The organism is Kitasatospora sp. NPDC059088 (genome assembly GCF_042738155.1).
GTDB lineage: Bacteria > Actinomycetota > Actinomycetes > Streptomycetales > Streptomycetaceae > Kitasatospora.
Window position 1 is genome coordinate 1 of record NZ_JBHYGR010000031.1, and the last position, 57,063, is coordinate 57,063.

Here is a 57,063-nt window from a genome sequence, read left to right on the forward strand (position 1 = left end):
GCGGGCGCGGGCTGGGGCCGCGGCCCCGCCCCCCCCCCCCCGCGCCCGCGCGCGCCCCCCCCCCCCGCGCGCCCCCCCCCCCCCCCCCCCACCGCTGCATCCGGGACCGGCCGCGAGCCGGCTCGTTCCCAGGAAGGAAGAGGAGAGCCATGTCCGTCCGCCGTACCGGTTGCGGCGCCGCCGACCGGCGCCGCACTTCGCGAGGCAAGGCCTGTGGGAGCAAGCGCCGCTACCCGTGCCGTGATGAGGCGGCCCGCGCCGCCGACTCGCTCAACGCCCGCGAGCCGTGGGCGCACCCGCGCGCACCGTACCGCTGCCCCTTCTGCGCCGGGCACCACATCGGCCGCCCGCGGCCGGCCACCGCCCGCGCCGCCAAGCCGCGACGCCGCTAGGCCCGACACCACCCCTACCCCAGGAGTCACCAGCATGTCCCAACGCCCCCGGTACGCGACCGGGCTCGACGACCTGTCCGCCCCGCCCGACGGCGACCGGCAAGTCGTGGCCGCCTTCCAGAGCCTTCTGCAGCGGCGCCGAGCCCGCGCTCCGCACGCCCACCTGGCCTTGACCACGACGGCCGAGGTGATCGCGGCCGGCCCCGGACGGGCAACCGCTCACCTGCTGCTGCCGGCCTGGAGCAGCACCCGCAGCGTTCCCGTGCCCTACGACGAGCTTCTGCTCGAACTCGGCACCCGGGAACTGGAGCCCGGCACGGTGCTGCTCTGCCGGGCCTTCCTCGACGCGGCCGCCGCCCCGGCCGTGGATCCACACGGCTGGCGCTCGTGCCCCGAGCCGCCCGCTGCCTGGACCCGCGCGGGCGTTCGGGCTCCGACCAGCGCGCTGGTCATCGCCCGCACCGCAGCGACCGCCCACGTCGCCCTGGACGCCTGGTGCCCGGAAACTCGGACCGTCCCTGTCGACGCCGCCCTGATCCTGGCCGCGTCGGGCGCCGACCCCCAGCCCGGCGCCTGGTACACCGCCCAGGCCTCCTGCCACGCCGGCACCGCCCTGGGCACGGCGCCCGCCGGCTGGCGGCACGCCCCCGAACTCAAGCACCTCACCCCGGGTCCTGGCGCCCCGGCAAGCCGTAGGCCGGACGACCGGACCACCCACCACCTCACTTCGGAGGCACGATGACTACGCCCGCCCAGCCGCACGGCTTCCTCGACCCGCGGTCCGCCAGCTGGTTCTACAGCGACACGGAGTTCCTGCCCAGCGACCCCACCACCCGCGGGCTGGCCGCGATCGCGCTGGTCGACCGCGCCGGCCACCAGTACTACGCCGTGAACGCCGACCTTGACACCGCCGCGGTTTTCGGCGACGAGCGCAACGCCTTCTTCCGCGACCACGTCTGGCCGCTGCTCCCGCTGGCCGACGACGGGCGCACCCTCGACCTCACCCACCCCGACGTACAGTCGCCGGACCGGATCCGTGCCGACATTGCAGCGTTCATCGCCGACGTCGCCGAGCGCGGACGGCCGCGCCTGGCCGCCTGGAAGGGTTCCCAGGACATCGGGCGGATCCACCAGCTGTGGGGCAACGACTGGGACGCCTTCCCGTTCGGCCTCCCGGACACCTTCACGGACCTGGAGACGGAGACCCTCAAGGTCGGCCTTCGCGACCACCTGCCGGACCATCCTGGCCGCCTGCACCACGCTCTCGATGACGCTCTGTGGGACATGGCCGTCCACGACATGCTCGCCGCCGTCAACGAGCCGATCACACCGCTGTGGGACCGGCCCGTCAGCGACGTCGACCTCCACAACGACCTCGCCCGGCTGCTCCAGGAGCTCACGCAGCTCAGCACCGCGACCGCCGCCGGGCACATCCGGACCGGCGTGCCGGCCTCCACGACGGCCCGCCTTCGTGCTCTTGCCGACGAGGTCCACGGCCTGGCCGTCCGACTCGGCGGCACCCTGCCGGTGCCCTACCTGCACCGCACCGAGCGCGCCGACCTGCCGCACGACCCCTACATGGAACTCGTCGACAGCGCGCTCACCAACGTCGGCCTGCGACCCGCTCGCTGGTGGAGCCGGCCCTCCGGAGCCCGGCTCGACGGCGGCTTCTGGCTCGACACCGCGCACCTCGCCGGCTGGCCCGGCCAGGTCCGCCTGTACTGGAACCAGGACAGCGGCTGGACCATCACCTACGGCACCGGCCTGCGCACCACCGAGCCGCTCGGCGTCCACACCTACGCGGCACCCCGGCACGTCGCCGCGGCCACCCGAGCCCTGCTCGACCGCCAGCCGCCGCCGACCGGAGCCGAGCACTGGCCCCTCGCCGCCGCGATCGCCGCCGCCGTCGGGGCGTGCCAGAAGACCTGACCCACGCACTGCGTCGGCTACCGGGCGCGGACCGGTAGCCGACGCAGCCAGCTGCCGGCACCCGCTCCCGGTGTCGCCGGACAAACTGAGCACCAGGTCATTCCAGCCGCCCCAACGACGCATGGTCGCCCGCGGATCGTCACGTGACCCACCGTGCGGCACCGGCCATTCCGGTCAATGCTTCCCCCGACAACCTGGGTCAGCACGGCGCATAGGCTGGAGCGCCTCTGCCCGGTCTCTACGACAGGACAATGACGTGACCTCAGACAACACGCGATTCCACGAGATCATCCAGACCGAGGGCCGACTGGACAGGGACCGGAGGCTGATCCTGTTCCTCCGGGAGCGGATCGCGGAGAGCGCCGACACTGCAACAGAACGGGAGCGCGCGCTGCTGGCCGCCGTGGGGCGCATCCTCGCTCACTTCGCCGACGGCTTCGAGGCCGCCGCCCTACGCGACTCGGCCAACGGAGTGTTCGGCCACTACGAGGCGCTGGGTTGGAGCCTGCGCTGCACGGCCTTTGCCGCGTTCTCCGAACACCCGGGTTTCAGCCCGGACTGGCGACCGTAGCCGTCCCGAGCCGCGCATTGACCTCCTGCAGCCGGGCCACGCCGATTCTGCGCCGCGCAGCACCGAGTGCCGCGCCAGCGGATGGCATGCCGTGACGGTTTCTGCGGCGCGGTTCGGCGGGAAGGTGATCCACTACAGCGTCCAGCGCCCATTGTCATGCCGCCCCGCACACGACCCCTGCGACTTGCTGGAGGGGACCGATGAGACGCTCCAGCGCGAGGGCACTCGTCTGCGCGACGCCGCCGAGCGCGCCGAGACTCGGATCTCCCGGAGCTCCGCGAGATCTGGCCTCCCAGCGGCCTACCACCACTCGCCGTGCCGCCTGATCGAGGTCCCCCCGGCGAAGCGCTCACGCTGCGCTGTTGGCCCAGTATCTCCGTCGGCAGCACAGCCACATCACCCTCCCGAGCCGGTCCTGAGCGGCTCGGTGGACAAGACGCCTGGAACGAGCCGTTGGGCCCGCTGCCGTACTGCCCGTTCTGTGCGGCGTGCCCGTCCCAGCGCCACCTGGAGGTCGGGAGGGACGGGTGCCTCGGCGGTCCGCTCGGCTGCTGTCCGGCCGGGATGGCGGGCCGGACGCTCCCTTCGCGCCGGAGGAGGGGTGAGGTCGAGCCGGCGGCCCAGGCCGCCCTGCGGAGAAGTACGCACGGTTCGTCAAGGTACCCGGACCGAGGCCGCCTTGCGGTCGCCGACCGCCGGGCTGGCGAGCATCTCCCGCGTGTTTCCTCACCGGTCCTGGCCTCCGGTGTCAGTGGATGGGCCGTCGACGAATCGGCTCGCCCCTGTGCGGCCGGGCTGCGGAAATACGCTGATCGCCGTCGGCCTGCGGCGCTACCATGCCCCGAAAGGTCGGGCGAGGGCCGAGCAGCAGCCCTCGCCCGACCTCGGAACCCATCTGTGCAACGGCGGGCAAGATGCGGCGGAGTGACTGCTGCGGCGAGAGAAGACGGGCGATGGCCGACCTGAACAAGCACGCATTGCCGGTCTTCGATCCCGCCCTGCCGGCCGAGACCCGGAACGCGGTCGCCGAACTTGCCGCCCGGCACCCCGACCTGCTCGCACCCAACGGTAGCCTCATCGCCTCGTTCACCGGGGCCGGCCAGGTGATGAAGGCCTCCCTCAAGACCGCAGCCTGGGCGGCAGCCGGAGCCCTGACGGCCTTCCTTCTCGGGCGCTTCGGCACCCCGCCGACCGACATTCCCGGAGCGGATGCCCACCTCGAGAAGCTCCTCCGCGACGGGCTCGACTGGCTCCAGGTCATGGGGGAGACGGTGTCCGCCGGGGCAGTGGCCGTTACGGGCATGGCGGTCTTCGTCACCTGGACGGAGAACCGCTACCTCGACCAGGCGCTGGAAAAGGCCCGCGGGCACTACATCCACCCGTGCTGGCTCACCGACGACGCCGCCGGGCTGCTGGCCCGGGCGCAGCATGCGGCCGCAGCGATCCTCCAGTCCCGGCTGCACCGGGACGACCTCGGGGGCCTCGGCGCCGACAACGCCGTCCAGCTTCCGGAACGGCTGTGGACGATCGCGGACTCGCTGCACCGCTACAGCGAGGTAGCGGCGGCCAGTGAATCAGCTGTCGCGAAGAACTCGGCAATGGGCGACCTGCTGGCCGACGAGCGCGAGGTGCTCGACCGGGTCGTCAGCGGGATCGAGGCGCAGGTCGTCGCCCTGGAGGAGTACGCACGCCAGGCGCGGGAAGTTGACCGGATCGCCGCCGACCTGGCGGCGGCAGAACGGGTCGAGGCGCGCAGCGAGGCCGTTCGTGATCTGCTCGCACAAACGGCGGTACCGGCTGGCGTTGCCGAGATTGAGGTGCTGACCGCATCCGCCGCGATCGTGGCCGAGGCGTACGCGGAGGCTCTCGGCGCTGCGCGGGATGCCGCCGCCGTTGCCCTCCCTCCAGCGCCCCAGTCGTCGCCCAGCTGACCGCGGACCGAAGGTTCATAACCCCTTGCTCGGCTACAGCACCGTGGCCTTTCCAGCGGCAATCGCTTCGAGGCGTTGCTGGTAGAGCGAGCTAAGGAGCAGCAGCGCCGCGCTCGGCTCCGAGCCGAGGTCATCAGCCGTCATGGTGAACCAACTGGGGTTCTCGCTCGACCACTGCTTGAACTCCGCCTCTTGGAGGGTCTTCACGGCCGCGCCGAGTCCGGCCAGGTCGGGGTAGCGGAGCCAGAGTTCCCGGACCGGATCTTCGTGGCTGGCGCGTCCGTAGGCCAGGCAGTCGGCGGCCAGTGCCCGGTCCGACCAGGTGCGGTAGTCCCGGCTGGTCGGTGTCTCCGTCTCCGCAGCGCCCACGGCGGTGGAGAGGGTGCGGCGGGTCACCCCGGTGAGGTCCGCGGCGTCCTCCATGTCGATGTGCCAGTCGCCGCCCCTGCCACCCGTGCCGTCCTGGAGGGTTGCGAGTTCCGTGCGGTACTCGGCCAGGGTCTGTCCCATCTCCCGGATCGCGGCGCGTCGGATCACCTCGGCGGTGGCTGCCCGCGTGCCCGCGGCCTTCAGCCGGGCGCGGGCGTTGGCGTAGGCGTCGTGGCAACTGCGGAGCAGCTCCACCTCGGCCTCGAACTCCTGGTCCTCTTGGTGCCGCGTCATGTCTCTCCTCCGGCGGTGCTGGTGATGCTGTTGATGGCGGACCGCTCGTGTGCGGTCAGGGTGTAGGTGTTGATCGCGCGCAGGATCCCGGCCTGGTGATCGATCCACCACTCGGCCCGGGTCTCGCGCAGGGCGGCAGCGGACCACAGGAAGAGCGCCTGCGCCGCGGCGCAGGCGGGCAACCCGTTGTGGAGGCGCTCGGACATCGCGTCGAGAGCGCCGGCACGGATGGTCTCGGCCCAGGCGGTCTGCTTGGGCGTGCCGGTGAGCGGAGGCCAGCCCGCAGCGTGCGCCCTCGCGGTGGCTGCTTGGTTGGCGGCGTCGTACTGCGCCACGCGCTGCTGGCGGGCGCAGTACGGGCACACCTGCGTCGCCAGCCATGTGGCGCGATCCTCCCGGGTGGCGCCGGGGCCTGTGATGTTGGCCGTGGCGATGTGTCCGCAGCGGTGATGGATCCGCAACCTCATGGGAAGTAACTTCCCACAGATAGGCTGATCCGGGAAGTTGCTTCCCGCTCTATGGGGCAGGATGCCCCGAAGCCGCCCGGGGTTGGGGCTCGGTGTGGGCGCTGGCGATCCTGCTGTTGCGCCCCGAAGCTGCTCGGCGACCGCAGCGAGGAGCTGGTCACCCTCGCGCGGCGCCGGACCACGGACTACATCGCGCGAGTCACCGGCCGCAGGGCGCGGGACTTCGCGTACGCGGTGCAGACGGTGGAACTCGTCCTGGCGCAAGCCGCCGACTGGGATGAGTCCGAGGAGCCACCGGTGGAACGCCCGGAAGTGCCGACCCCGAAGCGGCGTGGGCGGACCGCCGAGCTGTACCAAGTGTTCGGACAGGAGCTCACCCTCGCGCGGCTCGCCCAAAACCCCGACTGCAAGGTCAGCTACAACACCCTGGTACGGCGAGTGAAGCAAGACGGGATGGATCCGGAGGAGGCCGCCACCACCCCCAGCCGAACACGATGACCCCTCCCGCCGAGACCGATAGGCCTACCCGGGGGCAGATCCCGGCACCCGCTCCGGCATGCCGACTCGGTCCTCCGGGACCGCTCAGCCTGGTCAGATAGTCTGACCCAGGCGCCCGCCGGACCCGAGACGCACAATCCGGGCAGCACCGGGGGGCGCTCCAAGACCTACGCCCGCCGCGACGCGAGAAGGGGCCGGCCGCGCTCGGGGGTTCACGGCCGCCCCAGAACAGCATGAGGCCGGATTCCGCAGCCCACACCCCCGGCTGCGGCACATGGCGCAGCATCGACGTGGGGCGCCCGCCCACGCGAACTCTGGCAACCGGTGAGCCGTTAGTTCGTCGCCGCCCGGACAAGTTCAGGGGCCGGCGGCCCAGCCGCCGACCCCGCCCGTGCCCCTGCGCCAACAGGACGTGCTGCACGGCTCCCAGGTCCGGATCAGGACGAGGTGGAACCCCCAGCATGGTGTACACCTCGGCCGTTTGGCCATCGAGTGAACAACTGTGTACAAGCTCCGAAGAACACGCCGCTGACCTGCGGGAATCGTCATGCTGTGCGTTTTTCAAACCTGGCAGCTGCGCCCACCGGCGATGCCCGTTCCGTGCCTTAGCACAGGACCCGCTGCCTAATCGCGTTCTTCGCCGATTGAATATGACAGGTCGTCAGGCTGTGCCAGGATCGGGAGAACCCATCCCCCAGCCGGAGGCGGCCTTGGACCAGAACACCCTCGATCGCCTCGCCGAAGAGATCCGCGCCCTGCGCGACGACTCCACCCGGATTGCCGGGGCGCAGGCGTGCACGGCAGTGCAGAACTGGCGGGAGTCAGCGACCGGTCGGGATGGCCAGCGCTCTGCCGACCGGGTCCTGAAGGCCATCGGGCGGGTTGCCACCGCCACCGGACCGTTGGCCGAGCGCCTGTCGATCACCTACGGCCTGATCGCGACCGCGGATGCTACCGCGACTCCCGGCCATGCTCTTGCGGACCAGGTGGGGGACGACGCCGATGCGATCGCCGATGTCGTCGGCCCGCTGCTCCAGGCCTTGGTGCCCGTCCGGCTCGATGACAAGGTTCGGGAGTCGGCGGCCGCCCTGATCCTCGCTCTCACCGGGGTCGGTCGCTGTCTGCTCGGCCTGTCGGACGGGCTTGCGGCCCAGTTCGTCGAGGCCTACGGCGACGAGGACGGTGAGCGCGCGATCAGCAGGCTCGCTGTCCTGCGGAGCGATCTGGATCGGCTCGACGATCTGGTCCTTCCGCCGGTTGTGGTGACCGTCTCGCTGCCTCCGCGGCGTGCCGCAGTGCTGGAGGACCTGGGCGGGGTGGAGACGGCGCTGGCGCTGGTCGTGGCGGCCGCCGCCGACCCCGAACTCGGCCCGCAGCTCGTGGAGCTCCGGCAGCCCCGTGCAGGGGCCGATGCTGGCCCGGCGGCCGGTGCGAACGGTCGGCCGCCGCGTGCCAAGGAGGGCGTCGGCGCGCCTTTGGTGCCGTGAGCTGCACGTTCGTCGCTGAATCGAATGGGTGACGGGGCCGCGACACACCGAATTCGAACTTGCTTTCGATAGGTCGCACGTTCGATTCTGGGGGTGTGGAGACGACGATCAGCGCCCTGGCGGCCCAGCTCCAGCCGCCCCGGCCGACACCCGCGGTGCCGGTCCTGCCTGCCCTGCAGGATCTGCTCCCGGACCGCGGGCTGCGCCCGGGCACGGCGGTGCGGGTGGGCGGCAGCACGGCGCTGGCCTTGGCGCTTCTCGCGGCGGCCACGACGGCCGGCACGTGGTGCGCGGCCATCGGCTGTGAGGGGCTTGGTCTGGTGGCCGCCGCAGAGATCGGCGTCGCACTCGACCGCCTCCACCTGGTGGAACGGCCCGGCGAGCATTTCGAGGACGCGGCCGCTGCCTACGCGGACGCGGCCGGGGTGTTGCTGCTGCGCCCCGGCCGACCGGTCAGCGACCGCAGCGCTGCCCGGCTCACCGCGCTGGCTCGCCGCCACGGCTGCGCGCTGGTGGTCGACGGCCCGTGGCCCTCGCCGCAGGTGCAGCTCCAGGTCTCCGCTCGCCAGTGGACCGGCGTCGGGATGGGGCGGGGGCGGCTGCGCGGCCAGCGGGTGGTGGTCGAGGTCGGCGGCCGCGGTGCCGCCGCCCGGGGGCGCCAGGTGGGTCTGTGGCTCCCGGATGCCGACGGCCGGGTCTGTCTGGACGCCCCGGCGGAGCGCCTGCCCGGTGCCCGGGCGGGACGCGCGCAGCTGGCGGTCGCGAGATGACCGGCTCCGAGGTTGCGGCGACGAGGTCGGTGGTGGTCTTCTGCCCGGACTGGCCGGTGACCGCCGCGCTCGGCGCCGGCGGCGATGCCGAGGGGCGGCTGGTGGCGGTGGTGGAGGGCGGCCGGGTGCTGGCGGCCTCCGAGACCGCCCGGGCCGCGGGCGTGCGCCGGGGGATGAAAATCCGCTCCGCGCAGGCCCTGATGGACGGTCTGGAGATCCACGACCGGGCACCGGACGACGAGGCCCGGCTGTTCGAGCAGGTCGCCGAGGCGGTTGGCGCACTGGCCGCGCATCTGGAGGTGCTGCGGCCCGGGATCTGCGCGGTCCCGGCCCGGGGGGCGGCACGGTTCCACGGCGGCGAGGAGGCGCTGGTGGAGCGGCTCTATGACGCGGTCGAAAGCGCGGGGGTCGAGTGCCGCATCGGGGTAGCCGATGGCCTGGTCGCCGCCCAGCTCGCCGCCCGGGCGCAGCTCGTGGTGCCCCCGGGTGGCAGCGCGGCGTTCCTCGCGCGGTTCCCGGTGGGCGAGGTCGCGCCGCCGCGGCTGGCCGATCTGCTGGTGCGGCTTGGCCTCGAGACCGTAGGCCGCTTCGCGGCGCTGCCCGGCGCCGCGGTGTCGGACCGGTTCGGCGCCGTGGGAGTGGCAGCGCACCGACTCGCGCGCGGCCTGGAGGCGCGGCCGGTAGTCGCCCGTCCGGCCGGGGCGGACCTGGTCGCAGAGATCCGCTTCGAGACCGCGTATACCGTGGCGGAGCCCATGGTGTTCGCGGCGCTGGGGCTGGCCGAGCGGATGCACGCGGGCCTGGCCGCCGCAGGCCTTGGCTGCGAGCGGTTCGCCGTGGAGGTGGAGTGCGCCGACCGGAGCGAGGCCTCACGCACGTGGCGCCATGAGGGCGTACTGTCCGCGGCTGCGGTGGCCGAGCGGGTGCGCTGGCAGCTCCAGGCCTGGCAGCACCAGCGGCGGTTCGACGAACGGGCCGGCGGAGTCGTGGCGCTGCGCCTGGTCCCGGACGGGCTGTTCGCGGATCCGGGGCGGCAGTTGTCGCTGCTGGACGGTGACAGGGAGTCGCTGGAGCGGATGGAGCGTGCCGCCGCCCGGGTGCAGGCCATCCTCGGGCACACCGCGGTGGTGACGGCGCAGCTGGCCGGCGGGCGCGGGCCGGGGGACCAGGTGGTCCGCACTCCGTGGGGAGACGCGCATCAGGAGCAGCGGGCCGAGGGTCCGTGGCCCGGGCGTCTGCCGGCCCCGTCGCCGGTGCGGGTGCCGACTGCTGTGCAGGCGGTGCGGCTGCGGGACGCCGAGGGCTGCGAGGTGGCGGTCACCGCGCGAGCCGAGCTGGTGTCCGCCCCGGCGTGGTTGGTCACCGACGGGCGTGAGCTGGCGGTGAGCGGCTGGGCCGGGCCGTGGCCGGCCACCGAACGGTGGTGGGCCGACGACGGTTCCCGCGTGGCCCGCATGCAGGTCACCGTCGCTGACGGCGGCGCTTTACTGCTGGCCGTCGAGGGCGGCCGCTGGCGCCTCGAGGGCGCCTACGACAGCTGACTGACCTTTCGCGTGCCGCGCCGTCTTCCGGCCCTTCCCCGGGGGCGGCCCCGCTTCGATCTTCGAGTACCACCAGGACCACCCGTGCCGTTCGACAGCAACCGTGAGACCCCGTGGCGTGAGCTGCACCGCCAGCTTGCGGGCGGCATGCCGCCACAGGACCGGACCGTTGTGCCGTTCCCGGCCCGGACCGGCCCCGAGCCGTCGCGCACGTCACCGCTCCTGGAGCCGGCCGGGACCGGTTGGGCCGAGCTGCACGTCCACTCCTCGTACAGCTTCCTCGATGGCGCCAGCGATCCCTCCGACCTGGTCAACGAAGCCGCCCGGCTGGGTATCGAGACGCTGGCCGTCACCGACCATGACGGCCTCTACGCCGCCGCGGTGCTGGCCGCCGAGGCCCGGCGCGCCAGCATCCGTACTGTGTTCGGCGCCGAGCTGACGCTGGACGCGGGCATGGCCCCGACCGGTGTGGCCGACCAGGACGGCGAGCACCTGCTGGTCCTGGCCCGTGGCGCGGAGGGCTACCGCCGCTTGGCCAAGGTGATTGGCGACGCGCACCTGGCCGGCGCCGCCAAGCGCCGGCCGAGCTATGACCGGGACGCCCTGGCGAACGTGCACGGCGGCCACTGGGCCGTGCTGACCGGCTGCCGCAAGGGCGCGGTGCGCCGGGCCCTGGAAGACGGGGGAGAAGCGGCCGCCGAACGGGCGCTGCGGGAGCTGGCCGACCGCTACGGGCCCGGCAACATCTTCGTCGAGCTGACCGACCACCAGATGCCGGGCGACGACGAGCGCAACGACACCCTGGCCGCCCTCGCCGCCCGCACCGGCCTCACCACAGTCGCCACCACCGCCGCCCACCACGCCTCCCCGGTCCAACTGCGCCTCGCCCAGACCCTCGCCGCGCTGCGCCAGAACCGGTCGCTGGCGGACGCGGAGCCCTACCTGGCCGCTGCGGGCACCGCGTACCTGCGCTCCCCGGCGGAGATGGCTGCCCGCCTCGCGCCGTGGCCGGGCGTCCAGGAGGCCACCGTTGACCTGGGACGGGAGCTCGCCTTCGACTTCCGCGATATCCGCCCCCAGCTGCCGGGGTTCCCCGTGCCGGAGGGCCACACCGAGGCCAGCTGGCTGCGCGAGCTGACCCACCGCGCCGCCGCTGACCGGTTCGGGCACGACAACGGGCGCGCCCACCAGCAGATCGACTACGAGCTGCGCGTGATCGAACAGCTCGACATGGCTGGCTACTTCCTGATCGTCCACGACATCGTCGACCACGCCAGGGCGATCGGAATCTGGTGCCAGGGCCGCGGGTCAGCCGCGAACTCGGCGGTCTGCTACGCACTGGGCATCACCGCGGTCGACCCGATCCGCTTCGACCTCCTCTTCGAGCGCTTCCTGTCGCCGGAGCGCGACGGCCCGCCGGACATCGACCTGGACATCGAGAGCCGCCGCCGGGAGGAAGTGATCCAGTACGTCTACGAGCGCTACGGCCGTGCCCACGCCGCGCAGGTGGCGAACGTGATCACCTACCGCCCGAAGCTGGCGGTGCGGGACGCCGGCCGGGCGCTCGGCCACCCGGTGGGCGACCTGGACCGGTACGCGCGGGAGGTGGGCTGGGAGATGCCGCCGCCTGACGGCCCGGTGCCGGCGGACGTGCGCGAGCTCGCCGGCCAGCTGCTCGGCCTGCCGCGCCACCTGGGCATCCACTCGGGCGGCATGGTGCTGACCAGGCGGCCGATCAGCGAGACTTGCCCGACCGAGTGGGCCACGATGCCCGGACGCAGCGTGCTCCAGTGGGACAAGGAATCGGTCGCCTCCGTCCCGGGCCTCGTGAAAATCGACCTTCTCGGCCTTGGCATGCTGTCCGCCCTGCACGACGCCTGCGACCTGATCGCCGAGCACCACGGGCGCCGACTCGACCTCGCCACTATCCCGCCGGATGACCCGGACGTATACGAGATGCTCTGCCGGGCGGACGTCGTCGGGACGTTCCAGGTCGAGTCGAGAGCGCAAGCCTCGGCGCTGCCCCGCCTGCGCCCGCGGACGTTCTACGACCTGGTGGTGCAGGTAGCCCTGATCCGGCCCGGCCCGATCCAAGGCGGCTCCGTGCACCCCTACATCGCCCGCCGCAACGGCCGCGAGAGGGCGGTGATCGCGCACCCGCTGATGGAGCGCGCTCTGGCCAAGACCCTGGGGGTGCCGCTTTTTCAGGAGCAGATGATGCAACTGGCAATCGACTGCGCGGGGTTCACCCCCGCCGAGGCGGACCGGCTGCGGCAGGCGATGGGCTCCAAGCGCTCGCACGAGCGGGTCGCCGAGCTGCGCGAGCGGCTGCTCGCCGGGATGGCCGAGCGTGGCATCCCGCCCGAGGTCGCCGAGGACATTTACGTCAAAATCGAGGCATTTTCGAATTACGGCTTCCCCGAGAGTCACGCGGCCAGCTTCGCCCTGCTGGTGTACGCGAGCGCCTGGCTCAAGTACCACTACCCCGCGGCCTTCACCTGCGCCCTGCTGGCCAACCAGCCGATGGGCTTCTACTCCCCGCTCACCCTGATCCAGGACGTCCGCCGCCGCGGCGTCACCGTCCTGCCCGTCGACATCAACCACAGCAGCGCCCAGCCCACCCTTGAACCGCTGGCCCCAGCCGGTAACGCAGGTACAGCGGACCCCGGCGTGCAGGTCGCGATCCGGCTCGGTCTGGCCTCCGTACGCGGCATGGGCGACGAGCAGGCCGAAGCGGTCGCGGCAGGCCAGCCCTACGCGGACCTGGACGACTTCGCCCGGCGCACGGGACTGTCCGAACCCGTCCTGGAAGCACTCGCCACCGCAGGCGCGTTCCGCAGCCTCGGGCTGAACCGGCGCCAGGCCCTCTGGTCCGCCGGCCTGCTCGCCCGCACCGACGCCGGAATGCTTCCTGGAACCGCGCCCGCGCTGACGGCGCCCGACCTCGCGCCGCTGACCGCCATTGAGGAGACCATCGCAGATTTGTGGGCCACCGGCAGCTCCGCCAACGCCCACCCCGTCCAGCACGCCCGCCCGCACCTGGACCGGTGCGGTGCTCTGACCGCCGCGATGTTCAAGCAGACCGCCGGCAACCAGCTCGTCGCCGTCGGTGGTCTGGTGACCCACCGCCAGCGCCCGCCGACGGCCGGCGGCGTGCTCTTCCTGTCCCTGGAGGACGAGACCGGCCTGATCAACATCGTCGTCCAGCCACACGTCCTCGAACGCAGCCGCAAGACCGCCCTCCAGAGCGCGGGCCTGCTGGTCTACGGCACGGTCGAGCGCCGCGACGGCGCGGCCAACCTGGTCGCCACCCGCCTCGTCCCCCTCACGCTCGCACCCGGTGCGGACTCCCGCGACTTCCGATGAACGACCAACCCTGCGGCGCATCAACGGTGCAGGTCACCGCCACAAACCCGCTGCGCTCTGTCGGCGCCACGGGTTACAGTCCACGTCCAAGGTCACGCGAAAGGGCGCGCCATGGCCGACCTCAGCACTGCCACCGATCGCAGCCGCAGCCGAGTCGTCGGCGGAGACGGTCTCACCGACCGCCAGCGAGCCATCATCGAGTTCACCGAGTCGTTCCTCGAGGAACACGGCTACCCGCCGGCCATGCGGGAGATTGGCAAGGCCGTCGGCCTGTCCAGCACCAGCTCCGTCAGCCACCAGCTGCGCCGGCTCCAGGGCCTCGGGCACATCGAGCAGGATCCGCACCGGCCCCGCGCCTACCGCCTGCCCGCCGCGGCACCGAGCGTCATGCCCGCCGCAACCGGGGTGAGCGTGCCGTTGCTCGGCCGGATCGCCGCCGGCCAGCCGGTCCTGGCCGATCAGAGCGCCGAGGACCTCTTCGAGCTGCCCCGGCGCATCGTCGGCGAAGGCGAGCTCTTCGCTCTTACCGTGACCGGGGACTCCATGGTGGGAGCCGGCCTTCTTGACGGCGACTACGTGACCGTACGCCGTCAAGCAGTCGCTGAGAACGGTGACATCGTGGCGGCGATGATCGACGGCGAGGCCACCGTCAAGCGGCTCAAGCGCGAGGACGGCCGCATCTGGCTGATGCCGCACAACCCGGCCTACAAGCCGATCAACGGCGACAACGCGACCATCCTGGGCAAGGTCGTGGCGGTACTCCGCAGCCTGTGACCCGCGTGAGCCGGACCCTCAGGACGGACCCGCGGCGGCGGGCAGCACGTTCCCGGGACGGTGCAGTTACCCGACGCGGGCTTCGAACCCCTCATGCCACGGCCCGCCGTCTCGGGTGATCCGCCGACGCCGCCACCACGACAGCTGCGCCCAGCGCTCCTTAGCCAACCGCCGGCCTTCCGCGGTGAGCCGCATGTGGACCGCGTTCTTGGACTGCCGGTACTCAAACGGTCCGGCGTGCACCCGGCCTTCGACGACCGCTGTTCCTTCGCCGTCGACGAGCTGAAAGGCGAAGGTTCCAGGAGCGCCGCGGACCTTGCGCCAGCCGTCGGGAATCTCCACGGCGATCAGCCCGAACTGGTCCAGCATATCCTTATTTGTGTACATCACATCGAAATGGATGCCGAGCAGCGCGTAGGTGTCCATGCTCTCGGTGGGGTCGAACTGCCAGGGAAGAAACGGGTGCTTGAAGAACTCCTCGTACATCCGCGTCCGCAGCTTGTCCATCAGGTCCTCGTCCGACACCCGCATCCTCCCGCAACCCTGCCCGCTGGCGGCTCACCGTATCGCGGATCCGAATGCCGGCGGGCAGCCCCGGTATCCCGGCCGATCAACACCGCCGCCGTCGCGGCACGCCGCCCTCCTGGCCCGATCGGCGAAACTGCTCCCGGTCCCCGCGCCTCGGCGCACTCTCGCGGGTGCCACCAGGGCAGATCAGCTGCGACGCCCCGTGGGGCGGCCCGCTCCTCACCGTCCTCCGGCCGGGTCAACGCTGTATGAGCCGGCCGTGGAAACCGCCCAGAACATCAGCCGCCAGGACCATAGCCGAGTGATCTCGATCAAGAAGTCACCCGCCCAGAGCAGAAGACGGTGAGCCTGCCCCGCCCTCCACCGTCGCAGCGAACTGCCATGGCAGGGTGAGCGCATGGCCATCATCGACACCATCCGCGATCTGCCCGGGCCGCCCTTCGAAGCCTTCCGCTACCCCCACGAGTACGCCATCGACCTCACGGTGGAACGCGCCATCGTCCCGGAGAAACACGTCGACGCCGGCCGCGAAGAGGTCCGGGCCGGGCTACGCCCCGGCTCGAAGCGCGGGCCCGAGACCCGCGCTTCCCTCAGACGCGCGCTGCGCCGCTGGTGCGAAGCGGAAGAAGAAGATCTCGACGCGGTCTACACAACCCTCGCCGACAAGTACTTGGCGCTGCACTCCATCACCAAGCCCTGACCGACGCCGCGTGGCCGATCAGCAGGCGGACGGGCTTCCTCGGGCCGCAGGAGGGTACAGGCGTATGTGACGGACTGGGACACTTGGCCGTTGAATCCCCTGTGACCGAGATCCCGCCCAACCCTCCAGCGCCCCGCCACATCGGAGTCCCCTCAATCGACCAGCCCGACGACGCTGTCCTTGCGGCGCTGCACCGAGCCCGCACGGCAGGCGAGGCCGCAGCCACCTGGGTCCGTGCCCTTGCCGACCGGCAGGACGACGAACTTCACGGCAAGGCTCTGTGCCGCACCGCGGACGCTATCGAGCGGGCCAGTCACTGGGAAGTCGTCCCAGGCAGCGACGGCCACCTGACCGAGCAACTGCGACACGCACTGTCCGCAGACGTCCTACTCGGCAACCTCACCGCCGGCTCCGCCCCCGACCTTGCACCGGGCGAGCGCCTGCCCCTGGTCGCGGTGTGTGCGATCGCGGCCGCCCTACCCGGTACGGTGCTCGGCGATCTACCGCGCGAGCTGCAGGCGCTCGCCGCCGACCTCGAAGACGCCGCCCGGACCGGCAGCATCGCGACAGAGGCGGGCGACGCCCGCGGGCTCTCCGCAGCCCGCCCCCGCTTCGTCCTCGGGAACGACGACACCAACGCGCTCGACCGCCACGCATACCAGAGGGTGCTGGCACGAGGGAGCGAGTCCTTTGAGATCGCCCTCTACTACCAGGGCGGCGACGAACACCCGATGCAGGCGCGGGCGGAGGCCCTGCACAACGCGCTGGCTGTCATGGCACCCGCCGTCGCGGCCGCCGCGATCCTACGAGCCTCCTACGATCCAGCTCTCGGATTGGACCAGGAGCAATGGAAGCACCTCCAGGACGTCGCCGGCGCGCTCGACCTCGACGTCGTAGAGGACCTGACCGGCGCCAACGGCGACGGCCTGCCAGCGGAAGTGCCCGCTTCGACCGCAGCGCCGGACGCCGGGTAGAACGCCGGATCCACCGCCCGCGCCAACATCCCGGCCGAACCGTGTCCGGCTCCTGGCGGCGAGGACAGCGCGGGTCCACTGACGGGCGCAGTCTTACGGTCACGACCCCGAGAGGTCAGTCAGTCCGCTTCTGCCGCCGCCGATGGTGGGGATCGGTACGCCTCGGGAACCCGCAGCGTGCCACGGCGGTTGAGACCGGCGGGGGAGTACCAGTGGGCGAGCGGCCAGGGCTGGCTCAGCTCAAGCCCAAGGACGCCGTCCGGCTTGACCCCCTCGGCCAGGGCCCCGAACTGGTGGACGAAGCGCCCGGTGCCAATGGCGGGCACCGGATGGAACCGACCGTCGGGCTCGACCAGGTAGGGCTGGCCACAGCCTGTGCAGTAAAGGCCCAACCGGCCCCAGGCCGCCTTGAGCGGTCGCTCGTCGAGCGCGCTCGCGGCGAATCGAGCAACACCGACCCCACAAGGGCAACCTCCATCGGCCTGGTACAGCACGATGTCCGGGATCGTGTCACGCTGCACTCCGAGCCAACCTGGGGCGAGGCCGAGCGCGCGGGCCAGGGCACGGCGCTGCTTGGCATCCGGACGGGTCGCTCCCCGGCTCCATCGCGCAAGGAGATGCCCTTCAAGGCCGGCGGCCCGGGACACCTCAGTGGCGGCACGGCCGGTGGAGGCATGCACGAGCCGGATGCGCCGCGCCAGCGGGTCGAGCTGGTGGAGCGCCCAGGCCGGGTGCTTAAGCAACTCCTCTTCAGCCTGCACCGGATCAGTGCTGGTCTCCTGGGCCCGCTCCAGGGTGCGCTGCCGGTGCGCCTCCGCGAGCCAGGCCCGAGCGGCGACCTCGGTCTGCCCGGTGTCCAAAGGGAGGCCGATGAGGGCGTCCCCCGCCCTCGCGAGTTCGACGGCCGCACTGGCGCCGCCGGTTCCGCACTCGAAGACGGTGGCGAGCAGACGCTGCAGCACGGCCATCCCGGCTTCGCCAACGCCCTCCGTGAGCAGCGCGGTGGCGGCATCGAGGGCGCGTAGGGCGCGCAGCTCCCGTCCCCGGTTCCAGAGCTCCAGCATGCCCGTCCTTCGCGATCGGCGGTCGAGTGCCCGATGCGGCAGCAGGCTAGCGGTTCAAGGGCGCAGGCCGGGCCAGTTCGGCTGTTCCGACCGCAGATCGCCAGGCCACCCCTTACAGTCTCCAGCGCGCAAAAATCCGAAAACCAGTGTACAGAGGCGCCATCAAGGTCTAGAACCTTACAAGCTTCGGCAGATATGTAAGGCATGGTGTAAGGTGAGTCCGACACAATAAGGAGGTCTGCCATGCGTTCCAGCAGCGGCCAGAGCCCCACGCCCTCGGCAGACGACGCACCGGATGCGATCGGAGTCGAGGACGCCCGGAAGACTCTGCCCACGCTCATCAACGCGGCCCAGAACGGGAACTCCACGACGATCCGATTCGACACGCACTGCGCCAAGATCGTTGGGATCGTCCCCGGTACCGACCTGGGCGGGTGGCCGCGCTTCGGCGTCCGGGACACCCGCGAGAAGCTCTCCGCGCTGGTCACCTCCGCGGCCGGCCAGCCGTCCGTCATCACCCGCAATGGCAAACCGGTTGCCCTTCTGATCTCGGCCCACGCCCCCGCCCGGCCCGCCACCTCAAGGGTGCTGGCCGCCGTCGGCGACGGCGTCGCCGCCCTCCTCGACCAGCGCCGCCAGCAGATCGCCATCGGCATCCCCGGCATCGACCAGGCAGCCGCCGTGCTGCGCCCGGGCCGCCTCACGCTCGTCGTCGGCGCTCCGGGAAGCGGCACCAGCCTTCTCGCCCTGTCCGCCGCCGCTACCGCGTCCCTCGACGCGGGCACCAGCGTCCTGTACGCGGCATCAGGGCCGACGCGGTCCGACGTCACCCTTCGCCTCATCGCGTCCCGCGCGGACGTCGACTACCAGCGGCTGCGCGCCGGCACGCTGACCCCCGCCGAGCAGCAGCAGGTCGCCGCCTTCGCCGCGCAGCTGAGAGCAGCGCCCCTGCTGATCGACGACGGTACGGGCCTTGACGCAGCAGCCATCGCCGAGGTGCTCCAATCCGCTGGCAGCGAGATCCGCATGGTCATCGTGGACCGCCTCCAGTCCGAACCGCACCCTCACCGCCCGCTGTCCGGCGCCAATGTCCCCGCAGCTGTCCGCGATCTCGCCCACCTCGCCCAGCAGCACCAGATCCCGATCCTCGCCGCGCTCGACTCCCCGGACCACAGTGCCGCGCTCGCGTTGGGCGCCGACCTCGTCCTCGCCCTCACCCGCGCAGGGACCGCCGTCGAGCTGCACATCACGGAGGCAGACCTGGGCGTGCAGACGGCCGTGCCGCTACACCTCGACGGCTCCCGCGCCCGCTTGCTCGACCGGCCAGCCAGCGGCCCAGCCGCCGAGCAGCCGGACATCGCCGCGATCGCCTCCGCAGAGCCCGCTGGTGTCGCCGCGCAGCCCCAGCCCGCTCCGCAGACTCCGCAGCACGCCGATCCCGTGACCCCGACACCACAGCCCGCCGTGCCCGTCGCGGTCTCGGACCGGGCTGAGCTGCGCCCTGCACCGGTGGAGCCCGCCGTCGGCACGGAACCGGCCCAGACCGCGGAGCAGCAAGTCGACACTGATGTCCCGGAGCTGTCCGAGCGCGAGATCGGATCGTCCAGCGCAGAGGAACTGCGCATGATGATCCGGCAGTGGGTCCTGGAAGCCTCCGAGAAGCACGGCGGCGACGTGGACGCCATCGAGGCTGCCCTCAAGAAGCGCGCCATCCCCAACGTCATGGAGCTCTTCGCCAGGTCGCGGGTCGGCTCCCGCTACGACCACACCGCGTTCCCTCCGGGCCTGGACATCCTGAAGAAGAAGAGCCGCAACGGTCCGGACGACATCTGGGAAGCCCGGCCGAAGTGGGTCAGCCCCTTCGTGCGCACCGGCCTGCCGCGGCTCGCCGAGGCGCTCGACATCAACGGCGCCTACCTGTCCGCCTTCAAGTGCCACCTCCCGATCGGCAAGCTCCAGCACAACCCGACCGGCAGCTATGACCGGAAGACCGACGGCGTCGTTCTCATCACCCCGCCCGCCTGGGACCACCCGCACCTGCCGAACCCCCTTGGGGACCGGAAGGAGGCCGGGCCGTACTGGATCACCACCGCCACGCTCCGGCTGCTGCTTCGTGTCTCCAAGCTCGACCTGTGCGACGTACCGCAGATCCACGAGTCCTGGGTCGCCTACTCCAGCGAGAACCTCCTGGAGACCCTGCGTGTGGCCCTTCGTGATGCCCGGCAGGACGCGATCCAGGACGGCGACGAGATCACGGTGGAATACGTCAAGACCATGTACTCAAAGTTCGTTTCGACGATCGGCGAGTCCAACACCAACTCCAAGATGCGTCGGCCGGATTGGATGCACCTGATCCGCTCCCAGGCCTTCTCGAACCTCTGGTGGAAGGCGTACAAGGCCCATGAGGCCGGCCTTGAGGTCGTCGGGGTCGAAGGCACCGACGAGCTTCGGCTGGTCGGGGACTGGCGCTCCGTCAAGACCCAGACCGGCACGTTCCTGTTCCCCGAGGGACGAGGCCTGGCCGAGGTGAAGACCAAGTCCAAGAACAACAAGATGATTGGAGGTGAGTAAATGGCAGGACGCTGGGAGGAGTTCGGCAAGTACGGTGCCGACGGGATCCCCGGGTGGCTCGCGCTGGCCAGACAGCTCGACGACCTGATCACCGGGCCCGTGTCACCGGTCACCAACGCCCGGGGGCTCGGTGCGCGGCTCAACTACCTGCTCAACCGCAAGGGCGGCATGGACGCCCTGCGCAAGGCAGGTGTCACGGTCAAGGACAAGACGATCGAGGGGTGGTTCGAGAAGAAGACGACCCCGCGCAAGGCGGACCTCGCACGGATCGACTCGGCGTACTGGGACCTTCGGCGCCGCAACGCCGCCCCGTCCCTTAAGGCCCGGCTGCGCAACGAGGGCCGTAGCCGGACCGTCGAGATCCACCCCGTGGACCAGAGTCATGTCCAGAAGGGCCGCAGCCGGGAGATCGCCCACCGGCAGGTGAGCCTCTTCGGAGACATCTGGGACGACATGGTGGACGCGTGGGTGGAGGGCGACGAGGAAGCCCTGGACGGAATCTGGGACGATATCATCACCGACCTCGGATCCGACTGGGACGCCTACAGCTACGTGGACAGTGTCGGCTTTAACGCCGCCACCGACTGACACTTTTCTCGCTGCCCGCTGACCCATTTGTCGGCGGGCAGCGGGGCGTGCCGAGCCCAGCAGACCGGCAGATCCTGGGCCGGCCCGACTGCGACCGCGGGCTGGTGGGTCACAGCCCGCCGATGACCTTGAGGACCTGCCCGGCAACCTGTGCCGGGTTGAGGTGGGTGGTGTCGATGACCTCGGCCCGACGGCCAGCCGGTCGTGGTCCGGACGAATTCGCTCTACGAGTTTGGGTGAACGGATCCTTAAACGCGGTCCACCTTGCCGCTGATGGAAGGTCCCAAAAGATATTGGTGGTGCGGTAGGCGATCCATGCATTGAGTTGGTCGCCCCGCGGCCCTACCCAGCGCGAGCACTCGCATAGCATCGCTTGGGTATCATGAGCCTAGCGCCCTAGCATATGACCGGTAAATTTGACTGATTCGGGAGCAGTAGAAATGGCTGATGCGCCTGGTGGTGCTATCGCGCTTACCGGCGGGCGTATGACCGCGGGTGTCGTTCGCGTCGATGATTCCGTGCGCAGGCCGGTGTCAGATTCCTCGAATTTCGTCGCCGCCCTCCTGGAGGTTTTCGAGAAGCAGCATTTCGACGGCGCCCCGCGGTATCTCGGACAGGCCGGCGGAATGGATATTCTCAGCTTTATCCCTGGTGAAGTTCCGGCCCGTTTCCAAGTATGGGAGGACAACCAGGTAGCTGCGGCCGGCGCGCTGCTGCGGGCCATGCACGATGCGACTCGGGGCAGTGAGCTGGCTGGCCGCTCACCGGTGGTGTGTCACCACGATGTCGGACCGAACAACGCCGTCTTCGTCGATGGTTTGCCCGCCGCGTGGATCGACTTCGACACCGCGGCTCCTGGCTCGCCTCTGGAGGATTTCGGCTACGCCGCGTGGACCTGGTGCATCGCGTCGAAGTGCACCGTCCCGGTGGAGCGGCAGGCGGAGCAGGTCAGGGTCCTTGCTGATGCCTATGGTCTCCACGGGCCGGAGCGTGGTGCCGTCGTCGACGCGATCCTTGAGAGGCAGGCGCGCAACGCCCGATTCTGGGCCGAGGTCATGGCCTCTCCCGATTCCGCACCCGCCGAGTCCGAGGTGCTGGCCACGCGGATCGAGTGGAGCCGCAGGGAGTTCGCGTTCACTGCCGCGAACCGGTCGGTGTTCGAGGCGGCGCTTGCCTGAGCTGGCCTGTCGTGATCACGCAATGAGCGGATCGAGGACCGGATCGGGGGCGCGCCGTGCCCCCGGATCCCAACTATTTTCAGCCCAACGCCTCGGACGCCGGGCTGCTGCGCAGCCCTGATGACGTGGGCCGCCTAGCGGGATAGCTGGTCGGCCCCCGCCGGGAGCTGTGGATTGGGCCAGGCCGGGTCGGGGGACCACCGGGGCCACACGCCGGTGAACGGTGCGGTCTGCTCCTGCAGGAGTACAAGCACACGCTCGCGGGCGGCTTCGACCTGTTTGTGCTGGCTGTCGTCGACGAGGCCGAGGCGCCGGCCTTGGGCGTACTCGTCGGTGTCCTTCCAGTAGTACTTCGACAGGTCGGGCTCCACTACCAGGTCCACGAAGAGGTCGAAGGTGTCGATTCCGAGCGACGTTCGGGTGTAGGGCATCTCGAAGTTCACGTAGAGCCGCAGCGGGGTGCCAGTATCGGGATCCTGGAAGTAGTGAACGCTGAAGTACTCGCCGCCTGTGAAGTGGGAGCGCAGCACGGTGCCTCGCCACGGCCAGGGGGCGAGTTCCCATTGGCCGGCCGCGAGGTCGTGGAGACCCTGCTTGCGCGTCTCCTCGTCCCCGGTTCGCAGGGCGGTGGACCACGTGATTGGCGCCAGGCTCTCGACCCCGGGCCAGTAGGCGAGTTCGATGGTGGACCCGTCGTCGCTGAGCGTGCGGTACGGCTGGGCTGACCACACGCGCCCGTTGAGGACGTCGCGGCGGACGGCGGTGGTGCCGGGTTCGAACCGGGGGGCGGCAATGGCCATCGGGGTCCCTACTGTGGTCTCGCGGTTCCTCGGCGGTGTGCCTTTGGCGCTCCGCCGATGGGCTCATGGTGTCGGCGCTGGGCGGGATCAGGCTGCGAGCGGGGAGGGGATGGGTGCGCGGGCTGCGAGGTCGGCGGTCCGTCCCGCGAGCTGGGTGACGTCGGCGGTGTTGTAGTGCTGCGCGGCTGCCAGCAGGGTGTTGAGGCGCGAGGCGACCAGAGTGGAGTGCATGCCAGCCAGGTCCAGGGCGCGTTGTCCGACCGCAGCGGCCTGTTCGGGCTCGCCCTCGTCTAGGAGTGCTGCGGCGAGCCCGATCTGGTCCATGGCCCGAACGCGATCGTACCCGGGGGCGCGAAGGCGCAGGGCCGTGTGGAAGTGCACGCTGGCGACGTGGCCTCGGTGCCCAAGGTGGGTGAGGTCCCGAGCGCTGACGGCGCGGGCTCCCGCGTGCTCGGCGGCGTCGAAGTAGGCCAGCCACGGCGGTGCGGCGCCGTCGCTCTGGTCGAGCAGTTCGTCGGCGCGGTCGAGGTGCCGTGCGGCGCGGTCCGGCTGGCCCAGGGCGGCGTGGACCCGGCCGGTCTGGGAGTGCACGAGGGCTTGGACTCGGAGTTGGCCATCGCGGTCGGCCCGCTGGGCGGCGAGCTCCAGGAGGGCCAGGGCGTCGTCGAAGCGGCCGAGGTAGATCATCTGGTGGGACATGCGGGTGACGATCTCGGCTCCGCGGCCTGGAGTGGCGGCTTCACCTGCGGCGTAGATGGCGTAGGACCAGTAGCGCTGGGCGGTGGCGTAGCGGCCGGTGTCGTGGGAGATCCAGCCGGCGAGGGCGGCGAGGTCGGCGGTGGCGGCGAAGACGCGAGGGCGCAGGGTCTTCGGCACGCCTTGGCGAATGCGGCGGGCGACTTCGCTGAGCTGGCCGACCACGGCCACGCGGTGGAGGGCGCCGCCGTGGGTGCTTTCCAGCTGGGTGAAGGCCACGACGGCGGCCTCGAGGGCGGAGGTCGAGTCGTCGGTGAAGCCGGCCTGGTTGCGGTTCAGGGTGCGCGCGCTGCCGCCGAGGAGGTGGCTGGCTGCGGCGATCAGCGGGGCTCCGACGGCGAGCTTCAGGGTTTCGCGGCGGTCGAGCATCAGCAGGTCCATCCGGGTCCATCCGGCCAGGGTCTCCGCCGCCGGCTCGGTCAGCAGTGGCAGTTGGATCGTATCCAGGCGGACACCGGAGGGCACTAGTCCGAGTTCACGGGCTGTCAGGGGAAAGCCCAGGGCGTCGGACAGGACGCTGGCAAGGGTCTCAGGAATGGGTGGCCTCGGCTGTTCCCCTTCCATCCAGCGCCGTACCCGGGTGGCGTCCGTGGCGACCTGCCGGTGGCCGGCGCGGTGGGCTGTGCTGTTCACCCTGCGGGCGATCTCCCGGTTGGGCAGACCGCTGGCCTGGATGAGGACCTGAAGTTCGTGGTTGCCGGTGCCGTGTGCCATTCGATGCCCACCCCAACCGTTTCGCACACTCAGTGACTTATTCGCCACGGTTCGCGACCCCCACGGTACTGGATCGCGATCTGCCCGGAGGACGAATCTGGATGCCCAACCGCGGCACGTGCGCACCGCACGCCGGGCACGGAGGAGGGGCAGTTGAAGGATCGCGTAGATGCGACCTCAGCCAGTGTCGAGAATCCGCAGAGGGGCGATCAGGTGGCCTGCGGCGGCCCTGGAGGGCAGCACCGGGTCGCGGGGGACCGCCGGGCCGTCCTAAGCCAGGTCCGGTGCCCAACCGCACACCCTGACGATCATGAACAGGATGAACAGGGCCGCCGCTGCACCGGAGTACCGCCCGGCGGCAGGGGCGCGGTTCACTGGGACCACCCCACCGGACAGGTACACCTCGCCAGGTGAGCCTCCGTCATACCTCTCTACCTCTGGATCAGTTCTGCGGCGCCGGGGCGGCCTGTCGATCGGCCCGCCCGGAACCCCGCCGATTCCGAGGCCTTGTGCCATCCCGCTCATCAGCGGGCCGACTCTCCTGTCGTACGCGCCTTACTCCCGACGAAGGGATCGGCATGGTCATCTCCCTCATGTCCTCGGAGCGCCAGCGCCCCCGCTTTCTCCGACCGGTGTGGCTCACGCCCAGGCGTCGCCCGGTGCGCCTGCTGGTCGACGGGCTGGATCTCGTCGGCAAGACCACGCTGGTCGACGAGCTGATGACGATGCTGGGCGAGCTCGGCGTCCCCGCCCGCCGGCACCAGGGCCTGCTCGCCCAGCGCCACCCCCTGCGAGGGGTCCTCGACCGCCTGCCGGTGCCTTACCACCGCAACACCGGTGTCACGGCCGCCCACCTGATCGCCGGCTTCGCCGTGGACGCGGTACTCGCCCGTATCGAAGCCCTCCGACCGGCCTCCGACAGCGCGGTCCTGGTGCAGGACAGCTACGTGGACCGTACGATCGCCGCCGGCCTCGCCGAAGGGCCCTTCCTCAGCGCGGCCATCGCGCTTTGGGCGGCCCCCTTGTTCCCGCGCTTCCACGTCGCCGCCTACCTACACGCCGAACCCGCCGTGCGCCGCGCCCGACTGCAGGATCGCGACCTTGCCGACATCGACGAGGGCGACCGCCGCACCGTCGAGGACGAGGGTTTCGCCCGCCGCTTCAACGCCGCGCTGCTGCACCACCTCGGCCACCGGCACGGCACCGTCCTGGTCTTCGACACCGGTGACCTGTCGCCCCGCGAGATCGCCCGCCGGATTCTCGCCGCCGCAGGCCTCACAGCTTCGCAGGAGGTCGGTCATGGCCGGGCCTGATGCCGGCTTCCGCTGGCGGGTTGCCGTCGCCTGCGACAAGGCCGGCGCCCTCCACCTCGCCGCGCTGACCGCAGACCTTCGCGCCAGCCGCCTGGTCGAGCAGGTCGTGGAAGCGACCCAGGCACCTGTGCCGTACCCCGAAGCGGCGCTGGCCGCCGCCGAACTGGTCGCGGCCGGGCATGCCGACCGGGCGCTGCTGGTCTGCCACACCGGTCTGGGAGTCTGCGTCGCGGCGAACAAGGTGGCTGGCATCCGCGCCGTCACCGCCCACGACGCTTACAGCGTCGAACACGCGATCCGCTACACCGACGCCCAGGTGCTGTGCCTGGGACAGGCGATCGTCCCGCTGGACCAGGCGCGCGAGCTGGTCCGGCTCTGGCTGACCCTGCACTTCGACCCGGACACCAAGGCCGCCCGCAGGCTCGCCGCCATCGCGGCCTACGAGCAGCGCCGCAGTCCGACGATCTGATCCGCACCCTCCCATCCGAACACGACCCCACCACGGAGACTGGCATGCACCTGTCGATCACGCGGTCGACCCTCAACAAGCAGATCCCGTACGCCGAGATGGTCCGCGCTGCGCACGCCGCCGGCTTCACGTTCGTCGAGTTGTCCGCGGCCAAGTGGGGCACCGCCCTCGACCAGGACCCCGGCCTGCGCGCCCTGATCGGCCCGGACGGCGTGCAGCCCTGGCACGCCGGCTGGAACCTGCGCCTGAACTGGGACACCGCGCGCTTCGCCGAGGCCCTGGCCGGAGCCGGCGCGGCCATGGACCTGACCGCGAGCCTGGGCAGCCGCAGCGGCACCCTCGTGCTCCCGCACGTCGACGACAGCGGCGCGCCGATCCCGGGCTCGGCCGAGGTGGTGGACCGGATCGGCTCCGTCGCCGATCTCGCGGCCTCGCGCGCGCTGAACGTGTGCGTGGAGTACATGGGCCTGCGGCCCAACGACCCGCCGGAGAACGGCGTGCGGACACTGCCCGGCGCCCTGGAGGTCCTGCGGCAGGTCGGCCGTCCCAACGCGGGCGTGCTCGTCGACTCCTTCCACTGGCACCTGTCCGGCTCGCCCGGTCTCGCGCAGATCCCCGACGGGATGCCGCTGTGGGTTCACTTCAACGACGCCCCGGCCGGCATCCCCGCGGCGGACCTGCGCGACCACCAGCGGGTACTGCCGGGCGAGGGCGTCATCGACCTGGTCCGGCTGCTGGAGGAGCTGGCGGCCTGGGGCTGGGATGGGCCGGTGTCGGTGGAGGTCAAGCACCCGGACCTGCACGCCATGCCCCCCGAGGAGGCGGCCCGCCGGGCGTTCGGGGCCGCGCGCGGCGTCCTGGCCCGGGCCGGAGTTGCCGCCGACGCGAACGGGGCGCGCCGGTGATCGCCGACGTCCGGCCCATGCTGCGCTTCCCGGACCAACCGGCCCAGGGCGGCTGGTACACCGACGAGGAGCGCGAGACGGTGCACCGCGTGCTCGAGGAGTCCATGGACTGGCGGACAGGGTTCCGCGCGAAGTCCTACGAGATCGAGTTCGAGGACGCCTTCGCCGCCCACACCCAGGCCCGGTACGCGATCGCCTACAACGGCGCCGGCTCCGCGATGGACCAGGTCGTCGCCTGCCTGGACCTGCGCCCCGAGGACGAGGTGATCTCCGGCGCACTGAACTTCCCCGGCCCCCACCTGTCCGTCCTGCGCGCCGGCGCCCGCCTAGTGCTCGCCGAACCCGACCCGGCCACCCTCAACCTCGACCCCGGCCACGTCGGCGAGCTGATCACCGACCGCACCCGGGCCATCCTGGTCACCCACATGAACGGCCTGCCCGCCGACATGCAGGCCCTGCTCGACCTCACCGAGAAGCACCCCCACCCCGAGCACGGCCCGGCCCGGATCATCGTGGACGCAGCCCGCGCCCTGGGCGCCCACACCGATCTCGGCCCGGTCGGCCGGGCCGGCTGGGCTACCGTCTTCTCCTTCCAGAGCAAGAAGGCGATGACCACCCTCGGCGAGGGAGGCATGGTCACCACCGCCGACGAGGACCTCGCGGTGAAGCTGCGCCGCCTGCGCAGCTTCGGCAAGGGCCGTCTGCTGGGGTCGAACTTCAAGCTGACGAAGCTGCAGTCCGCGGTCGGTCTGGTCCAGCTGCGTCGGCTGGAGGAGATGAACGAGCGCCGCATCGAGCTCGCCGAGCAGCGCGCCGCCCTGCTGGCCGACCTGGACGTGCCGGGTCTGCTGCTGCCGCCGAGCCTGGGCCGCGGCCACACCCACTACCTCTACAACCTGCTGCTGCCCCCGTCCTGGGGCACTGCGGGCCGGGACGAAGTGCGCCGGGTCCTGGCCGAGCAGCACGGCGTGGGCAGCGTTCCCGGCGACCGGCCCACCCACCTCGGGCACCGGCTCATCGGCGAGGCGACGGAGGGCCAACACCTGCCGATCGCCGAGCAGACCAGCGCCCGGCTCCTGCACCCATGCCTGCACCCGCAGATGAGCGATCAGGACAACCAGGACATCGCCAACGCGATCCGCAAGGCCGTGCTCCACGTCGCCGCCACGCTTCCCGCCTGACGCTCCGTCAGCATCCCGTGTCCCGGGGCCGGCCCGAACCGGTCGGCCCCGGCCCGACCTCTTCCCGAGGGAGCCCATGAGCGCCCGGCCCCTGACCGGAGTCACGGCCAGCACCGACGTCCACTCCAACCTGCAGCTGGCCCAGCCCCTGCTCGCGCACCTGCACCGGGCCCGCGCCGACCACCTCGTCGTCGACTGCGGGGACTGGTTCGAGGGGACCGGCTTCTACCAGCTCGGCGGCGGCACCGTCGAACGCCAGATCCTCACCCGTCTCTACGACGTCGTCGCCCCGGGCAACCACGGCTTCAGGCACTACCTGACCGACCCCAAGCTGCACCGGATCACCGTGTGCGCCAACGTCCTCGACGCCGACGCCCGCCCCGTCTTTCGCACCATCCACCGCGCGACCATCAGCAGCCGGCGCGTCGCCGTCACCGGCATCATGGGCCCCGAGGCATTCGACGCCGTCCGCATCGACCAGCGTCCCGGCCTGCAGCTGGCCGACCCCGCGACCACCCTGCGCGACCTGGCCGCCTGCACCCCGGACGTGGACGACTGGGTTCTGCTCTCCCACTCCGGCTTCGAGCACGACCTCGCCCTGGCCGCCGACTGCCCGCACCTCGGCCTGGTGTTCTCCGGCCACTGCCACACCGGACAGCGCAACCCCACCCCCGCCGGGCGCGCCCTAGTCGTCAAAGGCGCCGAGCGCGCCCACGGCTACGCCGAAGCCCACCTCGGCGCCGACGGCAGCTGGAGCGCCGGCCACGCCATCTACCCGAGCAGTGCCGCCCCCAACGCCCTGTCCGACCTCACCACCCGCATCGACCAGCTGGCCCGCCGCCTCGCCGAACCGATCGGCACCATCGCCCGCCCCTGGGCCGGCACCACCCCCGAGCGTCACGCCCTGCTCACCGCCGTCACCCGGCACCTGCACCACCAGCACCACCTGCCGGTCGTCCTCGCCGACTCCACCCTGCGTCCCGCGCCGCTCGGCACCACCCTGGCGCTGGGCGACCTACTCGCTCTGGAGCCGTACGCCAACCGCCTCGTCGTCGCCGAGGCCCCCTCCGACCTGGCGGCCTGGCTGGAGCGCATCAGCGCACCCGAGCTGGCCGGCCCGCTCGCCACCTGGCCGCTAGCCCCCGCCGAGACCGGCCCACAGCACGTGCTCACCAGCGACTACATCGCCGACACCTTCACCACCGGGCACCAGAAGCCGACCGGCCAGCTCGTCGCCGACGCCGTCCGCACCGTCCTGACCCACCTCCCGCGCAGCTGCGCCCACCCCGCACCGCGCACCGCCGCCCCCGTCCGCGACTGACCCGCCAACCCCCGCAAAGGACACCCCCTTGCCATCTACGTCGCCCCTAAGCGCCGAGACCGACCGGATCCGCCGCTCGGAGATCCTCCTCCACGGCCCCTACGACCTGGCGGGCAAGCCCGACCAGGCGTTGCGGGTGGTGTTCATGTCCTCGTACGGGTACGCCTACAGCTTGCTCGCCGGAGGGCCCGCTGCCCTCTACGACCTGATCAACCGCCGCCCGCAGGTGCCCGCCGTCGCCGAGCGGGCCGTGGCCTACGAGTGCCTGGTCGCGGATGCCAACCGCCTGCGTACCCCGGGCGGCGAGCCGTACCGCAGCATCGAGAACCCGGCCCCGGTCGCGGAGGCGGACATCGTCGGCGTCAGCGTCACCAACGCCGGGGACATGCACTCCGTCCTGCGCCTGCTCGACCTCGCCGGTATCCCCCGGCGCACCGCCGAGCGTGCTGCCGGCCGGCACCCGCTGGTCGTCGGCGGCAGCGGCGGACTGGCCAACCCCGAGCCGATGGCCGACTACCTCGACATCGTCGCCCTCGGCGACGCCGAACACTCCGTCCTGGAGCTGATCGACCTCGTCCACCGCAACCGCGACCTTGCGCGCACCGCGCTGCTCGAGCAGGCCGCCCGTATCCCCGGCCTGTACATCCCCTCCCTCTATGAGCACGACCTGCTGCCCGGCGGTGGCACCGCCGCCGTCCGCCCGCGCACCCTTACCGTGCCCGCCACCGCCCAGCCCCAGTACCTGACCGCCGCGGACCTGGGACCGGCGCACTTCACCTCGCCGATCAGCGACGGCAGCTGCGCCCTGGTCATCGCCAACCTCGGCTGCCGGCACTCCTGCCACATGTGCACGCTCGGGGTCCCGCAGTTCCGCAACGCCCCGATCGAGGAGCTCACCGCCTACATCGACACTCTGGAACGCCACCGCGTCCGCAAGATCATCATCTCGTCGCCGACCTTCACCCAGTACAAGCACCGCTACCAGCTGCTCGACCACATTGCCGCGTATGCCGATCGCGCCCCCGAACCGGTCAGCGTCATCATCGGTTCGGTGCGCGCCGACGAGGTCACCGCGCGCTACCTGGACGCCGTCGCCCGCGTTGACCCCGGGCACCTGTTCACCGAGCTGCAGCTGGACGCGCCCCGAGGGGTGATCACCATCGCGCCGGAGTTCGCCGCCGGCGACCTGGTGCGGATCTTCGGCAAGACCATGGACGAGACGCGGGTCGAGCGCGCGCTCGACCTGTGCCGCGGCCACAGCCACTTCGGGACCGTGATGCTGTACTTCATGGTCGGCGCGCCGGGCGAGACCGCCGAGGACCGCCTGGCCATCGCCGACTACGCCCACCGGGTCCACCAGCGCCTTCAGCGCAGCGACGCGGCGGTGATCGTCAAAATTCAGCAGTTCATGCCCAAACCCGGCACCACCTCGCAGCGCCTGCCGATGGCCGACCCCGACCTCGTGGACGACTGGATCACCGCGATCCGCAACCGGCTGACGACACTGGCCGGACCCGCCCACGACCGGTTCCGCGTCCTGTGGGGCGAGCGCAGCCGGCTGCTACTGGAGGCCGTCTGCGACCGTGGCGACCGCCGGATCGGCCACGTGCTGGAGACCCTGCACGACGCCGGCACCGACTTCACCTGCCTCACCAAGGCGCAGCTCGAAACGGCGCTGGCCGCCCACGGCCTCACCTTCACCCACCACCTGCGCGCCATCGCCGACAGCGAGGTGCTGGCCTGGCAGAGCGTCAACACCGTGCAGCCCGGTGCGGAGCAGCAGCTCGCCGCCGCCCTGCGCAACCGCCTGGCGGTGTCCGCGTGAGTCGGCGCCCCACCCCGCTGACCCTCGTTCCGGGCAAGCACACCCTGCCCTCCCTGGTCGACCCGGCCGAGCACGCCGCCTACATCCGCACCCGCCACCCGCAGGCCGACCTCGCCGCCACGGCCGGCACCGTCCTGGTCCACCAGCGCTCCGTACTGCGCCGCGCCCTGGACGGGCGCCAGGTCGAGGAGCTCGACCGGTGGGTGAGCGCGACACTCCACCTGGTGCGCTACCGCGGCAAGTCGATCGCCTTGTGCTCCTCGATCGGCCCCGGTGCCCCCGCCACCGCCCTGGTCGTCGAGCAGCTCACCGCCCTCGGCACCCCCGCGGTAATCTCGGTCGGCACCGCCGCCGCCCTGCGCCGCGACCTGCCGCCCGGCTCCCTGGTCATCTGCGACCGGGCGCTGCGCGGCGAGGGCACCTCCCGCCACTACCTTCCGCCGGCCGACTACGCCCACCCGGACCCCCGGCTCACCGCCGTCCTCGCCCGCGCCGTCGCCGACCACGGGCTGCGCCCGCGCCAAGGACCGGCGTGGACCACCGACGCGCTCTACCGCGAGAGTGCGACCGAGGCTCGCCTGTACGCCCGTCACGGCGTCCTTGCCGCCGACATGGAGGCGGCAGCCCTGTTCGCCGTCGGCCGCTACCGGCGCCTTCCCGTCGCCGCCGCCTTCGCGATCGCCGACTCCCTGATCGACCGCACCCCCCGCACCGACCACCCGTCCACCGCCGACGGCCTCGACCTCCTGCTCGCCGCCGCCCTGGACGCCCTCGCCACCTGCGCGAGTGCCGAGCAGGGGCCCCCGGCCACTAGGGTGGGGCCTCGCAAGGACGTGAAGGAGGAGCAACGTGGCTGACCAGCCCGGCCTGTTCACCGTCCTCGAAGGCACCGACGGAAGCGGCAAGAGCGCCATCACCGAGCAGCTGGTTGCCGCGCTGCGCGCCGCAGGGCACACCGTTCGCCGCCTCGATCGCGCCCGGCCGACCGGAGAGACGGCGCACGCCGCCCTGGTGCGCGCCGTCAACGAGCTGTTCCGCTCGCCCACTGCGACCGCGGCCGGCTGGGAGCACCTGAGCCTCGCCGCTGCGGCGCAGTACCACTCCATCCTGCACGCGCAGGTCGTACCCGCCGTGGCGGCGGGCGAGATCGTCATCGCCGACAGCTGGTGGGACAAGACTTGGGTGCGGCTGGGCCTGGAGGCCGAAATCGTCCAGCACCTCGACGAGCACCGGCGCCGGGCGCTCCAGGAGTGGCAGCAGGCGCTGCTGCCGCCCAGCCCCCTGCCCGTGCACCAGCGCCTGACCGTCCTGATCGACACCCCGATGCGGGACCGGATCGCCTGGTACCAGGCCGCGGGCTGCCCGGACGCGGTGCTCGGCCGCACGGGGGTCCTGACCCGCGAAACCGAGGAGTACGGCGAGTTCACCGAGCGCATCGCCACCGGCCTGCGTGAGCTCGCCGCCCGGCACCGCTGGCCCGTCGTCGCCAACGGCACCCACCGCACCGCCGCGCAGGCGGCCACCGACCTGTGCGCCCTGATCGAGCAGCGCACCCGATCCGCCGTCCATGCCCCGGAGCCCGTATGACCAGCAGCCCGAAGCCCACCGTCGACGCCATCGTGCTGACGATGAATGACCGCCCGCAGGAGTTCCCCCGGGCGATGGCCTCGCTCCTCGCCCAGGAAGGCGTGGACCTGCGCGCGGTGATCGTCGGCAACGGCTGCGAACCCGACTACGTGCCCGACGGCGTCGCGGCCGTCACCCTGCCGGAGAACCTCGGCATCCCCGAGGGCCGCAACGTCGGGGCCGACGCCCTCGCCGGTACCGACGCGGCGGAGTTCCTCTTCTTCTTCGACAACGACGCCATCCTGCCCGAGCGCGATGTCCTGGCCCGGCTCGTCGAACAGGCCCGTCGCCACCCGGAGGCCGCCTACATCCAGCCCCGGATCGCGGACCCCGACACCGGGGTCACCGTGCGGCGCTGGGTTCCGCGCCTTCGGGCCGGGGACCCGAGCCGGCCCGGCACCGTCACCGCGATGGCCGAAGGCGTCATCCTGATCCGCCGCAGCGACTTCGGGCGCGCCGGGCGTTGGCCGGGCCACTTCTTCCTCTATCACGAAGGCTTCGACTTGGCGCTGCGGATCTGGGACCTGGGCCGCACCGGCTACTACGCTCCGGAGATCATCGTCCACCACCCGGCCAGTGACCCGGCCCGCCACGCCCTGTACCTGCGCCTGGTCGCCCGCAACAGGGTCTGGGTCGCCTTCCGGCGCCTTCCCGCCCCGCTCGTCCCGATCTACATCACCTCGTGGATCGTCATCACGTCGCTACGCATGCGGCGCGACCGTGCCGCCCTGGCCACCTGGTTCAAGGGAATGCGGGAAGGCCTGCACGGCGGGCACGGCGAGCGCCGCCCGATCTCGTGGACCACGGTGTGGCGCCTGACCCGGGCGGGGCGTCCCCCGATCCTGTGACGGCCGGCCCCGAGCGGGCGGCGCCTACCCGGCGCCGCTCACGCCGGCACCGGCGCGCGGTTGTTCCACCGCTCCTCCTGCGTCCGGTCACGCAGCGGTGCAACCAGCCACGGCACCAGCCGCGGCACCGGCACCGCATCCAGCTGCTCGACGGGGTACAGCAGACCCCGCTCGTCCAAATCGGCGGTCCAGACCGCGAACCGGGCGTTCGGCGCGGCCGGGTTGACGCCGATCTCGCCCTTCGGGCCGCAGGCGCCGTTGAAGGGCACACAGATGCCCTCGGCGTTCCAGTACGTCCACGCTTCCAGCGCCTTGACCTGCTCGAAGACGTGGTACAGCTGCGGGTAGCGCTCCAGCAGGCGCACCTCGCGGAAGAGCAGCTGACCCAGCAGGTGCGGTGCCGCGGCGGCCAGCTGGTCGGGGCTGATCCGCTGGAAGGAGACGTCGCGCACATCCTGGCCCGGCGCGAGGCCGGTGGCGGCGAACTGGTGGGCAACGCGCCGCCGCACGTAGGCGGCGACCCCGCCGGCGAGGCCGGGCTCGATACGGCCGACGAGGCCGAGCAAGCGCGCGTGGCCGGGCTGGAACTGGCCGAGGTCGAAGAGGGTGCCCATACTGGCCACGGCGTCGAACGCCAGCTGCTTATAGAGGTGGTTGTTCAACTCCCCGTACTCCGCGCACTCCTGGGTGGCGCGGCTGCGGGAGTGGAGCATCAGGTACTCGGCGACAGCCTCGAAGTAGAGGTAGCCGAGGAAGGGGACGATGGGGACGGCGTCGGCGAGGGCGTCGACGAAGGGCTGGTCCTCGCCCTCCTGGCCGGCGGCCTCGCGCAGCACCAGGTCGAGCAGCGCCGCGGTGGCGTGGACCCGGTCCGTGACCGAGCGCGTGACCTGATCCTCTTCCGCAGTGGTAAGGATGTGGCGGAACGCCTGGTAGGTGCGCAAGTGGACGGCGCCCAAGCGCAGGTAGTCCAGCCCCTTCACCGGGCCGGGCCGGTCGGGCACCACCTCGATGACCAACGGGGTGCTGCCGCGGCGGCTGTCCAGGTCGCTGCGGCTGCCCAGCATGTGCGCGCCGAGGTTGTGCGGACGCAAGGCGCCGCCGGTCAGCGGGGTGAGCGGGGCGCCATAGACAGCGCCAACCAGGCAGCCGGTGGAGGCCAGGAGCTGGCCGCTGGCGCGCACCTGGTCCAGGGAGCGGGTCAGGTGCAGGAGGCGCACCGGGGCACCGGCGGCGAGGGTGCTCAGCAAGGCGTTGGCGTGCAGAAGGTGCCCGTTGGGGGCCTGCTCGAGCTGCCCGCGCCACTCGGCTTCGCCGGCGGCCAGGCCAGCGGGCGCCGCCCGTCGAGGCGCAGCGCTGAAATCGGTGTGGGCGTGGTCCCATTCGGTGTGCACGGCCTCTTCTCCTGCTACGCGGGCAGCACGGCGTCGAGCGCCTGCCGCAGGGCTTGGTGGTTGGTGGCGCCGTCGAGGCGGGCCTGTTCGCTGTGGACCAGGAGGTCGTGGGCGAGCGGGGGTGCCCAGGCGGGGACGGGCCGACGCAGCCGGGCCGGGTCGGGCCACCAGCGCTCCAGCGGCAGCCGGTAGCGGTCGAGGGCATCGGCGGCCTTGAGCAGGTCGACGGCCTGGCCATGTTGCCGGTCCGCAGTGGTCTGCTCGTCGGTGAACGCGCTGTGGGGGACGTCGTGGAGGGCGACGGCGGTGACCGCCTCGGCCGTGAGCCCGGTGCCGGCCATGCCGAATGCTTCGATCACAGCGTCGGCCTGGTCGGTGAGCCAGTCGGCGGCGCGCTGGCCGTGGCCGGGGTCGTCGCGGTCGTTGTGGCGGCGGCAGTCATGGCACGCGGCTGCGATCGCGAGCGCGCGGGCCCGTTCGGGCCCGACGCCGTGGGCCGGAGCAAGGAGTTGGACAAGGACGGCGACGCGGGCGCCATGCCGCACCCCGTGGATCGACTCGGCGGCCCGGGCGTGGGCGAACCAGGCCACGTTGGGAACGAACAGCGTCGGGCGCTCCGTAGTGCGATGCCGTGGCGCGCTGTCGGGGGGCCGGTTGCACGCGATCCAGGACAGCGTCGCCGGGTCCAGGACCTGATGGTCGGGAAGACGGCCAGCCAACGCCAGCGTGCGCAGCGTCAGGTCCGCCGGCAGTTGCTCGGAGGAAGTCATTCAGGGGCTCCAGGAAGAGGTGGCGCGGGCAGGGGACAGTCGGCTGCTCCGGCTCATGCCGCGCCGCCTCGCCGCGCGGGGTGCGCAGAGTGGCGGCGCGACGGGCAGGGCCGGTGCGCTCAGCGCCAGAGGGCGTGCAGCGCGTCGATGACCCGCCGCACGTCGGCGGCGGTCATGGCCGGGTAACACGGCAGGGACAGCTCCCGAGCGGCGACCCGCTCGGTGACGGGCAGGTAGGTCTCGAGGTTGCGGTAGGCGGCAAGCCGGTGCACCGGCTTGAAGTGCACGCTGGTGCCGATCCCGTGCACGTCGCGCAGCGCGTCGGCCACCGTGTCCCGGGTGCGGTCGGCGGCCGGGTCGATCAGCACCGGGTACAGGAACCAGCCGTGCCGGACTTCCTCCAGGACGGTCGGCAGGCGCAGTCCGGGCAGGCCGGCCAGCGAGTGGTCGTAGGCGGCGGCGATCCGGGCCCGGGCCGCGGTGAAGTCCGCCAGCTTCTCCCACTGTCGCAGGCCGACCGCCGCCGTGATGTCGGGCATCGTGTACTTCAGGCCCGGGACGGCGACGTCGTACTCGGCGGTGCGCCGCTCGCCGTGCCGGCGCCAGGCGGAGGAGTCGATGCCGTGGCGGCCCAGCAGCCGGGCCTGCTCGACGAGGTCGCCGCGGCCAGCGAGCAGGCCGCCCTCGCCGCAGGTGATGACCTTGTTGGCGTAGAAGGAGAAGACGGTCAGGTCGCCGACGGAGCCGGCCCGGGCGCCGTCGCGCCAGGCGTGCAGGGCGTGGGCGGCGTCCTCGATCAGCAGTAGCTGGTGGTTGTCGGCCAGCTTGCGAAAGGCGGCCAGGTCGCAGGGCTGGCCGGCGTAGTGCATGACGGCGATCGCCTTCGTCCGGGGGGTGATCGCCGCCTCGGCCGCCGCCGGGTCGAGGTTGAAGGTCACCTGGTCGACGTCGGCGAACACCGGGGCGGCGCCGCACTGGACCACGGCGTTGGGCACCGCGCAGAACGTCAGGCTCGGCGTGATCACCTCGTCGCCGGGCCCGATCCCGGCGGCGAGCAGGGCCAGGTGCACGGCTGCCGTGCAGGAGGAGACCGCGAACGCGTCCTGGGCGCCGAGCGCCTCCCGCACCGCCTCCTCGAACCGGGTGGCCTTGGGCCCGTGGGTCAGCCAACCGGAGCGAAGCGTGTCCAGGACCTCCGCTTCCTCCTCCGGGCCGATCGAGGGGCGGTTCCACGGCAGGAACGGCACGGCGGCTACCGGCCGGGCCGGCATGTCGATGCTCATGCCTGCCCCCACGCCCTCGCGTACTCGGTGCCGTAGCGCCGGCAGTCGGCGGTGTCCAGGCGCCTGGTCTTCCCGGCGGCGAAGGCGGCGATCAGGCCACGGTGGTTGTCGTACTGGGCCTGCGCGGGGTCGGCGACCTGGCCGGTCAGCACCAGGTCGGCGACCTCGCGCGCCCCGTCCTTGAGAGTCGTGGAGCACGCGCCGGGCAACGCACGCTGGAGCCGGGCGAAGGAGACCCGGTAGTCGCGGGCGTCCGTCTCGTCCCGCTCCGGGCCGCGGTCGATCGCCGCGCCGGGCACGACCTCGGCGACCGTGGCGGCGATGTCGCCGATGGTGTAGTTCTCCGGGTCGCTGCCCACGTTCCAGGCACCGGTCAGGCGCTGGCCCAGCACCCCGGCCAGGACCTGTGCCACGTCCCCGACGTGCACCAGCGGCCGGCGCTGGGAGCCGCCGTTGAGGGGGATGCGGCCGGTAAAGGCGGCGGTGGCGGCCATCTTGTTGACCACCGAGTCCAGCCGCTGGCGGGGCGAGGAGCCGTGGACCGTGGCCAGGCGAAGGCTGGTCAGCGCGCAGTCCGCACCGAGCACATCGGGCAGGCGCCGTTCGGCCAGCACCTTGGTGCGGGCGTAGATGCCCAGCGGGTTGGGCTCGGTGTCCTCGTCGACGGTGCCCTCGTGCAGCCCGTAGACGCTGCACGAGGAGAAGAACACGTAGTGCCCGACGCCGGACGCCGCAGCGGCCTCGGCGGCGATCATCGGGGAGGCGTAGTTGAGTTCGACCGCGAGCTGCTCGTCCACCTGGCTGGCGGGCTCGCCGACGATCCCGCCCAGGTGCACCACGGCGTCCGCGCCGGCGCTGGCCTCGGCCAGCAGCGCGGCGTCGCGCAGGTCCCCGCGCACGAACCGGGCGGTGCGCGGCAGCAGGACGGTGGGGTCGTCCTCGCGGTGGTAGATCAGCCCGTCCACCACGGTGACCTCGTGGCCCAGCGCGGCCAGGCGGTGGGAGGCGACGGTGCCCAGGTATCCGGCACCGCCGAGCAGTACGACTCGCATCAGGATGATCCTTTCGGTCAGGCGGCCAGCACGGCGGCGCCGGCGGCAGCGGGGGCGGTAAACCAGTCCGGGACGGCCCCGGGGGTGGCCTTCAGCCAGGCCACGTACCGGTCGATGCCGTCGGCGAGACGGATGCCGGGCTGCCAGCCGAGGAGGGCGGCGGCGCGGCGGGTGTCGGCGTAGCCGCCGAGCGGGTCGCCCTCGGGCCTGGGCGTCTCGACGAAGGCGGCGCCCGGGTAGTGGGCGGCGATGAGTTCGGCGATCTCCCGGACCGTCGTGGGCACGCCGGTGCCGACGTTGACCGTCTGTCCGGCCATCTCGTCGGTGACCAGGGCCAGGATCGTGGCGTGGGCGATGTCGTCGACGTGAACCATGTCCCGCACCTGCCGGCCGCCGCCGTTCAGCCGGATCGGGCGGCCGGTGTGGGCGGACATCGCCATCCACGGCACCATCCACGAGTGCGAGGCGGGCTTGGGCACCTGCGGGTCGCCGTAGACGGAGAAGTACCGCACCATGGCGTGCTCGGTGCCGGTGCCCTCGAGCATCAGCCGCACCTGGTGCTCCGCCCAGACCTTTGTGTTGGCGTAGACGGAGATCGGGGTGAGCGGCCGGTCCTCCGTGAACCGCGCCGGACCGTCTCCCGCAGGAGTGCCGTCGCCGTACACGGAGGCGGAGGACACGAACACCAGCCGCTTCACCGCGGTCTCAGTGACGGCGTCCAGCAGCGTCTGGGTGCCGTGCACGTTGCTGGCGAAGGCGATGTCCGGGTTGCGCGTGCAGGCCGCGACGTCCGCGTACGCAGCGGCGTGGATCACGAAGTCCGCTCGGCCAGTCAGCCACTTGACGGTGGCTCGCTCGCGGACATCCCCAAGGACGACCTCGGCCGCGTGCCGGTCCACCTCGAACCGGTCGCGCACCGCGTGCGGGTAGGCGTCGAAGCTGTCCAGGACGAGCGGGTGGGCCCCGTGCGAGGCGAGCTGGGCAACGATGCGGCTGCCGACCAGGCCGCCGCCGCCGGTGACCAGCACGGTGGCTCCGGCCAGCCGCCGCGTACGTGAGTCTGACGGTGCGTCAACCATGAGGGAATTTCCTCCCCTTGGAGTGCGTGAATCTGTTCCGTTAGTCAACCCCCGGCGCCGACACGGAGGTACCGTGTTCCCCCGCTCATCACGTTCATCCTGTTCATGATCATCAGTGGGGGTGCGAATTGTCGGCACCAAAGAGGCCCAACCGGCAACTGGCCGCCGTCCTCCAAGAAGCTGGGTTCACGTACGAAGCCCTGGCCAGAGCGGTCAGGGCGCTCGCCATTGAAGCGGGAGTGAAGCTGGGAACCTCCCGATCGGCGGTGCACTCCTGGGTGGTCGCCGGCGCCATCCCGTCCGGGCTAACGCCCACCTACGTTGCCGAGGCACTCAGCAGGAAGCTCCGACGGCGCGTGACAGTCGCCGAGATCGGTCTAGGCTCAGACGTCATCGGGGACACGAACGCCCCGGACCCCCTGGCCGCCGCTTCCGATCTCGGGAGGCTCATCGTGCACAACCGCCGGGACTTCCTCTCCCTCGCGTTCTCCGCCGGCGCCGTTCTCTTCCCGCTCAACTACGACCCCCAGGCCGCTGCCGCCGCCCTACGCGCCACAGCCACAGGCCACCGCGTCGGCATCGACGAAGTCGCCACCGTCCGCCAGTTCACCGAGATGTTCCGCACCGCTGACGAGCGCCTCGGCGGCGGCCACGGACTCGTCGCCATCGCGTCGTTCCTCAACGACGTCGTCACCCCGATGCTCAACGGCACCTTCCCGAACGACCAAGTCCGCCGAAGCGCCTTCGGAGCCGGAGCCGAGCTGGCCACTCTGGTCGGATGGAAGTGCCACGACCTCGGCCGCGAGGGCGCAGCCCAACGCTTCTACCAACTCGCCTACCAATTCGCATGCGAGTCCGACCCTGCCGGTCACAGCGCATGGGCCATGCGCGCCCTTACCCACCAAGCCCTCGACATCGGCCACCCGGCAGGCACCATCGACGTCGCCGAAGCCGCGCTGGCGCGCGCACGCGGCCGAGTCTGCCCGCAAACCGAGGCCCTGCTGCTCATCACTGCCGCCCGAGCGCACGGTGCCAGCGGGAACGGCCCGACCGCCGCCGCCCTCATCCTCGCCGCGGAGGACGCCATGCTCGCGAGCAACGATGACATCCCCGCTTACGCTGCGGCGGCCGGCCCGGCCGCCGCTGTGGTCGCCTCCCACACCGGGCGAACGCTAACCGAGATGAAGGATCACGCAGCAGCGGAACGGCACTACCGCACGGCGCTGAACAAGCGGGTCCCGGGCACCTACCACCGGGTCCGCGGCATCACGTTTGCCAACATCGCCAAGTCCGTTGCCGCTCAGCACCGACACGAGGAAGCCGTCGGGCTGTGGAGCCAGAGCCTCGACCTCATGGACGGCGTCATCTCCCGCCGCAACGGCAAGGAACTGGAAACGATGCGCTCGAACCTCGCCCTCTACGCACAGAGGGGGATCCCCGGCGCAGCCGAGCTCTCACAGCGAGCCGCCTCCATAACCGCCGTGTGAGCGCCCCCGCCACCAGCCCCGTCTGAGATGTGGTGGTCGGTTCCCATCTACACGGTGAAGTAGGCGATGAAGTACTGGCGGAAGGCGACTGCAAGGCCCATCGTCACGCAAAAGGACCCGGCCGGGCCGACGCCCCGGGCGACGGTCTGGGCGGTGCCGATCAGCAGGTGACCTTCCTGGAATTCACCGCATAGGACGTTGCTGAACACCTTCGGAGAGAGCCGGGGTACCGATAGGCGAGACTGTTCACGGTCGACGTCCCCGTCCGAGGCGGCCCGATCGCTGCCCGATTTCGCTCACCTCGCGGTCCAGTAGTCCAGGCAGCGCCGGCGGCGGTTGCCTGCCCCGCCCCGCGCTGGCGCCCCGGTGGAGGGCACCGTTCGTAGTTGTACCGGCATCCCCGGGCCTGCCATCCTGGTCCAGCCGAAAACTAGGGGAGTGCTGTGGTCGCCGATCGCCGAAGCTGGATCTCGTTCGAACGCCATCGTGACGCCTTCGCGCCAGTATCCGTCGCACAGTCGCTCGCTGCCGGTATCGGCATTGTCGGGGTGACGGCCGTCAGCGCCACCGTTGCATTTTTCGTCACGGAGTGGAATCTCGAACAGTGGCATCCGACCCAGGCGTTCGGGTTCGCGTTGAAGGTTCTCGGCTTCTATCCGCTCCTCCCAGGATTCTGTGCGCTCGTCCTTTCGGTGGTTGCGACCTGGGTTTCCGTGGCGGGTGTGTTCGGCAAGGGCGGCTCCCACGAGGATGACGACCGCTGCACGTGCCGCAGGTGTCGCTGGAGCTACTGGGTTGCGCTGGATCTGCGCAGGCTGCTGCGCCCTGCCAGGTCAGTGGTCATGACGGCGGTAGCGGCTCTGCTGGTCGGGCTGGCGGCCGATGCGGCCACCGCTGCGGGCCTTGGCCTCTTCCGCCTGGCGGATGGGCAGGCGATGGCCCTAAGGATCGCCGCGGGTCTCCTTGGCTTTGTCTTGTTTATGGCTGGATTCGTCGCCCACATCGCCAACGTCCCCTGGTCGCTTCTGTCGACCTTCGGCGTATTCGAATCCTGGAAAGACCGGAAATGGTGGCAGAAGAACGGGAACGCTCCGGAGCTGGCCGCCCTGACCGCGGCACTCGATCCCAATAACGCGCAAGAGCAGCTTTTCCAGAATTTCCTGAAGTCAAATACGCTTCCCCGGAATATCAACGGAGAGGGAGAGACCCCGGAGACGTACCGGCTGCTCGGGGTCGATGCGGAGTGGACCGCCCCGGCAGACTCGCTCGGGCTGGTGCCGGCGACGTGGCCCGAAGGCTGGGAGCTCGTCCGCCAGGAGCTCGGGTTCTTCTGGTTCCAGCTACTCGATGAGGCGGGCACGCCGATGGTCGAGGGGCTGGTCAACAGCAAGGTGTACGACCCGCGGGCGTTCCTACGCCTGACCGCCGCCGGACGACAGGAGGCCCGACGGGTGTGGCGCGGCCTGCCGGAGAGCCAGCGGGCCCTGGTGCAGCAGCGCGGCGGTCCGTGGAAGCCGGCGCACCGGACGGTGGAAGCTGGCCCGCGCTTCGGCGAGGGAGACAACTACCCTCTGGTCGCCGCCCGGCTCCGGGCCAAGGGCTGGAACGTTGGCAAGGAGTCGGCCACCGGTATCCAGATCACGCTCTCCGACGCGGCGTCCGCTTGGACTGCCGAGCGTGAGGCGGGGGAGAGCTTCTGGCTGCTTCCCAGCGGGACTGACGCGCCGCGGACGGGCTGCGCCGACGCCGGATCCTATCCGTGGTATCCGCAGGCAACACGCGCCTCCTGGCAGAACCCGGGTGCGATTGCCGATGAGGTCGACCAGATCCTTCGGCAGGGCTACCGCGAGGAACTGTGCCCGGATGGCGAAGACGCCGACGTGGTCTAGAAGGTCCTGACCGGCCTGGCCCAGACGCGACGCTCTACGAGATGCCCGGCGGCTTCACGGAGGAGGCCACGACCCCGGCGTGACGGCCGCACGCGAGCTCCTGGAGGAAACCGGCTACAAGGGCGACCCCGAGCCTGCCGGCTCCTGCTGGGACGATGCCGGATCGACCGCCAAGCGCCACGCCTACGTCGCCCGCAACTGCGTCCGCGTCGCCGAACAGAAGTTTGACGAGATGGAGTTCGTCTCCGTCGAGCTGATCGAACTCGACGAGTTCAAGAAGGTCATGCGGGCTGGCCTGATGACCGACGTCGAGCTCGCCTACCTCGCTCTCGACCACCTCGGCCTCCTGTAGCCGAAGCGGCAACGTTGGCCGCCTTCCCGTCTACACGGTGAAGTAGGCGATGAAGTACCGGCGGAAGGCGACCGCAAGACCCATCGTCACGCAGAAGGCCCCGGCCGGGCCGACGCCCCGAGCGACGGTCTGGGCGGTGCCGATCAGCAGGTGATCGGCCGCGTAGATGGAGCCCATGCACAGACCCAATCCGACGAGCAGGAGAAGGGGCAGGCGTAGCCCCGGGGTGATCAGCGAGGGGCTCCGGCGTCGAAGACGCCCGCTGGAGACCGTAACCATGGGTCTTCCTCCTGTCCTTCGTCGGTTCAGGTTACCGGCGCGCTTGGGCCGTGCGATGCCGAATGGCACACGCCGATGTGTGGGGCGGACCAGCGGGCCGCCGGTAGTCGGCGGCCTCAATCCGCGACCGCTTCCAGGAAGTCGGCGTACCGTGCCAGCGCCAGGCCGAGCTCCTCCCGGCCGGCACTCTCCGGCGGGCTTGCCCGCCACAGCTCGATCGCGCACCGCCGGATCTCGTGTTCCTCGTAGCTCGGCGGCCCGGCCTGGAGGGTCGGGTCACACAGGGGCAGGAGGCCGGTCAGGATGCTCCGCGCGGCTGCGGACTCGGGGTGCCGGGCGGCCCGGCGGGCGACGGCGCCCACGCGGCTGATGCTGGTGGTCCGGCCGACTGTCCGGGCCGTCAGCTCCAACCACCGCTCGTCGCCCAGGCCCTCCCGGTACGCGAAGTCGCCGGCCCCGTGCAGGTGTCCGGCGGTGCCGGGGAGGTCGAGGGCGAGGACGTGCTCCCAGAACTGTGCGGCGTTGTCGAAGAAGGCCACGTTGTTCTCGTCGGCGGCCTGCGGCAGGACCCAGGCCGTCCTGCTCAGGAGTTGCGAGACCGCCGCCGGTGCGCCGTCGCCCGTGCTGAGGAGGGAGAGGAAGTCCTGCTGCCCACCGAGCGCGTCGGCGTCGACAACCAGGACCGCGGCGCAGACCTCTACGGCGGTGGGGTGGACGTGGGGACGGCGCAGGCACGCGGCGAGCTGTGCGCGGTCGAGGTGCCGGAGCAGGGCGACGCTGGCGGGGCCGAAGCGGTGGGTGATGAGTGCGGTGATGGCGGGCGGCGACGGCTGCTCCAGGTCGAACAGCTGCGTCGCGCGGTCGTCGGCCCACTGGGGGGCTTGGTCGAGGATGGCCGGGAGGTGGCTGCCGATCACGGCCATGACGCGGTCGTCCGACCCATCGGCGAGCAGGGTCTCCAGAAGGCCGTCGACCGGCGGCGCCACCTCTGCCGGCGGCACTGCACAGGCCAGGCCCCACGAGATCAGGGCGTCCAAGGCGATTCCGCCCAGCTGGCTGTCTGCGACCCGCAGTGGATCGGCCGTTGAGCGCGTCGGTGCGCTCCAGGCGGCGACGATTGCCTCCAGCCACGGTACGTAGGACTCTTCCAGCGCTCCGAGGTCGATCCCGAGCGCCCACGACTCACGCAGCAGCAGAGCCATGGCCAGTTCCGCCTCCCCGCGCTCGTCGTCCGCCAGGCCGGTGTCCGCGGCCAGAACGTCCCAGAGGGCTTCGGCGGCCGCGCCGGCGGTTGCCGCGCGGTCCGGGAGCGGGCACGGCGTGGAAGCGATGGGCGTGCGCAGCGCCGCGAGGTAGGCGCGCTGGAGGGGCGGTTCCTCGAGGGCGCCGACGACGGCCGGCACCGAGGCAGCCCACGCGGTCGGCTCGGTCGCGATGAGCTGGCCCAGGACGATCCGGGCGTAGTCGGGGGAGAGGTCACCGCAACGCTGCCGGGCGAGGAGCTCGGCGGCTGCCGCGGGGGCGCCCTTGGCCGTCACCAGGGGCGCGATCTGCTGGGCGGTGGCCCTGAGCGGATCGAGGTAGGGGATCGGCCGGAGGCGGGGGAGAGGTCGTCGTGGCGGAGGCCCGAGGAGCGCGCTCACGGCGTCGACCACCGGCTGCAACGGTTCCAGGACGGCGGGCGGCAGTACGGGGGCGAGCGACCACGCCGCTGACCAGCCCTTCGGGGCTCTCTTGTCCGGCCAGGTGGCCAGCGCCTCGATGCCTGCGGCGAGTTCGTCCGGCGTCGGGGCCGGTCCGAGGGCGGTGGCGAGTACCGCCTCCAGATTCGGCCGGTCGTCCGCCGGGCGCCGCTCGAGGGCCGCGGCCACGAAGTCGACCCAATCGGCGGTGACCCGCACGACGTCGCCGATGCGGGAGAGCAGGTCGAGCGCCCGCCGGTCCCAGTCCTCGCCGCTTCCGGGTGGAGCGGGCACCTCCAGGAGGTGCACGGCGACCATCCGGTCAGCCCATCGGCGGGGGCCGGGCAGGGCGTCAGCCCACGGCGCGGTGCGCTGGTCCAGCCTGACCCCGTTCAGCGCCTCGGTGCGCGCGAAGTCCAGCTGGGCCCGGGCGAGGATTCGCTCAACCGCCGGTCCGTGATCGTCGGCGACTACCACGTGCCGGAGGTCGTCCACCATGTCGAGATCGGCCGGCAGGCGGTCGTCGTGGCCGGCCTCCGGGGCCAGCCCGGCCGCCATGCCCGCAGCCAGCGCCTCGCGGACCGCGCGCGCCGGCACCGCGGGCTCGGTCCCGTCCGGCGGGTACGCGGCCGCCTGGAGCTCGACCAGGTTCTGCTGGATCTCCCAGCGGTTGGTGTCCGGGGTGTCGAGCAGGTGGACGAGCAGGTGCTGGGCGACGGAGACCCACGCGCGGTCGCGCTGGCCGGCCGGAATGTCGATGAGCCAGACGATCAGGAGCGGTTGCAGGGCGTCGAGGGCCTGCGGGGATGTCGCGACGGCCTGGACAAGAGACGACGACGGTGCGCCGATGGCGCGGGCCACACGCAGGAGGCCGTCCAGCACTCGCGGATCGGCGCTGGTGAAGGCCTCCTGGTGCTCTATCAGCCAGGCGAGAACCTTCTGGGGTTCGGCGGCGGCGACGCGCTGGAGGTAGGGCTGGGCCGGCCATCGGTCGGCCTCCGGGAGGAGCCGTGCCTGGTCGAGGAGGTCCAGCCAGTGCGGGCTTTCGGCGTGGGTGAAGAAGTAGCGGACGGCTCGCCGCTGGTGCAGGCGCGCCACGGCTTCGACGTCCTCGGCCGTGGGGGCGTCGGTGCGCACGAGGGCCACCAGGATGGGGGCGAGGTCGGGAAGGTCGAGGACCAGCTGCTCGACATGGGCGACGACCTGCTCGAAGAGCATGCGTGTACCCGCTTCGCCGTCCGCAGCCTTGCCGTGCAGGACCGCCGATGAGTCCCGGTAGAACCGCGCCCATGCGCGGATCGCCTCCGCCTCGCCCGGCCCCGGACTCTCCTGCGTCCACCGCTGGACCAGGTGCGCGATCTGACGGTTGCGGAACGCCCCTGGCTCGCTCTTCTCGCGCTCAAGGTAGGTGAACGCCGCCCGCAAGCCGGCCAGGCCGTCCGGCGCCGCGCCGTTCGGGTCCGTGCCAGCGCCAGACTTCCGGGCGTGGTGGAGGCGGGCGAGCACATCCAGGAGCGGCCGCTGATCCTCGGGCCTATCCGGCAGCGCGCTCAGGCCGGCGACCTCGGTGAGGAGCTCGCGCACTGCGGCGTACTCCGGTCCCGGATCGCCCGGGTCCGGGAGGCGCTCGGACGGCATCTTGATCAGGGGCTGTAGGGCCCTGCCGATGCCGGCCCTCGGGTCCAGGTGCTCGGGCGGCTCCTCGCTGGTGTCGAGGGCCGCGAGCAGCTTGTCCATCGGCTTCGTCGGTCCGGTCGGCCGCCGCAAGAACGCCCGCAGCTCCTTGAAGACCTGTTCCTGAGCGTCACGGATGCCCTCGAACTCCTCGCCGGCCTCCTTGAGCAGGCTGTCGATCGCGGAGCGGCACGAAGCCAGCGCGCCCTCGAACGGCTGCGCCCAGCGATGGGCCTCGGCCAGCTTCTGCTGGGCATCCCGCAGGTGGCCCAGGGCCCGCTGCCCGTTCGTGCCGAGAGCGGTCAGGGCCTGCGCGATCCGGGAGCCGTCGGCCAGGCGGTCGGGTTCAGCGCCCCGGTCGGGCGCGCCGTCATCGGTCACCGGCCCACGCTATCGGGTTCTTCCGGTGCGTCGGAGGCCCCGCCGTCGAGCCAGCGGCGAGACCAGCTGCCGACCGCGGGCGGCGGTGCGGTCCGGGAACGGCGGTTGTCGGACCTGATCGGTCTTCCGGCCCGCGCCGGGCGGCCCGCTGATCGGCACCGCCCGCGTCCTCGAGAAGTCGGGCGAGACCGCTGCGCATGTCCGTGCGGGGCGCGGTTGGACCTTCGGCTGCGGCCTCGGGCGCTGGGGGACCGATCAGGCCTGGCGATCCGTGCCGGCGCGGGTTGTATGTCCCGCGCGGTGTACCGCTTGTAAGTGTCCTTCGGCCGGGCGCCCCACGGCGAAATTCCAAGATCTTTTGCGGGCTTTCCGTGGGCGTCCCCTGCGGGTGCCATGCTGATCACCATGACGAACAGTGACAGCATGGTCGCGACCCGTGGCGAAGCGTGGTTCGAGTGGGCCGGCCTCGCCCTTGTCGGGATGCTCGTGTCGGGCCCGTACTTGTACTACCTGGCGACGACGTCGTGGTTCGTGGCCCAGCGCTACGACGCCAACAACCTGTTCTGGTGGCTTCTGCCGGTGGTGTTGGTCGGCGGGAACGTGTCGGCGGCGGCCCGGATCGGCGGGAACGCCTTGGCCTCCTGGGGGGTGCGCCTGCTCTTCGCCGCGCTCGCGGCCGGCGCTTTCTTCGGATACCTGCACGGCCACCTCGGCGAGTTGGAGGCACCGGTCGTGCAGTGGGTGTGGCCGCCCTGTGGCGCGGTGGCGGGCATGTTCGGGCTCCAGATCGTCCGGCTGTCCGCCGCACGCCGGCCCTGGCGCCCCGTGGGCAGCGAGACGCGATAGCTGCTCGGTCTCACGCGTACCGGACCCGCCCCGGTGATCACATCCCGTCCAGCGGCGTGGGGCGCCAGCTTGCGGAACCCGGGAAGCTGTCGCTGTGTCAGCTCGGCAGCCTGCGGCGGCCAGTCTCGGCACGCGCTGGCGGGCGAGATGGTCGTACGACGCCGCGGCCGCACGACCATCGCCGGAGCAGCCGCTACTTCGCAGATTCCTTGAGCTTGGAGCCGGCCGTCGCCTTGACGCTGTAGCCGGCCGGAATTGAGATCGGCTCGCCGGTCTGCGGGTTGCGGGCGGTTCGCGCAGCCCGGTGGGTGCGCTCCAGGGTCAGGAAGCCCGGGACCGTGAGCTTCTCCTCGCCCTTCCTGACGGTCTCCCCGGCGATCTCGACGAACGCTGCGAGGACCGCTTCGGCGTCCTTCTTTGCGATCTTGGCGCGGTCGGCGAGAGCTGCGACCAGTTCGGTGCGGTTCATCGTTCTCACTTTCGATCATGTAACTCGGAGCCAGCCGTATGCTGCCAGATGGCCTGGCCAATAGGGGCATGCGGAGCGCGGTGGCGCTGCACGGGGCGGGGCCCGACGCCTTGCTCGAATGGCAGCTACGGGACGACCTCCTGGCAGGCCCAGCTCTCGAGCCCGGTGAACGAGATACACGCCTTCCCCTTCTCCAGACGGATGTTGCGCCACTCGGCCACCAAGTCCCTGCCGGAGTCATGGGCCCGGACATCGCCGTGGATGGACTTGCCGTTGCCTTCGTGCAACACGCCCCAGCGGTCGAGCTGGCCGCTTCCGTTGACCCAGCGAGCGACGACCCGATCAGCCCAGCTGCCCTGCCCGTGGATCTCGATGCACACGTCCGGGCGCGTGGTGCCGGTGCCGAAGAAATTATGGGTGCAGGCATCCGAGGAGCGCTGCGCCGCAGCGGCTGGCGGGGCCATCCCCAAGGAGAGGAGGACGAGAGCGGATGTGGCGGCGAAGGCCTTCACATTCACGTGCGGATCATCCCTTCGAATCGGCAGGAGCGGATTGCCACTGCCGAACGACACCAGCCGAGAATGGTTCCGGCGAGCATCACCCCTTCGGCTCAGCCGCGATCCGCACGGCCACCCACCGGTTCGCCGACCCGGCACACCGGAGCCTGGCCGACCAGGCGCAACCCCCGAAGTCGGAGGCTGCTGCCACGGCAGTTGAACGGCAAGCTCACCGAAGGCCGATGAGGCCCCAGCCGCGGGATTCGGCTCCGGCGACCACCTCGCCCCACTCGTGCAGGAGTGCGGCGGCGGCGTCGAAGGTGGCGGGCCGGCCGGCCCAGCCGGCGCATTCGGCGTCGAAGGGCGCGCGGAGTTCCTCCAGTCGCGGTGCGGCGGTCTCCCAGGCGCGGGCGAGGCCGGGAATCTCGTCCGGGGCGCAGAGCAGGAGTACGTGCGGGTACCAGGGTGAGGGGTCGTCGGGGAAGCCGGCGGCCGGTGCGGGGCCGTCGGCCGGGGCCTCGGGGACGAGGGCGCCGAGGAACTGGTCGAGGGCCCCGCGCAGGTCGGGGGCTGCCGATTGCCTGATGTCCGCCCAGGCGGCGGCCAGGTGCCAGTGAAAGCTGTGGGCGCCGGTGGTCCCGTGGAACTGGTAGCGGGCGCACCACGATGGTCCCGGCGGCCACACCCAGCCGTCGGGCTCGGCGGCGGGGGCGGCCGGGTCCGGATCGCTCCAGATGTCGGGGAACACGGCGTCGTCCAGCACGTCCAGGCGCTCGTCCGCCGGTATCCGGGCCAGCCGGTCCCAGTCGGCCATGACCACGGTGATGTCCAGTCCCATCCGCGCAGGCTAACAACCGCGAACGCGCCAACGTCGCCCCGCATGCGTCGTTCCGAGGCCAGCGCCTCGGCGGAGGGTGACAAGCACTGAGCCGGCGGCCGTGGCCGGGGAGCTGAAGGTGAGCGGCGCGATGGCGCGAACTCGCGCCCCGCTCCTTCGGTGTCAACCACCCGGACCCCCGGGCGCCGCCTCTCACCACGTTCGGGTGAACGGGGATGCGGGCACCCCCGGGGCGACCCGCCAGCCCATACGCTGCTCCCGCCCAGCGGATCGTGATGGGGAGATCTCACGCATGCTTGTGTCCTGCCAGCCCAAGGAGGCGACCGTCCGCACGCTGCTCCACGCGGCCCACGTCGATCCCTACCAGGCGCTCGACTGGCAGGACGGACGAGCCGTTCCTGCGCGCTCCGGCTACATCCTGGAGACCGGAGACCGCCCCGGCACGCTGCGCCTCTCCTACTCCGACCTGTCGTGCGCCGAGCAGACCGAGGCGCGCTTCCACGATCGGATCCGCGAGGCGCTGAACACGAGCGACTCCCTGGTGGCCGAGCAGATCGACACCGCCCGGGTTCGCAACGTGGGGGTGCGGGTCAAAGGAGTCCGGCCGATGACGACTGCGGATGTCGCGCTTCTGGTCGCCGCCCGTGCCGGGCACCTCCACCGGCACGGATCCACGTGGATCAGCACCGAACCCGATGCCGAGTTGCGCACCCGGCTGGTCCCGGACCTGATCCTGACCGGCTGGATCGGATGCGGGTCAGATGGCCTCGCCGAACTGACCACCGCTGGCGCTGCCGTGCTGGCCACGCCCGCTGATCTGACACGCTGACCACCGCAATCCCGCCGACCGGCCACGCAACGAAGGGGCCGTCCCCGGCCGCGACCGGATCTCCGAACGCTACAAGATGCCGACCCATAGTCTGGGGCGTGCATGGGGATTGGCGGGCGCGGGGGAGGACCAGGGCGTTGCGGATCATTCGGATGCTGGTCGGGGTGCTTCCTGGACGAGCTTCACTTCCGGGAGCACGGGTCTCCGCGCCGATGCAGGCTGTTGCATGGGGCGGCGCAGGGTTCCTGGCCTTGTTCTACGTGGTGGTCGCCGTGGCGAACGCCTGGCCGGGGGCAAGAGCGGCGGCCGCCGGAGCCTCCCCTGACGGTGGCCACGTTGCGACGGAGGCGATGCTGCGCGCCTCCGTAGGCTGGCTCGGCCTGGCCCTGATGGCGTGGCTGCTGCTGTGGGGCGCGGAGTCGGCCACCGCGGTCGGTCTGCGTCCCCTTCCGATGCGCCACGTCCTTGCCGCGGCCTGCACAGTGTTCGTCCTCGCGGAGGCGCCCATGATCGCCCTTGCCGTCGCCTGGAACCTCGCCCGCACCCACGTACAGGGCCTTGCCGAACACTCGGGAAGCTCCGCTCACACAACCTTCCTCGGCGACGCCGTCTCGTCCATGGCGGCCGGCGTGAGCGAGGAGATCGTGGTCCTGGTCGTACCTGTGCTGGCCGCTTGGCGACTCGCTCAGACGATCTCCAGCCCACGGCTGCGCCGCACCGGTGTCATTGTGGTCGTCGTTGTTCTTGCCAGCATGCGGCTGGCGTATCACATCGAGTACGGCCTTGCCGTAGTGCAGCTCGCGCCCTGGGCGATCGCATGCGTGCTGCTGTACCTCAGGTCTGGTGCGATTCTGCCGCTCATGATCGCTCACGTCTGCTACGACCTGCTTGCGGCGGTGACCAACCGGATCTCGGCACGGCATGGGCTCGCGGCAGCCCTGACCGTGTTCACCGCGGTCACCGCCATCGCGGCGGTCACCGCGTTTCGGCAGGGAAGGTCGGTGCGCCGCCATGCCGAACAGGCCGCCTGACTGGAGCTGGCCCCTTCCCTCCGGGGCGGGCTGGGGAGTCGGTCCGGGTCCGGGCACCGCTGCGGGCCTGGGGCTCGCTGTCGGTGAACCGGTACAGAATTCGGATCATGAACCGGATGCTCACTCTGCCGACGACCGTGCCCGCGTTGCTGGCCGATGCCCACGGGCTTGACCCGGTGGCCGGCGGGTGGGCCCCGCAGCATGCCGTGGCCACGGCGGACGGCTACACCTACGTGGTCTCCACCGTGTGGCGCCCCTGGCGCGGCACGGGCGATCCGGCCGACCCCGCCCACGCCGAGCTCAATTTCCGCTTCATCACCCGCTTCTTCCCGGACGGGACGCCCCTCACCACCGCGGTGTTCGGTGGTCCCCGGCCGGACGGCACTCCGTCGGCGATCATCCCGGACGGCAGCGGTGACACCCTGGCCGTCCTGCCGGACGGGACGGTCGCCCTGGCCCTGCGGCCTGGCAGCACCCACGTGTTCTCGGCCGACCTGAGCCAGGTGCTCGCCACGTGGCCGATGCCCTGGGGCTTCGAGGAGCGCAAGGCGCGGACGGGGGATCCCTTTGCCGCCTCGATCGCCGTCACGCCGTCCGGCCGGCTGCTCTGCACTACCTCGGAGTACGGCCTCAAGTGGGCCGACGCAACCCTCAACGTCGTCGCCGTCTCCGATCCGGTCACCGCGCTCGCGCCCGGCTCCAAGCCCGCCCTGCGAGCCATTGCGAGCCTCCACCCGACGACCGACAGCCAGACCGATGCCGACCAGCACCCCCATGTTGTCTTCGGTGACGCGCCGGTGTGGCGGGACAACCGCCCCTGGCCCACGCTGACCGACCTCCTGACGGACTTCACCGGTTCCTCCGGCACCTTCTACGGCTACCGGGACTGCCAGATGACCCGGCCCTCCGCCCTCGGCGACGACCTCTTCGTCGTCCCGGTCTTCGGCCGGACCTTCCGGTCGGGCAGCCGCGGCCAGGAGTTCAGCTTTGCCCTTCTCGACGATCAGGGCGTGCTGCGCGGCCGTCTGGAGGGCTTGCACCGCCACGACGACAGCCCGTTCACGGGTCTCGATTTCATTGTCGTCGCCGATCCGCACCGTGGCCGGGCCTACCACCTCAACCGGTACGGCCTGTTCGCCTGGACCGCCGACGGCCGGCTGCGCTCCCGGATCTCCACCGCGGACAGGCCCTTCACGGCCCTGAAGAACTTCGAGCTGATGGAGTGCACCCCGGCTGGCGAGATCCTCCTCCTGCACCGCAAGCAGCGCCTGCTGCTCCGCGTGCCGGTGCCGCAGGACCTTGAGGCCCTGCCGGCCGCCGTCGAAGCGGCTCTCAAGGCCTACGGCACCGGGCGCCTCGCGCTCAAGAAGCAATACGCCCCAGTCAACTGGGGCTGGCAGGACACCTCCGGGCAGGTCGTGCACCTCTGAGGGCACGAACCCGCGTACGCGCGTGCTTCCCGTGAAGGCCGACGCGACACTGCTGCTGACGAAGCGACATGACCGAGGGGACCCTTCTGTGACTGTGACCGTTGCCCGCCACCTTGAGCCCCGGCCGGATGGGCAGGCGTTCGCCGACCGGCTGAGCGAGCGGGTGAACCAACGCGTCGATGGGCTCGAAGAGTCCTCCAGCCTGATCGACTTCGCGTTCAGCACCGCCCTCCTCGCGCTCCAGGCCCACTGCGCGGCCGACCCGGAGGGGTCCCGGCTGGAGACCTGGAAGGCCGCGGTCACGGCGATGCAGCTCGGCTCGGCGCTGTTCGCCGTGACAGGCGCGAGCGAGGGCACCGTCGAGTGCTTCATCAACGACCGCCCCCGCGCCGTCCCGGCTGCCGGCCCGCAGTCGTATGCCGACGCGGACCACTGGCTGGCCGCGTTCTGGCTGGCCCTCGTCTGCCGTGAACGGGAGCGGATGACGCAGCTGTGCGAGATCCCGTTGGACCGGCTGCAGTCCCCGGAGGGCGTGTACGACGAGTACGTCTACCACTGGATCGACGTCCAGCAGAGCTACCAGCTGCGCCGGCCTGGCTTGGTCGACAAGCTCATCGCCACGATCGCGGCCGCGAACCCCGAGGCCGCCGTCGTGACCCTGCCCGGCGTGCTGGACGGGCTGATGTACCCGCCGATCCACCTCTTCTACCTGGTCGTGCGGGGGCGTGAGGAGGAGTTCGCCCCGGCCCTCGGCGAGGCGCTCGACCTCCACAAGACGTACTGGTCGGCGGAGGATTGGGCGGCCAAGCTGGATGGTGCGCTCGCGCTGGGGCCGCTCGCAATGGCGTGCCTGGCGTTCGACCGGGAGTTCCCGGTCGACGTGGAGTCGCCGTATCTCCCCAAGTACCTGCTTTCCGGCGGCTGGCTGGGCGAGTTCTCCACGTAGGCCGCCTGCACACCCTGCGCTGGAGCGGCCGCATCTCCGCGGCCGGGCCGGCGCCGGGTGGTTGTCGTGGGGGAGCGGTTCTCAGCCGTCGGTGCTGAGCGCGGACGGGTCGAGCTGGACGACCGGTTCGGTGCTCAGGTGGTCCTGCCAGGTCGCGAGAGGGACGCGCACGATTGAGAAGTCGGCGACCCGGTTCTCAATGACGATTCCGTACCAGGCGCCTCGCTCCAGCATCAGCAGCAGCGGCTCGTAGGGGTCGGGAAGTTCGGGCAACGGGGCCGTCGTCGTGTCGAGCAGGGTCGCCCAGCGCAGCGCGGCACGGCACAGGCCCTTCGCCCGGACGTCGCCAACGTTTGCCTCCAGGAACGCGTCGAGCCGCGCGGCCAGTTCCGCGTCCACCCGGACCGTGGGGTCGGCGGCCGCCGCCAGGTCGACGACGGGCCAGTCGCCGGCGGGTTGGTAGATCTGCGTCCAGAGGGCCGAGCGGCGCAGGTGCTCGCGGAACAGGCGCGAGCGTGACGCGGCGTGGGTGAAGGCGGTGTCGTCGTCCCGCCAGTCGATGGCGGTGAGGCGTTCGACAACCGCCCGGGCCCGCGGCGTGGTCAGGATCCGTGTGACGCGCTTGATGAAGGCGTCGGCCTCGGCCCTGATGATCTCGGCGTGGTCGTCGTCGTTGTGCCCGAGGTAGTACAGGCGCAGGTACTCGGTCGGCTCCCAGCGCAGGTTGCGGGTGAAGGCCTCGTCGACGTCGATGCCGTCGGCGGTGCTGCGGCGCACGATTCCGTACGGGTTCTCCCGGGAGCTCGTGCTCGATTCGTCGAACCGGGCGTAGTAGGTGAAGCCGCTGAGGACTTCGACGTCGGCGCCCTGCTCGGTGAGCCAGCGCTGGAGGGCGAGGCCGTCGAGTTCCCGCTCGGTGTCGCCCGTGACAAGGGTGACGGGGCCGAAGAGCGTGCCGGTCAGGCCGCGGAGCACGGTGTGCTCGTCAACGGTGACGGTGAACGAGGTGTTCGCCGTGGTGGCGCCGGAGAGGTCGGCGCCGCGCAGGTCGACCTGGAGGAGGGTGGCGTTGGTGAGGTCGGCGCGGCGCAGCGTCGCGCCGACGGCGTTGATCTCGGCCAGGGAGGCCGACGTCAGGTCGGTGTCGTCCAGGCAGGCGGAGCGCAGCGTGGCCTGGTCCAGCGTGGCCTTCACCAGGCTCGCCCCGGCGAGGTTCGCGCCGGTCAGGTCGGCCTTTTCCACGTGGGCGCGCCAGAGCTCGGCGCCGGCCAGCGAGACGCCGGCGAGCACGGCGTCGGTGAACCACGCTCCGGTGAAGTCCCCGCCTGACAGGTCGGCCCCGCGCAGGTCGAGGTCGACGGCCTCCAGTGCCTCGCGGTCCGGGGCCGCCGCCCAGGCACCGAGCCGGTCGGCCGCCTTCCGGTCCAGCGGCAGGGTCCGCGGATGCCATGTGTCTGGGATGCCGGATGCCACGATCGTCCCGATGCCGTCGGTGAGGTCCGGTCCGAGCCCGTCGATCAGCTCGGGGGCTTCGAGGCCGTACCCTTCGGCCACGCCGAAGTAGGTCCGTTCGCCGGGTTCGGCCTTCACGCCGAGCAGCCCGTCGAGCTCCTGGAGCGCGGCCGCGAGCCGGGGCGAGTTGTGCGCGTGGACGGCCGGATGCGGGCGGCCGTGGAAGTCGCAGTCGCCCCAGACGTCGTGATGGACGGACAGCTCGGCGTACGGACCCAGGTTGCCGGGCGACACCATGAGCTCCACCAGCCGGTACTCCCTGCGGCGCCTTCCGCCCGCGTCGATCCACTCACCGTTCCCGAACACGGTGACCGCGCCCATCTCCGCCTGCGGATGGCCAACCGGCCGGCAGGCCCGCATCTCCTCCGCGAGCGTCGGCTCCTCCAGCGAACGCGACACGAGGCTCAGCCGGCTGTGGATGCCGAGACCGCCCTTGCCGACCTGGAACCAGGACCATTCGAGCGCGCCCGGTTCCAGCAGGCCGTGCGTGCGCAGCACACCAGACATCTGCGCCGCGACCGCCAGCACCGACTCCAGGCCCGCTTCCTTCACGCCTTCGAGATCCCAGGTCCAGGAGGCGCACTCTCTCGGCGCGCGCATCAAAAACGACACAGGAGCTCCCTACAGCTTGAACGATCCGGTCGGCCACCGCTGCGCCCACCGCGGAGCGGCGGTCGCGTACCGGGATGCGCTGGAGCCCGCCTCGCAGCACGAAGGCTCGGCCGAAACGGAGCTGCCCGTCCCGCGGATGGCTCCTCTGCGGATTCGCACACGGCGGACACTGCCGATCCCGGTGGTCATCCATCGATCGTAGGGGGGAGGCGACTCCCGTTCGTTCTTGGGCTGTGTGGTGTGCGATCGGCTGGTCCAGGGACCTGATTCCGATCGGGCTGATTGAGCGCCACCGATGGGGCCGTGCCCGGCATAGCTGTACTCACCAAGCCGGCCGACTGGGCGGGTTGAAGGCTGTTTGGGCCTCGGTTCCTGCTTTGGCCGCTAGAATGCCGGAAACGGCCGGTGTGAGGGCCGGAGTCCCGCCGTACGGCCCGCGAACGGGCGGCACAGCGGCCAAGGTGGTAGGAGCGGTCCGGACCGACGGGCGTACTCCCGCACCGCACACGTCGTCAGCTCATCTGGTCCACCCGCCCTGCTCGCTGAGTGCTTCGCGCGCCGGGGTCCGGAATCGCGGGACCGCACCCCTAGCCACGTGCGCGCCGAAGGGTTTAGCGATGCCGCAGAACCGGCGTTCCCAGAAGAAGAAGGCCCGCAAGCGCGCGGCCGCCACCGGGCAGCCGTACAGCGCGGCCGCCAGCGGCACCGGTCACCAGCACCTGGGCCCGGAGATCGGCACACTGGACGGCCGCCCGTGGGGCGTGGACCGGCAGGTCAACATGCGGCCGATCCAGGCTCTGATCGGCGCCGCGATGGCCGGCTGCCTGCCGTGCCAGCGCTCCGCCACTCCGGCCATCCTCGGCGGTGACCGCCTGGCCGTGGCCGCGGTCGCCGGCATGCCGCTCGCCGCGATGTCCAAGATGCCCGCCTCCGCCCTGGCCTCGCTGTCCGCGCCGTCCCGGCGGCTGTGGGAGGCCAACC

52 protein-coding genes (1 of these 52 only partly in view) are annotated in these 57,063 nt (G+C 71.5%); 34 read left to right on the forward strand and 18 right to left on the reverse strand.

Annotation, left to right across the window (positions count from 1 at the left end; translation table 11 throughout):
- The first annotated feature begins 149 nt into the window (after positions 1-149).
- The 5 genes from ACFWXO_RS16400 to ACFWXO_RS16420 all read left to right on the forward strand — a co-directional run bounded on the left by ACFWXO_RS16400 (position 150) and on the right by ACFWXO_RS16420 (position 4,823).
- A complete protein-coding gene (locus ACFWXO_RS16400; protein ID WP_380524612.1) occupies positions 150-392 on the forward strand; it encodes a hypothetical protein in 243 nt (80 codons plus the stop codon).
- A 34-nt stretch (positions 393-426) separates the two neighbouring features.
- Positions 427-1,134 (forward strand): hypothetical protein, encoded by a 708-nt coding sequence (locus ACFWXO_RS16405; protein WP_380524613.1) that lies wholly within the window; start codon positions 427-429, stop codon positions 1,132-1,134.
- Positions 1,131-2,321 carry a hypothetical protein gene (locus ACFWXO_RS16410; RefSeq protein ID WP_380524614.1) on the forward strand — a complete coding sequence of 397 codons (1,191 nt, stop codon included), beginning with the start codon at positions 1,131-1,133 and terminating at the stop codon, positions 2,319-2,321. The genes ACFWXO_RS16405 and ACFWXO_RS16410 overlap by 4 nt, the downstream gene beginning before the upstream one ends.
- Positions 2,322-2,577: 256 nt before the next feature.
- Entirely contained in the window at positions 2,578-2,892 is a 315-nt protein-coding gene (locus tag ACFWXO_RS16415; RefSeq protein ID WP_380524615.1) for a hypothetical protein, read from the forward strand.
- A gap of 953 nt (positions 2,893-3,845) precedes the next feature.
- A complete protein-coding gene (locus tag ACFWXO_RS16420) occupies positions 3,846-4,823 on the forward strand; it encodes a hypothetical protein (protein ID WP_380524616.1) in 978 nt (325 codons plus the stop codon).
- Between the two features lie 33 nt (positions 4,824-4,856).
- Here ACFWXO_RS16420 and ACFWXO_RS16425 read toward each other — a convergent pair whose 3' ends face one another.
- Both ACFWXO_RS16425 and ACFWXO_RS16430 read right to left on the reverse strand, forming a co-directional pair.
- Positions 4,857-5,486, reverse strand: coding sequence for a hypothetical protein (locus ACFWXO_RS16425; RefSeq protein WP_380524617.1), 630 nt, complete (start codon positions 5,484-5,486; stop codon positions 4,857-4,859).
- Positions 5,483-5,953, reverse strand: coding sequence for a hypothetical protein (locus ACFWXO_RS16430; protein ID WP_380524618.1), 471 nt, complete (start codon positions 5,951-5,953; stop codon positions 5,483-5,485). Before ACFWXO_RS16430 ends, ACFWXO_RS16425 begins: the two co-directional genes overlap by 4 nt.
- 243 nt (positions 5,954-6,196) lie before the next feature.
- Between ACFWXO_RS16430 and ACFWXO_RS16435 the strand changes: the two genes are divergently transcribed.
- From ACFWXO_RS16435 to lexA, 6 genes are all read left to right on the forward strand, one after another.
- Complete coding sequence (locus ACFWXO_RS16435; RefSeq protein ID WP_380524620.1) at positions 6,197-6,451, forward strand: hypothetical protein; 255 nt, start codon at positions 6,197-6,199, stop codon at positions 6,449-6,451.
- A 710-nt stretch (positions 6,452-7,161) separates the two neighbouring features.
- A complete protein-coding gene (locus ACFWXO_RS16440) occupies positions 7,162-7,938 on the forward strand; it encodes a hypothetical protein (RefSeq protein ID WP_380524621.1) in 777 nt (258 codons plus the stop codon).
- Positions 7,939-8,033: 95 nt separating this feature from the next.
- Entirely contained in the window at positions 8,034-8,708 is a 675-nt protein-coding gene (locus ACFWXO_RS16445; RefSeq protein ID WP_380524622.1) for a hypothetical protein, read from the forward strand.
- Positions 8,705-10,249 carry a DNA polymerase Y family protein gene (locus ACFWXO_RS16450; protein WP_380524623.1) on the forward strand — a complete coding sequence of 515 codons (1,545 nt, stop codon included), beginning with the start codon at positions 8,705-8,707 and terminating at the stop codon, positions 10,247-10,249. The genes ACFWXO_RS16445 and ACFWXO_RS16450 overlap by 4 nt, the downstream gene beginning before the upstream one ends.
- 84 nt (positions 10,250-10,333) lie before the next feature.
- Entirely contained in the window at positions 10,334-13,615 is a 3,282-nt protein-coding gene (locus ACFWXO_RS16455) for an error-prone DNA polymerase (protein WP_380524624.1), read from the forward strand.
- A 111-nt stretch (positions 13,616-13,726) separates the two neighbouring features.
- The gene (gene lexA / locus ACFWXO_RS16460; protein WP_380524626.1) at positions 13,727-14,389 is read left to right on the forward strand and encodes a transcriptional repressor LexA; all 663 of its coding nucleotides are present in this window, start codon (positions 13,727-13,729) and stop codon (positions 14,387-14,389) included.
- A 66-nt stretch (positions 14,390-14,455) separates the two neighbouring features.
- Here lexA and ACFWXO_RS16465 read toward each other — a convergent pair whose 3' ends face one another.
- Positions 14,456-14,914: a hypothetical protein gene (locus ACFWXO_RS16465; RefSeq protein WP_380524627.1), complete on the reverse strand. Its 459-nt coding sequence runs from the start codon at positions 14,912-14,914 to the stop codon at positions 14,456-14,458.
- 400 nt (positions 14,915-15,314) lie between these two features.
- Here ACFWXO_RS16465 and ACFWXO_RS16470 point away from each other — a divergent pair, with 400 nt between their 5' ends.
- Positions 15,315-15,617, forward strand: a complete 303-nt coding sequence (locus ACFWXO_RS16470; protein ID WP_380524628.1) for a hypothetical protein — start codon at positions 15,315-15,317, stop codon at positions 15,615-15,617.
- Between the two features lie 101 nt (positions 15,618-15,718).
- A complete protein-coding gene (locus ACFWXO_RS16475; RefSeq protein ID WP_380524629.1) occupies positions 15,719-16,591 on the forward strand; it encodes a hypothetical protein in 873 nt (290 codons plus the stop codon).
- A gap of 119 nt (positions 16,592-16,710) precedes the next feature.
- On the opposite strand, the gene ACFWXO_RS16480 is transcribed toward ACFWXO_RS16475, so the two are convergent.
- A complete protein-coding gene (locus ACFWXO_RS16480) occupies positions 16,711-17,655 on the reverse strand; it encodes a hypothetical protein (RefSeq protein WP_380524630.1) in 945 nt (314 codons plus the stop codon).
- Positions 17,656-17,898: 243 nt separating this feature from the next.
- On the opposite strand from ACFWXO_RS16480, the gene ACFWXO_RS16485 reads away from it, so the two are divergent.
- The 3 genes from ACFWXO_RS16485 (at position 17,899) to ACFWXO_RS16495 (ending at position 21,992) form a co-directional block, all read left to right on the forward strand.
- Positions 17,899-20,226, forward strand: coding sequence for a DnaB-like helicase C-terminal domain-containing protein (locus ACFWXO_RS16485; RefSeq protein WP_380524631.1), 2,328 nt, complete (start codon positions 17,899-17,901; stop codon positions 20,224-20,226).
- Positions 20,227-20,814, forward strand: a complete 588-nt coding sequence (locus ACFWXO_RS16490; RefSeq protein WP_380524632.1) for a transcriptional regulator — start codon at positions 20,227-20,229, stop codon at positions 20,812-20,814.
- 440 nt (positions 20,815-21,254) lie between these two features.
- On the forward strand, positions 21,255-21,992 hold the full coding sequence (locus tag ACFWXO_RS16495) for a phosphotransferase family protein (RefSeq protein WP_380524633.1): 738 nt from the start codon (positions 21,255-21,257) through the stop codon (positions 21,990-21,992).
- A 134-nt stretch (positions 21,993-22,126) separates the two neighbouring features.
- On the opposite strand, the gene ACFWXO_RS16500 is transcribed toward ACFWXO_RS16495, so the two are convergent.
- Both ACFWXO_RS16500 and ACFWXO_RS16505 read right to left on the reverse strand, forming a co-directional pair.
- Complete coding sequence (locus ACFWXO_RS16500; RefSeq protein ID WP_380524634.1) at positions 22,127-22,792, reverse strand: DUF402 domain-containing protein; 666 nt, start codon at positions 22,790-22,792, stop codon at positions 22,127-22,129.
- Positions 22,793-22,879: 87 nt separating this feature from the next.
- Entirely contained in the window at positions 22,880-24,262 is a 1,383-nt protein-coding gene (locus ACFWXO_RS16505) for a Tat pathway signal protein (protein WP_380524635.1), read from the reverse strand.
- A 578-nt stretch (positions 24,263-24,840) separates the two neighbouring features.
- Between ACFWXO_RS16505 and ACFWXO_RS16510 the strand changes: the two genes are divergently transcribed.
- From ACFWXO_RS16510 to ACFWXO_RS16550, 9 genes are all read left to right on the forward strand, one after another.
- Positions 24,841-25,575, forward strand: a complete 735-nt coding sequence (locus ACFWXO_RS16510) for a hypothetical protein (RefSeq protein WP_380524636.1) — start codon at positions 24,841-24,843, stop codon at positions 25,573-25,575.
- The gene (locus ACFWXO_RS16515) at positions 25,562-26,044 is read left to right on the forward strand and encodes an RpiB/LacA/LacB family sugar-phosphate isomerase (RefSeq protein WP_380524637.1); all 483 of its coding nucleotides are present in this window, start codon (positions 25,562-25,564) and stop codon (positions 26,042-26,044) included. The genes ACFWXO_RS16510 and ACFWXO_RS16515 overlap by 14 nt, the downstream gene beginning before the upstream one ends.
- A 44-nt stretch (positions 26,045-26,088) precedes the next feature.
- Complete coding sequence (locus tag ACFWXO_RS16520; protein ID WP_380524638.1) at positions 26,089-26,949, forward strand: sugar phosphate isomerase/epimerase family protein; 861 nt, start codon at positions 26,089-26,091, stop codon at positions 26,947-26,949.
- On the forward strand, positions 26,946-28,130 hold the full coding sequence (locus tag ACFWXO_RS16525) for a DegT/DnrJ/EryC1/StrS family aminotransferase (RefSeq protein WP_380524639.1): 1,185 nt from the start codon (positions 26,946-26,948) through the stop codon (positions 28,128-28,130). Before ACFWXO_RS16520 ends, ACFWXO_RS16525 begins: the two co-directional genes overlap by 4 nt.
- A gap of 76 nt (positions 28,131-28,206) precedes the next feature.
- A complete protein-coding gene (locus tag ACFWXO_RS16530) occupies positions 28,207-29,451 on the forward strand; it encodes a metallophosphoesterase (RefSeq protein ID WP_380524640.1) in 1,245 nt (414 codons plus the stop codon).
- 28 nt (positions 29,452-29,479) lie between these two features.
- A complete protein-coding gene (locus ACFWXO_RS16535; protein WP_380524641.1) occupies positions 29,480-31,276 on the forward strand; it encodes a radical SAM protein in 1,797 nt (598 codons plus the stop codon).
- Positions 31,273-32,133 carry a nucleoside phosphorylase gene (locus tag ACFWXO_RS16540; RefSeq protein WP_380524642.1) on the forward strand — a complete coding sequence of 287 codons (861 nt, stop codon included), beginning with the start codon at positions 31,273-31,275 and terminating at the stop codon, positions 32,131-32,133. The genes ACFWXO_RS16535 and ACFWXO_RS16540 overlap by 4 nt, the downstream gene beginning before the upstream one ends.
- Positions 32,126-32,863, forward strand: a complete 738-nt coding sequence (locus ACFWXO_RS16545) for a dTMP kinase (RefSeq protein WP_380524643.1) — start codon at positions 32,126-32,128, stop codon at positions 32,861-32,863. The genes ACFWXO_RS16540 and ACFWXO_RS16545 overlap by 8 nt, the downstream gene beginning before the upstream one ends.
- Entirely contained in the window at positions 32,860-33,750 is an 891-nt protein-coding gene (locus ACFWXO_RS16550; RefSeq protein WP_380524644.1) for a glycosyltransferase family 2 protein, read from the forward strand. The genes ACFWXO_RS16545 and ACFWXO_RS16550 overlap by 4 nt, the downstream gene beginning before the upstream one ends.
- Before the next feature lie 38 nt (positions 33,751-33,788).
- Here ACFWXO_RS16550 and ACFWXO_RS16555 read toward each other — a convergent pair whose 3' ends face one another.
- The 5 genes from ACFWXO_RS16555 to ACFWXO_RS16575 form a co-directional block, all read right to left on the reverse strand.
- The gene (locus ACFWXO_RS16555; protein WP_380524645.1) at positions 33,789-35,144 is read right to left on the reverse strand and encodes a hypothetical protein; all 1,356 of its coding nucleotides are present in this window, start codon (positions 35,142-35,144) and stop codon (positions 33,789-33,791) included.
- 14 nt (positions 35,145-35,158) lie between these two features.
- The gene (locus ACFWXO_RS16560) at positions 35,159-35,914 is read right to left on the reverse strand and encodes a hypothetical protein (protein ID WP_380524646.1); all 756 of its coding nucleotides are present in this window, start codon (positions 35,912-35,914) and stop codon (positions 35,159-35,161) included.
- Positions 35,915-36,033: 119 nt separating this feature from the next.
- Positions 36,034-37,197 carry a DegT/DnrJ/EryC1/StrS family aminotransferase gene (locus tag ACFWXO_RS16565; RefSeq protein WP_380524647.1) on the reverse strand — a complete coding sequence of 388 codons (1,164 nt, stop codon included), beginning with the start codon at positions 37,195-37,197 and terminating at the stop codon, positions 36,034-36,036.
- Positions 37,194-38,249: an NAD-dependent epimerase/dehydratase family protein gene (locus ACFWXO_RS16570; protein ID WP_380524648.1), complete on the reverse strand. Its 1,056-nt coding sequence runs from the start codon at positions 38,247-38,249 to the stop codon at positions 37,194-37,196. The genes ACFWXO_RS16565 and ACFWXO_RS16570 overlap by 4 nt, the downstream gene beginning before the upstream one ends.
- Before the next feature lie 17 nt (positions 38,250-38,266).
- A complete protein-coding gene (locus ACFWXO_RS16575) occupies positions 38,267-39,328 on the reverse strand; it encodes an NAD-dependent epimerase/dehydratase family protein (protein WP_380524649.1) in 1,062 nt (353 codons plus the stop codon).
- A 356-nt stretch (positions 39,329-39,684) separates the two neighbouring features.
- Here ACFWXO_RS16575 and ACFWXO_RS16580 point away from each other — a divergent pair, with 356 nt between their 5' ends.
- Positions 39,685-40,815 (forward strand): tetratricopeptide repeat protein, encoded by a 1,131-nt coding sequence (locus ACFWXO_RS16580; RefSeq protein ID WP_380524650.1) that lies wholly within the window; start codon positions 39,685-39,687, stop codon positions 40,813-40,815.
- Between the two features lie 47 nt (positions 40,816-40,862).
- Here the strand turns inward: ACFWXO_RS16580 and ACFWXO_RS16585 are convergent, their stop codons facing one another.
- A complete protein-coding gene (locus ACFWXO_RS16585; protein ID WP_380524651.1) occupies positions 40,863-41,024 on the reverse strand; it encodes a hypothetical protein in 162 nt (53 codons plus the stop codon).
- 234 nt (positions 41,025-41,258) lie between these two features.
- Between ACFWXO_RS16585 and ACFWXO_RS16590 the strand changes: the two genes are divergently transcribed.
- Positions 41,259-42,704, forward strand: a complete 1,446-nt coding sequence (locus ACFWXO_RS16590; protein WP_380524652.1) for a hypothetical protein — start codon at positions 41,259-41,261, stop codon at positions 42,702-42,704.
- Between the two features lie 79 nt (positions 42,705-42,783).
- Positions 42,784-43,056 (forward strand): NUDIX hydrolase, encoded by a 273-nt coding sequence (locus ACFWXO_RS16595; RefSeq protein ID WP_380524653.1) that lies wholly within the window; start codon positions 42,784-42,786, stop codon positions 43,054-43,056.
- A 30-nt stretch (positions 43,057-43,086) separates the two neighbouring features.
- Here ACFWXO_RS16595 and ACFWXO_RS16600 read toward each other — a convergent pair whose 3' ends face one another.
- Positions 43,087-43,233: a hypothetical protein gene (locus tag ACFWXO_RS16600; RefSeq protein WP_380524654.1), complete on the reverse strand. Its 147-nt coding sequence runs from the start codon at positions 43,231-43,233 to the stop codon at positions 43,087-43,089.
- A gap of 218 nt (positions 43,234-43,451) precedes the next feature.
- Positions 43,452-47,072 (reverse strand): hypothetical protein, encoded by a 3,621-nt coding sequence (locus ACFWXO_RS16605; protein ID WP_380524655.1) that lies wholly within the window; start codon positions 47,070-47,072, stop codon positions 43,452-43,454.
- 405 nt (positions 47,073-47,477) lie between these two features.
- Here ACFWXO_RS16605 and ACFWXO_RS16610 point away from each other — a divergent pair, with 405 nt between their 5' ends.
- Positions 47,478-47,918, forward strand: coding sequence for a hypothetical protein (locus tag ACFWXO_RS16610; protein ID WP_380524656.1), 441 nt, complete (start codon positions 47,478-47,480; stop codon positions 47,916-47,918).
- Between the two features lie 193 nt (positions 47,919-48,111).
- Here the strand turns inward: ACFWXO_RS16610 and ACFWXO_RS16615 are convergent, their stop codons facing one another.
- From ACFWXO_RS16615 to ACFWXO_RS16625, 3 genes are all read right to left on the reverse strand, one after another.
- Positions 48,112-48,387 carry an HU family DNA-binding protein gene (locus ACFWXO_RS16615; RefSeq protein WP_380524657.1) on the reverse strand — a complete coding sequence of 92 codons (276 nt, stop codon included), beginning with the start codon at positions 48,385-48,387 and terminating at the stop codon, positions 48,112-48,114.
- Between the two features lie 125 nt (positions 48,388-48,512).
- Positions 48,513-48,959 (reverse strand): hypothetical protein, encoded by a 447-nt coding sequence (locus ACFWXO_RS16620; RefSeq protein WP_380524658.1) that lies wholly within the window; start codon positions 48,957-48,959, stop codon positions 48,513-48,515.
- 154 nt (positions 48,960-49,113) lie between these two features.
- Positions 49,114-49,722: a hypothetical protein gene (locus ACFWXO_RS16625; RefSeq protein WP_380524659.1), complete on the reverse strand. Its 609-nt coding sequence runs from the start codon at positions 49,720-49,722 to the stop codon at positions 49,114-49,116.
- A gap of 292 nt (positions 49,723-50,014) precedes the next feature.
- On the opposite strand from ACFWXO_RS16625, the gene ACFWXO_RS16630 reads away from it, so the two are divergent.
- The 4 genes from ACFWXO_RS16630 to ACFWXO_RS16645 all read left to right on the forward strand — a co-directional run bounded on the left by ACFWXO_RS16630 (position 50,015) and on the right by ACFWXO_RS16645 (position 53,958).
- Entirely contained in the window at positions 50,015-50,551 is a 537-nt protein-coding gene (locus tag ACFWXO_RS16630) for a hypothetical protein (RefSeq protein ID WP_380524660.1), read from the forward strand.
- 260 nt (positions 50,552-50,811) lie between these two features.
- On the forward strand, positions 50,812-51,582 hold the full coding sequence (locus ACFWXO_RS16635; protein WP_380524689.1) for a type II CAAX prenyl endopeptidase Rce1 family protein: 771 nt from the start codon (positions 50,812-50,814) through the stop codon (positions 51,580-51,582).
- Between the two features lie 107 nt (positions 51,583-51,689).
- On the forward strand, positions 51,690-53,012 hold the full coding sequence (locus ACFWXO_RS16640) for a hypothetical protein (RefSeq protein WP_380524661.1): 1,323 nt from the start codon (positions 51,690-51,692) through the stop codon (positions 53,010-53,012).
- 88 nt (positions 53,013-53,100) lie between these two features.
- Positions 53,101-53,958 carry an immunity 49 family protein gene (locus ACFWXO_RS16645; RefSeq protein ID WP_380524662.1) on the forward strand — a complete coding sequence of 286 codons (858 nt, stop codon included), beginning with the start codon at positions 53,101-53,103 and terminating at the stop codon, positions 53,956-53,958.
- Positions 53,959-54,039: 81 nt separating this feature from the next.
- Here the strand turns inward: ACFWXO_RS16645 and ACFWXO_RS16650 are convergent, their stop codons facing one another.
- Positions 54,040-56,070, reverse strand: coding sequence for a pentapeptide repeat-containing protein (locus ACFWXO_RS16650; protein ID WP_380524663.1), 2,031 nt, complete (start codon positions 56,068-56,070; stop codon positions 54,040-54,042).
- Between the two features lie 629 nt (positions 56,071-56,699).
- On the opposite strand from ACFWXO_RS16650, the gene ACFWXO_RS16655 reads away from it, so the two are divergent.
- Positions 56,700-57,063: the beginning of a hypothetical protein gene (locus ACFWXO_RS16655; RefSeq protein WP_380524664.1), read on the forward strand. 728 nt of this gene lie beyond the right edge of the window; 364 of the gene's 1,092 nt are visible here — the first part of the coding sequence; it begins with the start codon at positions 56,700-56,702; the stop codon falls past the right edge of the window.

Bases quoted from the DNA above. Each gene is read 5' to 3' on its own strand.
- ACFWXO_RS16400 (WP_380524612.1), top strand. From the start codon at position 150: ATGTCCGTCCGCCGTACCGGTTGCGGCGCCGCCGACCGGCGCCGCACT.
- ACFWXO_RS16405 (WP_380524613.1), top strand. From the start codon at position 427: ATGTCCCAACGCCCCCGGTACGCGACCGGGCTCGACGACCTGTCCGCC.
- ACFWXO_RS16410 (WP_380524614.1), top strand. From the start codon at position 1,131: ATGACTACGCCCGCCCAGCCGCACGGCTTCCTCGACCCGCGGTCCGCC.
- ACFWXO_RS16420 (WP_380524616.1), top strand. From the start codon at position 3,846: ATGGCCGACCTGAACAAGCACGCATTGCCGGTCTTCGATCCCGCCCTG.
- ACFWXO_RS16425 (WP_380524617.1), bottom strand. From the start codon at position 5,486: ATGACGCGGCACCAAGAGGACCAGGAGTTCGAGGCCGAGGTGGAGCTG.
- ACFWXO_RS16430 (WP_380524618.1), bottom strand. From the start codon at position 5,953: ATGAGGTTGCGGATCCATCACCGCTGCGGACACATCGCCACGGCCAAC.
- ACFWXO_RS16450 (WP_380524623.1), top strand. From the start codon at position 8,705: ATGACCGGCTCCGAGGTTGCGGCGACGAGGTCGGTGGTGGTCTTCTGC.
- lexA (WP_380524626.1), top strand. From the start codon at position 13,727: ATGGCCGACCTCAGCACTGCCACCGATCGCAGCCGCAGCCGAGTCGTC.
- ACFWXO_RS16470 (WP_380524628.1), top strand. From the start codon at position 15,315: ATGGCCATCATCGACACCATCCGCGATCTGCCCGGGCCGCCCTTCGAA.
- ACFWXO_RS16480 (WP_380524630.1), bottom strand. From the start codon at position 17,655: ATGCTGGAGCTCTGGAACCGGGGACGGGAGCTGCGCGCCCTACGCGCC.
- ACFWXO_RS16485 (WP_380524631.1), top strand. From the start codon at position 17,899: ATGCGTTCCAGCAGCGGCCAGAGCCCCACGCCCTCGGCAGACGACGCA.
- ACFWXO_RS16490 (WP_380524632.1), top strand. From the start codon at position 20,227: ATGGCAGGACGCTGGGAGGAGTTCGGCAAGTACGGTGCCGACGGGATC.
- ACFWXO_RS16495 (WP_380524633.1), top strand. From the start codon at position 21,255: ATGGCTGATGCGCCTGGTGGTGCTATCGCGCTTACCGGCGGGCGTATG.
- ACFWXO_RS16500 (WP_380524634.1), bottom strand. From the start codon at position 22,792: ATGGCCATTGCCGCCCCCCGGTTCGAACCCGGCACCACCGCCGTCCGC.
- ACFWXO_RS16505 (WP_380524635.1), bottom strand. From the start codon at position 24,262: ATGGCACACGGCACCGGCAACCACGAACTTCAGGTCCTCATCCAGGCC.
- ACFWXO_RS16510 (WP_380524636.1), top strand. From the start codon at position 24,841: ATGGTCATCTCCCTCATGTCCTCGGAGCGCCAGCGCCCCCGCTTTCTC.
- ACFWXO_RS16515 (WP_380524637.1), top strand. From the start codon at position 25,562: ATGGCCGGGCCTGATGCCGGCTTCCGCTGGCGGGTTGCCGTCGCCTGC.
- ACFWXO_RS16520 (WP_380524638.1), top strand. From the start codon at position 26,089: ATGCACCTGTCGATCACGCGGTCGACCCTCAACAAGCAGATCCCGTAC.
- ACFWXO_RS16530 (WP_380524640.1), top strand. From the start codon at position 28,207: ATGAGCGCCCGGCCCCTGACCGGAGTCACGGCCAGCACCGACGTCCAC.
- ACFWXO_RS16550 (WP_380524644.1), top strand. From the start codon at position 32,860: ATGACCAGCAGCCCGAAGCCCACCGTCGACGCCATCGTGCTGACGATG.
- ACFWXO_RS16560 (WP_380524646.1), bottom strand. From the start codon at position 35,914: ATGACTTCCTCCGAGCAACTGCCGGCGGACCTGACGCTGCGCACGCTG.
- ACFWXO_RS16565 (WP_380524647.1), bottom strand. From the start codon at position 37,197: ATGAGCATCGACATGCCGGCCCGGCCGGTAGCCGCCGTGCCGTTCCTG.
- ACFWXO_RS16570 (WP_380524648.1), bottom strand. From the start codon at position 38,249: ATGCGAGTCGTACTGCTCGGCGGTGCCGGATACCTGGGCACCGTCGCC.
- ACFWXO_RS16575 (WP_380524649.1), bottom strand. From the start codon at position 39,328: ATGGTTGACGCACCGTCAGACTCACGTACGCGGCGGCTGGCCGGAGCC.
- ACFWXO_RS16600 (WP_380524654.1), bottom strand. From the start codon at position 43,233: ATGGGCTCCATCTACGCGGCCGATCACCTGCTGATCGGCACCGCCCAG.
- ACFWXO_RS16610 (WP_380524656.1), top strand. From the start codon at position 47,478: ATGACGAACAGTGACAGCATGGTCGCGACCCGTGGCGAAGCGTGGTTC.
- ACFWXO_RS16615 (WP_380524657.1), bottom strand. From the start codon at position 48,387: ATGAACCGCACCGAACTGGTCGCAGCTCTCGCCGACCGCGCCAAGATC.
- ACFWXO_RS16625 (WP_380524659.1), bottom strand. From the start codon at position 49,722: ATGGGACTGGACATCACCGTGGTCATGGCCGACTGGGACCGGCTGGCC.
- ACFWXO_RS16630 (WP_380524660.1), top strand. From the start codon at position 50,015: ATGCTTGTGTCCTGCCAGCCCAAGGAGGCGACCGTCCGCACGCTGCTC.
- ACFWXO_RS16640 (WP_380524661.1), top strand. From the start codon at position 51,690: ATGAACCGGATGCTCACTCTGCCGACGACCGTGCCCGCGTTGCTGGCC.
- ACFWXO_RS16650 (WP_380524663.1), bottom strand. From the start codon at position 56,070: ATGCGCGCGCCGAGAGAGTGCGCCTCCTGGACCTGGGATCTCGAAGGC.